Below are 56,592 nucleotides of genomic sequence, written 5' to 3' on the forward strand. Positions count from 1 at the left end.
GCCGGACCAGCAGGGACAAATACCTGACCGTGAGTCTGCGCTGATTTGACCACCCCTTTGTCAAAATCCCACGCCTTACGGAAACTGATACCACAAGCTACAGCAGCATCACGAGTCGACAAGCTCGCTAGTCGCAGACGCAGGAAAATAACACGTTGCTCGGTGGCATTAATCCGCCGTTGCAGCTGACTGACCGGCACGCACAAACCTAGCTTGCACGCCTGGCGGCGCAAAACTGGATCAGAGACACCAACCTGACGCGCCGCGGTATGCACACGCACACCCTTTCTCACCAGTTCGATGCCCGCCGCAAGAGCCTGAGCATCATGACCACGCGGACTATATGGAATCAACTGCTCACAATGGGCAAAGAAATACGCATGCTGATAATTACACCCAACCTCTTGCACCGCTGCGCGCAGACTCAAGCCACCGGCAATTAACCGCCGCAACTGCTCCTTATCCGACTCCGATAACGACACAAAAGTGCCCTGCGGACGCTGTGCCATAACAACACCTCCGTACTAGAAGTGGTGCAACGACGGTCTGAACCCAAGCGAAGCGTTAAAAAGAAATACCTCCGCGTGCGCGGAGAAGAGGGAGGCGGTAGCACTGAGTTAGGTGAGGCTTAGGAAATACCTCCGCGTGCGCGGAGAAGAGAATGACGGCACCTACCGGGACCGAGTATTTCAGGAAATACCTCCGCGTGCGCGGAGAAGAGCAGGGTTTCTGCCAAATCGGCTAGTGGGTCCAGGAAATACCTCCGCGTGCGCGGAGAAGAGTTTGATACGAACGATGTCACTCGTGAGGCGGCGGAAATACCTCCGCGTGCGCGGAGAAGAGTCTGCTGGATATTCAAGCCACGATTGATGACTGGAAATACCTCCGCGTGCGCGGAGAAGAGGGGCCTTGGAAATCACCGGCGGCCTGAACCTTGGAAATACCTCCGCGTGCGCGGAGAAGAGCCGTCCACCTTGGATACGGCGGTGCGTACCGCGGAAATACCTCCGCGTGCGCGGAGAAGAGCTCGGCGGCGTCGCTTGCTGGGCAGTGTCGATGGAAATACCTCCGCGTGCGCGGAGAAGAGCGCCAATCATCCACCGGCCCTTGCATGTACACGGAAATACCTCCGCGTGCGCGGAGAAGAGCACTGTCGCACTCAATGAGCAGGTTAAACCCGTGAAATACCTCCGCGTGCGCGGAGAAGAGATGCGCCTCGCGGCTGCGGACTACAGTGACCTGGAAATACCTCCGCGTGCGCGGAGAAGAGACCTAATCAGCACATAAACCGCGGTGGCTTATGGAAATACCTCCGCGTGCGCGGAGAAGAGTCATCCATCTGGTCAAGGTAGGTGCGGGCGATGGAAATACCTCCGCGTGCGCGGAGAAGAGGAGTGGTCGCGATACAGCTTCACCCGGCCGATGGAAATACCTCCGCGTGCGCGGAGAAGAGCTACAAGGCGACAAAAACTACATCGGCGCCTGGGAAATACCTCCGCGTGCGCGGAGAAGAGTTGGGCGAAATCAATGAGAACCCGCAGTCGATGGAAATACCTCCGCGTGCGCGGAGAAGAGCTGGAACTGGGTCAAAATGGATGGTGAGATTCGGAAATACCTCCGCGTGCGCGGAGAAGAGAACACCGGGGAGCCGACGACGGTAAACTCGACGGAAATACCTCCGCGTGCGCGGAGAAGAGAAGTGACCAAGGGCCACCCATAGCGTCAATAAGGAAATACCTCCGCGTGCGCGGAGAAGAGGCATAGCCAATCTTCTTCCAGTACGAGTACTCGGAAATACCTCCGCGTGCGCGGAGAAGAGCGGGAACCCAGTTTCCTCTGGCGTCATACATCGGAAATACCTCCGCGTGCGCGGAGAAGAGCCTGGGCCGAACATTTCAGCATTATTTAGCCGGGAAATACCTCCGCGTGCGCGGAGAAGAGACCTACTGTTCTATGGGTGGTCGCTATGGGCCGGAAATACCTCCGCGTGCGCGGAGAAGAGTGGATGCGGAGACACTTTTGGTTGAGCTGGGTGGAAATACCTCCGCGTGCGCGGAGAAGAGCTCCCGATTGATGGGAAGGTGTACACCGTGAAGGAAATACCTCCGCGTGCGCGGAGAAGAGGCTTCCTCCTTCTCCGAGACCTTATCGGACTCGGAAATACCTCCGCGTGCGCGGAGAAGAGGCGCTTATCTTCTACCGAAACAAACTACCTAAAGAAATACCTCCGCGTGCGCGGAGAAGAGCGGCACAAATGATTTGGGATACGCAGGTACTCAGAAATACCTCCGCGTGCGCGGAGAAGAGTCGTTGCAGGTGACGTTTTGGGTTTGAAGATAGGAAATACCTCCGCGTGCGCGGAGAAGAGATCACCCTCGGGCATGTATGAACACAATGGCTGGAAATACCTCCGCGTGCGCGGAGAAGAGGGTTTGTGCTGAGGCGGGCGCATTCCATCATTGGAAATACCTCCGCGTGCGCGGAGAAGAGGGCGCCGATTTCCGGCGCAATCCACTCACCTTGGAAATACCTCCGCGTGCGCGGAGAAGAGACGGCTACGGCCATCGGCACGCCGTTAGCAATGGAAATACCTCCGCGTGCGCGGAGAAGAGTAGCTCACCACGGCGCGGCGCCCTGGCGCCCTGGAAATACCTCCGCGTGCGCGGAGAAGAGGCTTCAATCTCCTTCGAGACCGACAACAAAACGGAAATACCTCCGCGTGCGCGGAGAAGAGCTGTACGTCATCCCGGAGTGATACCCATGAGTGGAAATACCTCCGCGTGCGCGGAGAAGAGCCCATGCGTCGTGTAACTCTGCCCGCCAAGCTGGAAATACCTCCGCGTGCGCGGAGAAGAGCTAAGAAATACCAGCAGGAATGGAAAGCCATTGGAAATACCTCCGCGTGCGCGGAGAAGAGGTGGGGTGCTGTGTATCGCGCTGGTTCGCATGGAAATACCTCCGCGTGCGCGGAGAAGAGACTTCCTGAACAGCAACTTTAGTTTGTCTCGGTGCGGTTTTGCGTATGTTCTCGCGAAAACGTGCACGCAAGTAAAAGGCCGTCCATGTCAATGATTGTACGGCGTCGCGGTCCCATAGTGTTGACTGCAAAGCCCTGTTCGCGGGTCCGGTCCTCGTTGATCATGGTTAGGCTGCCGTCGGCGATGGCATTGGAAAGCCGTCGCCACAGGTTATCGCGGACGCGACGGGAAACGTTTCCTACATAAACACCGGTATCTACTTCCGAAAGGAAACGCGAAAGGTAGCCATGCATGTGGTCTGGGAGGCTGGTGGTTGTGATTACAAGAAACATTCAGCGCCGTCCATATTGTGTGTGTCCGGCGACTTCATCGCCGCGCCCAGAGACGAGTCGATCGTCATCACGTGAAGGTAAGTGGGGCGTGAGTACCTCTGTGAGAACTTCCAGCATGTCGACGAGTAAGTTCTTCCGATGGATCTCCCGGCGTAGTTGCTTCCTTAGCGCTGGTAATGGATCTTCCTCATTGGCACAGGCGAAAGCCAGTGGGATTGAGATTGTGGGCTTGTACAGATCAGCCAGATCAAAGAGCAATGAACGAGCATTGCCTCGATGAATGATGCCCAAGGCAGGATTGACACCTATTGCCGCGCACGCAAAAGCGGCGCATCCATAGAGCATGGAGTTCGCTAGGTTGAGTCCCTGATTAACTGGGTCATCGCCAGCAGTATTGCGCCGAAAATTCTTGATTCCGTGTTTCTTCGCCTGGGTTTGATAAGTCTGCTTCATCACGCGGCCTTCAAGCCCGCGCATGATGGAAATGCTCGGGGCATCAGCAATTTCTTCGATGCCTAGTTGCCGCTGGTAGAGCTTGATTGCAGCCTTTCGCTGGTGCGCTTCATTAGAGACGAGAGCTGCCTGAGCAATTGCCCAACGCGCCGAGGAAGTTAGTGGGGTTGCGTGAGTATAAGCCGGCACTCCACCACCACCAGTGAACATGATGGTCGTTCCTGAACGAGTACATGAGGTAGCAGCGGCCGCAGAAATGGAGGTTCCAGGTCCGAGCATAAGAACTGCCAGTCCGCCTACAGGGAGTTGGATGCGTTGCTCTAATTCTGAATTGTCAACAACCGAGTAGGCCACGACACCAGTACGGTCCTGGCGGATAGCTGCACGTTCCACATAAGCAAAGCTGACACGGTCTTCCAAGCGGACTTGGTGGTCTGCTGGAATGGTGGAAAACGTAATAGCGTCTTCGGAGTAAGCCATTAGGAGTTTGCCTTTCCGTAGATCAGTCCAAAGGCTGGATCGTAGTTGTCGGAGAGATCAACGATTCTGAAGTACTGCAGTAGGGAAGTCTCCCATGGGTTCGAGAGAAAACGCGGATCTTCGGGAGGAAAAGAGCCTTGACGTAGGTTGATACTTGAGCGGAGAATACGTTTCAGATCCTCCTGAGTGGGCTTCGTGAGTTCTAGATCGATACTGGTTATGGCACCCGGAATTGTGCCAGTGTCATCGAGAACGAGAGCACGTACAGTTTCGCTTTCTACGTAACGTGTACGAAGATCCTCGAGTGCGGTAGTTCCTTCTGTGAGCTTGGTTAGCTCGCTTAGGCGAACGTTTTCTTTTAGAACGGCTTCCAGGTTGCTTTGAGTATTCGACGCTGCCATGTGCTTCCTGGAATCCTGGGCAAAGGCCTCAATGTCTTGGTCATCGTTGATATTTGTGAGAGTAATTGACGTTGTGTTGACAAAGTCTTGACACTCGACCGGGAATTCAATTCTTCCGTTATGAGAATTCAGCCAGCGTTGCGTGCGGCTAAGTAGAGCCTCCATGTAGGGCAGATTCTCACGGTGCTCGTAATTCTGGTGGGCAACAATATGCAGATGCATGTGGTCACGCCCAGGAAGTCGGTGCTTGCGTTGTGGGTCTCTTCGGCGCCAGACACGACCGGCCCGTTGGATGAGGGAAGCTGACGGGCATAAGTCGGTGCTGAGTAGATCAAGGTCAATATCCAATGATGCTTCAATGGCTTGTGTACCTACAACACATATCCCTTCACCGTTTCCATGTGGACCAATCGTGTGAAGTAGCGTATCGGCAGCAGCTTGGCGATGTCCCGCAGTCATCGCAGCGTGTAGAAGCAGGACGTCTTCGCCTGCCTTATCAAGTCTGCGGGATATCTCTTGTGCCCAGTCAACTCGGTTGCATATGACCCCGATGCGAGCAGTCGGATACTCCGCACGCATGCGTCGAACCCAGTTGATATGTGCGTCTATCTGAGACGGGTTTGCGATGGTGATGTCGTAAGTGAGCGTATATGGCGTTGAATCCAACGGAGTGGCTGTATAGGAACTGGAGCTGTGGCTGAGGATTGAGGGAAAATCAATGTTTGTTTCCAGCGGGTCCCCGGTGTAGGCACATGCGAGTGAATTGCACTGTGCTTGCGACAACGTGGCGCTGAGAAGGGTAACGCGTGCTCGCACGGTACCTAGCCATTGCATCAATGGTTTGAGCAATTGTGCTTGATAAGGATCTAGCGTATGGACCTCATCAATAATTACATGCGCGTTTGCCAGCGCCAACAGAATGACATGGGTCCATTTCATCGGAAGTGCTGCTTTAAGTGCTTGGTCCACGGTGCCTACCGTGATAGAGGCCAGCATGCGTTCCATTCCTGAACGCACGAACTCAGCTGGTACGAGTCCGCCGACGTCTTCCAGTGGATTACTGTCGTGGAAGGTGGTGACGGGGCGGGAGTAGAAATCCTCAATGGTGGCCATTCCGTGTGCGAGCGCCGCAGTGTTTTGAGTCGAACTAAAGATTCTTTGTACACGCTTCATCAATGCATTCGAGGTCGCCATCGTGGGTAGTAGGAACAACATGCGTTCTTTACGTTGCGCATGGCGCAGGATAGCGGCTTCAGTCTTACCGGAACCTGTGGCTGACATGATCGTGAATAGACCATCAGGATCGGACATGGCTTCTCGCTGTGCAGGGCGTGGTTCGTAGCCTTGAAGAATTGCTTCTAGCGCGTCTTCAGCGCTGGGCCAATCGGAATAGATACCAAGTTGTTCTCGAATACGAGCTAGAGCAGGTTCAGCTTGTGCGAGTATCCACTCCTTCGGCTGTGTCAAGTTTAGTTCGGCTGTTTGGCACCGTGCTTGAGACTGTTTGACCCATTCGTGGGCTGATACCAGGCGGTCGGCAACAACAGTTAGTCCGCTGATCAGAATCATGGCCGACGTTGGAACTTCATCGGGGAACACTGTTACTCCGCAGGCTTCGCGAAGCGCGTGGTCTAAAACTTTTTGGGCAGTATTCCATCCATTGCTGGCTAGAGCCGTGTTCCACAGCGCCTCTTTTGTACCTGTGCGATCGCCGCCAAAGTTTGGAGTATCAAACCTTCCATGATGACCCATAGCTGGGATACAGCGCCAGGCTTGAGTTGCTGAAGCATCCACCGTGAGGTTGCCAAGGAGGTAGGAAGCTGAAGCCTGCTCATGGCGTCTAAATGCGGCGACATCGTGAAGTCCTCGCAAAGCACGTGGTGGGAGCTTAAAACCCAACTCTTCGTTTTCCACAATCCGGCTTCTTACAGAAGCCCAGATTTTGCGTTCTTCAGGACGCTGCCTCGCATGAGTAAGTAGTTGGCCTTGAAAGAAGGGGTTCGCTTTGCCGATGTCGTGCGTGCCAACCAGCCACATTACGATCTCACGTGCCTGTGTCCCCAGCTCTTCGCGAAGGTAGCCCTGCAAGCCTGGCCTCAACCAGTGATCGAAGAGCTGTCCTGCCATGGAAGCGGCATCACACATATGGGCGAGCAAAGGGTAGCTTTCTTCGAGGCTATGTTGTTTGGCCCACACGGAAGAAAACGTTGAATGGGTGGCAGGCATGGGGTTCCTAACTTAGAGCGCGGATAGAAAGTAGACCACAGCCGTAAGCCTTTTCTCGGCCGATTCCAGTAGTCAAAATGGATACGAGTGCTGTGGTGTCGTGTACTACGGCGATGCCATCCACAGCATCTATTTGTAGCGTCATACGCCCCTTTTCAGCCTTAGGATCTTTGAGTACAGCGCGCCGGTGGTTGGTAACCTCCACAGCATCTAAGGCGGGAGATAACTTCTGTGCCAGCCAGGGACCAAATGTGGTTCGCTCCGTATCCTCATGATCCAACGGGATGGGCTTAACTTTGTACGAACGCTTACCGGAAGCATTAGTGAATGTCTCACGACGAATAGCGTTGAGACTAATGCGAAAACTCACTGAAGTTCCAGTAGGCGGAGCCTGAAGCTCAACTTGCTTAGTCACAATGTCTGGATAGTTCGAGACAGTGGGCTCTGTAGCAGACTGGATAAGAAAATACGGAGCCTGTCCTGCTGGGGTCTCTAAACGGAAAAGAATTTCTGCAGCGGAACGTGGATTGGCGTCGTCGAATGCAGGAAAAAGACCCATGACCGCGCGATGACGAAATGTTGGGCTATTTAGACTTGCGGGACTCACACGGCGAGCACTTTCCGCAGCCACACTTAAGAGAGTGTGTGCAGGTGCTTTGGTTAGATACCGAGTGGTGATCATATTCTTCATCTTTCGTCGGGAATACGTTAGATTTGTTCAGAGTGGCTCTCCGCTGATGCGGAGGTAGTTCATATTTCATTGAATTGGAACCACCTTCTCCGCGATACGTGGAGGCAAGCGAAGCGGTAGGACAACAAGGCCTTCCGCTTTTGGCTACCGTTGAATGGTGGCGTGGCGGTGCAGGCTGAGTTCTTTGATACCTTTGAGCCAGTCCGTTCGGGTCGCAACAGCGGGAACACTCATGCCCTCTGGGGACACTCCGGAACCGAGCGATGGTTCAAAGATTCGCACAGTCGCTTTACTCGACGCGTTAGGAGCAAGGGCGGGGATAAGCGACAGCATCTCTGCTGGCCCAGTTCCCAGATAGAACGGGAACGTTGCTGGAAAAGCCTTTCGACCTAGATAAACAGAGAAGACAGGGCTGGCAAAAGCCTGATCTATCTCCTCCGTGTGGCCTTCCAGAGTGGCGCGTACAATGAATTCAGATTCGGCTAGGTACGTGCGCCGGCTGATAGAAGTCGCACCCACGGCAGGGGTGAACTTAAGCTGCTTCACAGAGGTAGCCTTCATTTGCTGCATGATCGCAAGGCGCCGTCGGAAAGTAAATTCATCTTCCCTGTCACCGATGGTTTGAAAATCATCAACATATTTTGGAGTCTTATCCTCCCTCAAGGTGAAATGCACGTCATCGATCCACGTTGGCCACTGCCCTCTTTTCGCACCTAGACCCGCAGCCAGTAGCCCACGTAGTGCGCTGAGCGTAGGGCGAGGCTCAGTACGGACAAAGTTCCCCGATACAGCCAGACCCGCCCACGACTGGAGGGGTCCCGCAAGACGGATATAGGTGGAACTAGGCATCGAGAATCCACTCCACAACCTGGGTAATGAAGTCATCGAGGGAGACAGGCGAGAGGTGTCCTAGTTTGCCGTCAAGATCCTTGTGCGTTCCTGACAGTACTTCAACAGGACCAAAGTTGGCAGGGTCAAAGAAACGAGCTTGTTGGTACTGTTCCGCCAAGGCTTCAATTGAAGGAACGAGAAAACCACCATCGCCCTGTGGAGTAACTGGCTGTTCAAAGTCATATGCGACGCGGGAACGCTGTTCTTCCGCGAAGACAACAGCTGGGAGCGTGTAAGGCGCGGTACTGTTCTCTTTACCTCGTGGCTGGCCGTAGACGATAGCACGAAGTAGTTCGCTGAGGTTTTGCGCAGCGTCTTCAGAGTCAAACCCGGTCCAGCTTTCTTTTAGCTGCACTTTGTCAATCGTTACGGTCCGATAGAAGATTCCGCTGGTGTATTGGCTAACGCCTAGGAACGTCGCTCCGGAGTCATTGTTACGCTCACGGATGTCATCGACCGTGGAGAAATAATCAGTGTCGATGGTAGCGGCGTGGGTAGTAATTGCCGGAGAAACACTGATTGCGGCTTCGGTGTTGCTGGTTGGGGCGTTGGCGAACATACGGCCAAATGCGGCGATTGCCAGGGACCCCGTCTTAGTGCCGTTAATGAAGCCTGAGTCCTCAGACTCTTGGTTACCAGCAATCTTTGTTGCTGCTGTGAGGAGTTCCTCACCAGATAACCATGTCGAACGGTCAGATTCGCCCTCAGAAGCCGTTGCTTTGGTCAACGTGCCAATAATTTTCTTGGCTTCCTTTAGCGCAGCTTTCTGATCCAGCTCTGGGTTTAGCTCTACAGCTTTTGTGACAATCTCATCTGCCAACTTGCCAGATCGGATGGAAATGTTGCCGGAAGCATCTTCGTAGCGCAGGCGGACGCCGCGCTTGATGGACTGAGAGGAGTGCAGGGCACGGAGGACTCCACCATGCATCGTGCGCTTTGGAACGCCGGTGTCATCGCGGTTGAGGTTGGAGAATGGAATGCTGGACAGGATATTGATAGTGAGGTGACGCGACATGAGAAAAATCCTTTCGAAGGTTGTGGTTTAGGAAGAAGCGGAGGTGGAAAAACCGGAGTAGTAGTTCTGGAGCACGCTGCGGCGAACGCGTTGTGAGCTTTCTGTGAAGCCATTGCCCCATCGGAAGAAAATCCGGAAGAGGTCATACACAGGTAGCGGAGGTGTGTCCTTCGTGTTCCCTGCTAGTGCGGCGATACGACGAATAGTGGTGATAGCTTCATCCACGTTTTGCGTATGTAATGAGACGAGCCTGCTGGCTACAGCATCCGGATGGCGAGGATCTAGCGTTTCTTGTCCTGGAGCCAATTTGCGAGAGATGAGGTTGCACCACTGTCCGAGTGATCGGAAACCCGTTTCTTGGGAATCAATGTGCGGTACCGCATCGAATTCCGCAACCAGAGCTGCCAGGCGAAGCGCTACTGTGCGGGTGGTGGGGCTGGCATCGGCAGGCAAAAGAGGAAGAATGAATGGATAGGCGTAGTGCTCCGTGGACTGCGAATTGCCGCGGCGAAGGAAAGCACGGGTGCGACGCCATTCACTGCCGGAATGGGAAGTGGGTTTGTCGTGGTAATTACGCACAGATTGAGTCAGCCAGGTTACAAGTGGCTGCCATTCTGGCGTAGATTGTGTGTGATTCATCCTTTTCCTTAGAAATTAGGTGGTGGGGCTGTCGGGGTCTTCGACAACAAAATCCTTGATGTGCCGTCTCACCCAGTACTCGACCCCGGCTCGAACGTGGGCAATCCGTGCGGGCTCTTGACCAAAATATGGTTGTGTGACTGAATCAAAAGCGGCCATGGAAGCGGTGTGTAGCCCGGTACGCAGCTCCGGGGAAGCGATGAACTCGCTCTTGGCTGAACGGCACTCTTTGAGCAACAAAGAGAAATTGTGGGACATATTGCGCCAAAAGGCTTCGCTCACATCTCCGCGGCTGGACTCCAAAAAATCCAAAACTAGCGGTACTTTGCCGCCTGCACGCTCGTTAGCGTTTTCTCGGCGGAATGGGCGGATTACGGTGCTATGAAGCTTGTCGATGCAGTTTGCACCAAGCCTGATATCAGCTTGCACACCAGGATTGGTGTCGTGGGCCCACTCCTCATCACGAGGGAAGAATACTTCGGAAGCTCGAATATTGGGGCTAGAAGCGGTGCCCTCCATGCGGTGCCGGATGAACACTAGGCGTGCTTCAGCTGTTGGAGGCAGTACGTGGGATGAGCTGGCCTTTTCAAACTCCGCGGTTTTATTTTGTGCAGCCCAGTTGATGGCCAAAGCAGTAGCATCTTTACCCAGATCTAGACGCTGAAGTTTTAGCTCTTTGCCATTATTGATGTACAGGTAGAACGGGTCTTTTTGATTGCGCAGCGTCCACCAATCTTTTTGCTGATCTTTGCTGCCCATCTCGGTAAGGAACCATTCAGGCGGTACACCGCCGGTGCGGACACCAACAAGCTCTGATGCTTCCCAGGCGGTAGCAGGGGAATTAGAAGTCCACGTGGCCGACCATAGCGGGTGAACTATCCCGTCGTGGCGCGAGTACGCGCAGGTGCGGTCAGCCCATGCGGGAAGGCCTGTGCCCTTGACCCATGATTGTGGAATTGCCATGAGCAAGGTTTCTAGTAATGATTGCCCATGCCACAGCACTTCTGTTGCCGAATTCTCAGTACCAACAAAACGCATCGCTGGCGAACCAGAAACGCATTTGTCACCGCAGTACGCATTGTTGCCTGCTACGGATAGGTGATGATAAGTCACGAGCCACATCACTGCATCTTCTAGCGATAACCGTTCCTGGCTAGCGGTGAGAAGGTTGGCAAAGTCTTCAGACTCATTGGGTGGCATAGCCGGTGACAGCTTCTTGACTGGATGAGTCCCGGGGCCAACATAAGTTGCTTTGTCCTTGGGGTTGGACGTGTTAACTGCCGGTCGTTGCATGAATGGGAATTGCGAGTCGTGCAAGTAAGCACCAGCGCTGAGCTCTTCGAGAGCCTTATCAACGGCCGCTTCAGATAGGCCGAGATTGAGTAATTCGGCAGGGGTTTTGACTTCATGCCGTAGTACTACTGCAGCAATGCCTGCCAAAAGTCGAACCTGAGAGCTGAAATGAAAACCGGGTTGCGAAGAAGTTATATCGAAGTCGTGTTTGTGGGCCCTAAGGAGTGCATCACGTACGTTTAGCCGGCCATGTGATGTCGGTAGAAATTCGACATCTGTCAGGCAATTGATGTTTGGACTCTCTGATGTCATCGAGACCTTCTTTCTTCAGTGCGAGCCTAAAATTCACTTTAGTGCGCAGATCATTTGGGTATAGGAAAATTTCACAAAATTTTTTCCAATTCAATTAAATAGTTAACGTTTCTATCGAATTGGTGGAAGCGTCTAGCGCGGTGCGCTAGGCGGAGTGCCTTTAGTGAATGTGCTGGAATAGGATCCATACTGGTGACGATAGTCTTTGGCCTGGACACGCCTAGTTGATATTCGGAAGATTGTTCAAACGTTGAGGTGAGTGCCGACACTAGAATTGGCTGTCCGTCCTGTCTTCTGACTGCGTCCTTTCAGCGGTGAAAACGGCGAAAGCCCTCGTCATCCCCTAGAAAGTGACGGTGTTTCCGTCTGTGGGGAGACGAGGGCTGGTGCTTGCCCGCGGCCGAGTGGCGGGGTGTCGGCTAGCACATTAGGCGAACTGTTTGATGAGGTCTTGCAGAGCCTTGAAGTCGAACTTGACCAGACCGAGGGCCTGAGCCGCAGCGGTGATGATGCCGAAGATGAGGGCCATCACGCCGGCGCCAGCCAGACCGGCGCCTGCAGAAGAGGAGCCGTTGGAGGAACCATCGTTAGATGGCTTGTTGTCGGTGTCGTCTTCAGCGGTGTTGAACCACCACTCGTCCAGGGCCAGCTTGGCCACGGTGGTGTTGTCGATGTACTCGCCGCGGACTGGGTCGGTGCCAGAAACCTTAGCCTGGATATCTTCGGAGCCAGCGCCCTTGAAGAAGAACGGTACTACCTGGTTGGTGTGGTTGGTGGAGTACCACTCGTGGGTCGGAGCGGTGCCCTTGGTGCCGGTCTGTGGCTTCCAAGCGTCAGTCTCATCCGCGCCGGAGAGGTAGCCGGTCTCGTGGTCAGCGGTCACGATGAGCAGGGTTTCCTCCCAGGAGGAGTTTTGGTCAACCCAGGCGATGGCGGCGTCGACAGCCGCGTTGAAGTCCTCGAATGCCTGGACAGACTCGCCCTCGAGCTCCTTGGCGGTGTCGGCACCGAACGCGCCTTCAACTAGGTACTTGGACTGGCCGGTCTCGTAGAGACTGTTGGAGGCGATGTGGCCGTAGCTCATGCCGTCACCGATCATGTAGATGATGTTCTTCGGGCCAGAAGTAGCAGCGTGTGTCGGGACGACAAGGTCGGTGGTCAGGGCGGTAGTGGCTACTGCGGCCACGCTAACGCGCAGAGCGCGAGCACAGATTAGAATCCCTCTCATGACTGAAAATGCAGCTGCCACGTTGCCGCCATGCCCTGAATGTTCCTCCGAATACACCTACGAGATGCCGCCGCTCATCGTCTGCCCGGAGTGCGCGCACGAGTTCGAAGCCACCGCCGCTGGTGCGGACACCGACTCCGCTGAGCCCCAGGTAATCGTTGATTCTGTGGGCAACACGCTTGCCGACGGCGACACAGTCACCGTCACCAAGACCCTCAAGGTCAAGAGCGCGCAGCAGCCGCTGAAGTCCGGCACTAAGGTCCGCGGCATCCGTCTGAACTTTGATGCTGGAACGGGTCAGGAAGACCACAACATCGACTGCAGGATTGATGGCTTCGGTGCCATGACGTTGAAGCCGGCGGTGGTCAAGAAGGTCTAGAGGGGTTTGCCCGAAAGTGATATCGTTACTGATATCAACGGGAAGGTGGGCAGTGCGATGGCCTCATTGGTAGTAAGAAACCTTGACGACGCGATAAAAGAAGCGCTCGTGGCTCGTGCGCAGGAGAATGGCCGCTCAATGGAAGCGGAGGTGCGCGCAATTCTTATTGACGTTGTGCAACCGAAGAACATTGGGATTGCTCTTTATGAAGCAAGCAGAGATGCCGCGGTTGAATTGGAAACTCCACCACGTGATGACGAAGCGCGGGCGGTGCTTTTTAAATGATCGTACTGGACACAAATGTCGTATCCGAGGTGCTTAAACCGCGTCCGGATGACAAAGTGTTGAGTTGGATGAAAAGCATCGAGGTCCGCACATCTGTCACTGCCATGACTGTTTCGGAGCTTTATGCTGGCGTGGCTATCTTGCCAGAGGGAAAGAAGAAGGCCACGTTGCGCAAGGTCTTAGATCGCGTCCTGAGTATGTACCCAATTCTTTCCTTTGATTTTCTGGCTGCGCAGGAATACGCCGAAGTCGTTTCTAGGCGGAGACAGTCCGGGCAGCCAATTTCTACTGTTGATGCGCAGATAGCAGCGGTATGCCGAGCCAATAATGCTGTATGCGCCACCCGTAATGTCAAGGATTTTGAGAATACTGGAGTTCGACTCATTAACCCATGGGATTAGTCAAGGTGGCGCAGGCGATGTCAAAGCCAGATGATGAGGAAGCCCGCACCGCTATGTATTTCGCCCGCACCGCGGAGCGGCCGAATAAATTGAAGTTTTATCCGCCCTGACGTGCTCCGGAGCTTGTTAGAGCGCTAGACTGTGGAGCCATGACTAACCCGAGCGATAACACCACCCACCGCTACACGCCGGAGCTCGCGGCCCAGATCGAGTCGACCTGGCAGCAGTACTGGAAAGACAATGGCACGTTTAACGCGCCGAACCCCGTCGGCGACCTAGCCACGGAGGGCGAGGGCGCCCTTCCGAAGGAAAAGCTCAACATCCAGGACATGTTCCCGTACCCATCTGGTGCGGGCCTGCACGTGGGCCACCCGCTGGGCTATATTGCTACCGATACCTATGCCCGCTACAACCGCATGCTGGGCAAGAACGTCCTGCACACCCTGGGTTATGACGCCTTTGGCTTGCCGGCCGAGCAGTACGCCATCCAGACCGGAACCCACCCGCGCACCACCACGATGGCCAACATCGAGAACATGCGCCGCCAGCTGGGCCTGCTGGGCTTGGGTCACGATCCGCGCCGCTCCGTGGCGTCGACGGACCCAGAGTTTTATAAGTGGACTCAGTGGATCTTCCTGCAGATTTACAACTCCTGGTTCGACGAGGAGCAGCAGAAGGCGCGCCCAATCGCTGAGCTGGTAAAGGAGCTCGAGGTAGGAAAGCGCAAGACCAAGGATGGCCGTTACTACTCCGATCTGACTGCAGCCGAACAGGCCGCAGCCCTGGACGAGTTCCGTTTGGTTTACCTGTCTAACTCCACCGTCAACTGGTGCCCTGGCCTGGGTACCGTGCTGGCAAACGAGGAGGTCACGGCAGAGGGTAAGTCCGAACGCGGCAACTTCCCGGTCTTCCGCAAGAACCTGTCCCAGTGGATGATGCGCATTACCGCTTACTCTGATCGCCTGCTGGACGATCTGGAGCTTCTGGATTGGCCGGAGAAGGTCAAGTCCATGCAGCGCAATTGGATTGGTCGCTCCCGCGGCGCCGAGGTGGACTTCACCGCTGAGGGCCACAAGATCACCGTCTTCACCACTCGCCCTGACACCCTGTTCGGCGCTGAGTACGTGGTGCTGGCTCCAGAGCACGAGCTTGTCGACGCTCTGCTCTCCCCCGTCCCGTATGACGACGACGTCGACAGCCGCTGGACCTTTGGTCACGATGATCCGAAGGAGGCCGTGGAGGCCTACCGTGAGTCCATCGCCGCAAAGTCTGACCTGGAGCGCCAGGAGAACAAGGAAAAGACCGGCGTCTTCTTGGGCACCTATGCGGTTAACCCGGTCAACGGCAAGCAGGTTCCGATCTTTATTGCTGACTATGTTCTGACCGGCTACGGCACCGGCGCCATCATGGCGGTTCCGGCGCACGATACGCGTGACTACGAGTTCGCCACCGAATTTGGCCTGCCAATTACGGAGGTTGTCTCTGGTGGTGACATCAGCAAGGAAGCGTTTACTGAGTCCGGCAAGGCCGTTAACTCCGCTAACGAATCCATTGACCTGAACGGCAAGTCCAAGGAAGACGCAATCGCGGCCATCATCCCGTGGCTGGAGGAGCAGGGCATCGGCCGCGAAAAGATCCAGTACAAGCTACGCGACTGGCTGTTTGCACGCCAGCGTTACTGGGGCGAGCCCTTCCCCATCGTCTATGACGCTGAAGGCCAGGCTCACCCGCTGCCAGAGTCCATGTTGCCGGTCGAGCTGCCGGAGGTAGAAGACTACAAGCCGGTCTCCTTCGACCCAGACGATTCCGATTCCTCCCCGCAGCCGCCGCTGGCCAAGGCCCGCGAATGGGTGGAGGTGGAACTCGACCTCGGCCAGGGCACCCAGACGTATTATCGTGACACCAACGTCATGCCGCAGTGGGCAGGTTCTTCCTGGTACCAGCTGCGCTACATCGATCCGCAGAATTCGGAAGAATTCTGCAGCTTGGAGAACGAGCGTTACTGGACCGGCCCTCGTCCTGAGGAGCACGGCGCTAACGATCCGGGCGGCGTGGACCTCTACGTCGGCGGCGTCGAGCACGCGGTGTTGCACCTGCTCTACGCCCGTTTCTGGCACAAGGTCCTCTTCGACCTCGGTCACGTTTCCTCCAAGGAGCCGTACCGCCGCCTGTTCAACCAGGGCTACATCCAGGCTTATGCCTACACCGATTCCCGTGGCGTTTACGTCCCGGCTGCCGAGGTGGAGGAAAAGGACGGCAAGTTCTACTACAACGGTGAAGAGGTTAACCAGGAGTACGGCAAGATGGGCAAGTCCCTGAAGAATGCCGTGGCTCCGGATGACATCTGCCGCGACTACGGTGCCGATACCCTGCGCGTTTATGAGATGTCCATGGGTCCGCTGGATACCTCCCGTCCGTGGGCAACCAAGGACGTCGTCGGTTCCCAGCGCTTCCTGCAGCGTCTGTGGCGCCTGGCCGTCGACGAGCAGACCGGCGAGCTTGCTACTAGCGATGCCGAGCTCACCGAGGATGATCTCAAGGCCCTGCACCGCGCCATCGCCGGTGTGCGTGATGATTACGAGAACCTGCGTCTGAACACCGTGGTGGCTAAGCTCATCGAGTACGTCAACTACCTGACGCGCACCTACGGCAACTCCGCCGAAGGCGCTCCGCGTGCTGCGGTCGAGCCGATTGCGCAGTTGGTCTCCCCGATTGCTCCGCACATCGCGGAGGAGCTGTGGAAGCGCTTCGGCCACACCGAGACCATCACCTACTCCTCCTTCCCCACCTTCGAGGAGAGGTACCTGGTAGATGACGAGATTGAGATTCCAGTCCAGGTCAATGGCAAGGTCAAGGCGCGCGTCAACGTGCCTGCCGACGCCGACGAAGAGGCCGTGGTTTCCGCCGCACTTGCCGACGCCCGCATCGTCGAGCTGACCGAGGGCAAGAACGTAGTCAAGAAGATCTACGTCCCTGGCCGCATGGTCAACCTGGTGGTTAAGTAAGCGCTAAATCATCACAAACCGAGGGCCTGCGCCACGTCTAGGAGCAGGCCCTCTCCCCTATCTGTGCTGCTTGCCGAGGCCACGAGCTGCACGCTCGCGCCATTGGCTGATGGTCCACTGCTGTGCAGCAAGCGCTGGTGGGTCCTGCGGAGTAGATGGTTTCGAAGCCATAACGAAATACTACGTGCGGTGGTGGACACGTGCGTTTCACGGTAAGCCTAATACATGAATGAAAATAGGGAGCTTTTCCTCGACGCAATGCGTCGGCTTGAGATTGCAGAGCGCGCGCTTGGCGATGCCCGCGCCCGCCTCCTCGAATATGGTCGGCAAATGGAAGGGGCTGCGCAGCCGAGCCAGCCTCCGGCCCCTGAGTTAGCGCCGCAGCACGAAGCGCCTGCACCGCAGGCTCAGCCTGGCGCTCCGGCTTATCCGCACCCAGCGCCGCAGGACCCAGCGTCGCAGTCCCCGGCGTCGCAGCACCCGGCTCAGCCGCAGCACCCAGCTCAGCCGCCGAAGCCGCGCGACCGCGAGAAGACGCTCATTGGTGCGGTGGCCGTGGGTGGCGCGCTTATCACGCTGGCGGGCGTGGCCTTCCTTGTGGGACTTGCCATTCAGGCGGGCCTCCTGGGGCCGGTGGGCCGCGTCGTTCTGGCTTACATCGTGGCGGGTGCGCTGCTCGGGGCCGGATGGTGGTTCCGTGACAAGGCGGCACCGGCCGGTGTGACCGCCTTGGTGGCCACTTCCCTATTTGCGGCGCTGGCCACGACGTTCCTGGTGGTCACGTGGCTGGGCTGGTGGCCGGCATGGCTGGGAGCGGTGCTCATGGCGCTCATCTATGGCGGATTCGTGGGTTACGCCCACCGTTTCCGTCAGGGCTCATTCACGCAAGAGTGGATGGCCACAGGCGCAGGCATCGCCGCACTCTCCTACCCCAGCGTAGTGGCACCCGCCCACGTCGGCGGTGCCATGCTCGTTGTCGTGCTCCCTTTGGTTACCGCCACCTACAGCGTCTTGTGCCGCAGTGAGCGCATGGCCGAGGTGCTGCGCGCTATCGCCGGCATCGGGCTTGCCGTGGTCATGGTGGAAGTCGCCGCCCGCAGCACCCCTTTCAGTCTGCCCTCGTTGTGGATTGCCATCGCGTGCAGCTTGCTCGCCATCGCGGCTGTAGCCATAGTGGTCTACTTCCCCACCGTCAAGGCGGAATTTGGCTTTGCGTTCTTGGGGCTGCTCGCCCCGGGCTTCCTGCTGGTCACTGCCCTCCTTCGCGCGGACACCATCCTCGCAGAGTGGATGGCCGTTGCTGCCTTGGCTGTCATCGTGGGGATTGCCTGGCTTGGCAACTCCGTCATTAGGGATTGCGCACTTGGTGCTACCCCCGTGGTCTTTGCCCTGGTCATGCTGGACACCATGGCGGGCTGGACCGGCACAGCCCCCACAGGGACCATGGCTGTAGTCCTGACGTTTGTCCTAAGCGGGCTCTTCTTCGCAGCATTCGTGTTGCTCTTCCAAGCGATGCGCAATGCTTTCGTCCTGGCCGCCTGGTTCCTGGGTTCGCTCATAGTGCTCTCCCCGCTTCTCGGCGGTGTGCTCTTTGATCCGCCTGCCCTCGCTGGCATGGAGCCACTTGCCGAGGGCATCGTCCTCACCGTGGCCCTCCTCGCGGGCTACCTGTTGCGCCAGCGTATCCCCCACTACGAGCGCCGCGGAGTCGCAGCCGCACTGCTGCTCTTTGTACTCCTGCTCAGTCTTCTTGCCACGGTAGGCACAATCGCCTCGGCAGCCGCCATCGTGGCGGGAGACGCGGGCCTCAAGACTGCCTACCTGGCTTCGCACGCCCTGGTTTCAGTGGCGTGGATGGTCCTTGCTGCCCGCCTGCTTCTTGCCGCGGAGCAGCGCTTTACCGCCGTCGGCGTGCTGCTTGCCATTGTGGCGGTGGCCAAGCTGACCTTCTTCGATCTCGCGGCCACAAGCGGAATCTTCCGCGCGCTCGCCTTCCTGCTCAGCGGCATTATCTTGCTGACCATCGCGGTGCGTCGCCGCGGCGTCGACAAGCCGCGCCGCGAACAGGTCTAGGCCTCGTCCCAGAAAGGAGTAGCGCAGACGGCCACGGCGTCGATTGCCGCGTGCGCGGGCGGATTCTCCTCGAAGACCACCGCAAACCCGGCCACGTGGCCCACCCAGAATTCATTTTCGGTGAGCTCATGCACGTGCTTCGCGACGTCCTTTACCTCACCCGTCACCCGCACCCGCGGCGTGAGCATGCTGGGCTTGTAATTGCTGTAGAAGCGTTCCGTGTCGGGGGCCTCGAAGTCCGCGGTAACGTGGTGACCTGCGGATTCAACGTGCGTGGCCAGGAGCGCGGGGTACAGCGTGCCCTGCAAAGCCTCGCCACCGGCAGGGTTGCCGGCAGGGAGGGAAAAGGGGGCGTCGACAAGCGCGGCGAAGCGCTTACCTGCAGTTTCTACCACCCCGATGAAAGGCGTGGCCCTGTAGATGGTGCCCTGCTGGGCCGAGCCGCGGAAGGTGACCACGTAGGTCTGCTCATCCTCGTAAGCCATGCCCGTGATGCAGATGCCTGAAGGATCGCGGTGATAGAGGACCTCGTCAAACGCGGGGTCCTCATGGGAGCGCGCGACCTCGTGGAGCTCGTCGACGGTTTCCAAAAAGATGTCCATGATGGGCCATCTTAGCTGCGCGCGAGAGCCTCGCCTACGCGCTTGCCAGAATGGATGCAGCCGCCCAGGAACGTGCCCTCGAGCGCGTTCTTGCCATGCATGCCACCGCCGCCGAAGCCGGACGCCTCGCCGCAGGCATACAGGCCGGTCAGGACGGATCCGTCGGGATTGAGGCAGGCGCCGTCGAGGTTGGTTTCGATGCCGCCCAGCGTCTTGCGGGTGAGCACCTTGAGGCGCACCGCGATGAGTGGGCCCTTGTCGAGCAAGCGATGCGGGGCCGCGCAGCGAATCAACTTGTCGCCCAAGAAACCGCGAGCGATGCGGATGTAGTTGACCTGAGCGTCCTTGGAGAACGGGTTGTCGAGCTGCGCGTCGCGATCCTCAATGATCTTGCGTAGTTGGTCCACATAAATCTTGGGTGAACCCTCTGGACTGATGGAATTCATGCCTTTGACCAGGTCTTCTAGGTTATCTTCAACAACCCAGTCGATGCCGTTGTCCATGAAAGCTTTGACGGCCACATGGGTGCCTGAGCCGAGCTTGCCGGCCAGCTTCTTGAACTCCTTGTCTGTGAGATCGGGGTTCTGCTCGGAGCCGGAGAAGATGAACTCTTTGTCCACGATTTCCTGGTTGAGCACGAACCAGGAGTAGCCATGCCCGGTGTTGGTGATGTGCGACAGTGCGGCGAGGTTATCCGAACCTGGGAAGAGGTTGGTGGGCAGGCGATTGCCTTCCGCGTCGAGCCACAGGCTGGATGGGCCTGGGATGATGCGGATGCCGTGCTCTGGCCAGATGGAATCCCAGTTGCTCATGCCCTCGGGGTAGGCCCACATGCGGTCCTGGTTGACGAGGTTGGCGCCGGCCTTGCTGGCGATGTCGATTCCGCGGCCGTCGACATGCGCGGGAACGCCCCTGACCAGCTCCTCTGGGCATTTACCCCAGCGCTCAGTGGGCCACATGGTGCGCACTTTCTCAAGGTTTCCGCCGATGCCGCCGGTGGCAATCACCACGGCCTGGCCACGGAGCTCAAATTGCTTGACGACTTCCCTTCCGCTCGCCTCACCACGCACCTGGTCGGTGGGCGCCAGGACCGAACCCTTCACGCCGACGACGCGCCGTGCGCTCCCGTGCCCCTCGGTGATGAGCTCGTCGACGCGGTGGCGGAAGTGGAATTCCACTTTGCCTTCCTTCTCGGCCTTCTCAAGAGGTTCGCGGAAGACACGGACTACCTCAGGGCCGGTGCCCCAGGTGAGATGGAAGCGGGGGACTGAATTGCCGTGCCCGGAGGCGTCGCCCGAACCGCGTTCTGCCCAGCCAATGGTGGGCAGCACGTTAAGTCCCAGTTTCTTGAGGTAAGAGCGCTTTTCATTTGCGGCGAAGCGAACGTACTCACGGCCCCACTTACGCGGCCAGTAGTCGTGTGAGTCTTCGGTGGTGACTTCGTCGTAGTCGGCGGAGTTGGCCCAGTCGCGCCAGGCCAGCTCCTCGGAGTCTTTCACGCGCATGAGCTTTTGCTCAGGGGAGCCGACGTAAAACAGGCCGCCAAGTGACCAAAAGGCTTGTCCGCCCAGGTTATTGCGGTTTTCCTGCTCGAGGAAGATGACGTGCTTGCCGCCTTTGAAGGCCTCGTAACCTGCGACCATTCCTGCCAGCCCAGTGCCGACGATAATGACTGAGTTCTCTTTCATGCACAAAAGCATACGGCAGAAATGTGACCTGTGACGCAGTTTCCTTAATCGCGGCGGCAATAACGCCTATTCGTATTACTGCTGCGCGTAGATGGTGTCGACCTTCTCCACCAGGGTCAGGACGTCGTAGGACGCAACCAGCTCGTCGTGCTGGTTGTAGAGGGCGGCATCCCAGCAGACCTCGCCATAATCGTCGGTCACGCGCGGGGTGATGCGCTTGGCGGTGAGCTCGATGCGGATGGAATCGTCGTAGGTAACCGGGGTGATAAAGCGCAGGTTCTCCAAGCCGTAGTTCGCCAGAACGGGACCTGGCGCCGGCTCTACGAAGAGGCCTGCGGCCCAGGAGACCAGGAGGTAACCGTGTGCGACGCGGCGTGGGAAGAAGGGGTTCGCGGTGGCGGCCTCTTCGTCGGTGTGGGCGTAGAAGGTATCACCGGTTGACTGTGCAAACGCGGTGATGTCCTCGAGGGAGACCTTGCGCAGGTCCGACGCGAATTGGTCGCCGATCTTGAGGGTGGCTAGGTCCTTGCGGAACGGGTGGACACCCGCGCTGGAGACGACGTCGGCGCGGGTCACGCGCTGCACGCGCGCACCGCGGTGCCACTGGCCGGTGATGGCGGTGAGGTGATCAGGCGTGCCCTGGATGGCGGTGCGCTGCATGTAGTGCAGGATGCCGCGCACACCACCCAGTTCTTCGCCGCCGCCGGCGCGGCCCGGGCCACCGTGGACGAGGTGCGGGAGGGGAGAGCCGTGGCCGGTAGACGTCTTCGCATCATCGCGGTCGAGGAAGTGCAGGCGGCCGTGGTGGGCAGCAATGCCGAGTGCGTACTCGCGTGCCAGCTGCGGGTCATGCGTAATAACGGAGGCAACCAGCGAACCAGAGCCCAGGGCGGCGAGCTCAACGGCCTCGGCGGGGGAGTCGTAGCCCAGGAAGGAGACGACGGGGCCGAAGGCTTCGGTGTCGTGGACCGCTGGGGTGCGGTTATTGGCAAAGCGCAGGATAGTGGGGTTGAAGAACGCGCCCTCGGCCTCCTCGCCGCCGTAGACTACCTCGCCGCCGCCGGCCTTGAGCTTCTCGACGGCCTTCGCGACGTCCTGCTTCTGATCTGCGGAGACCAGCGGGCCCATGGTGGCGGAGGCGTCGCGCGGATCGCCCACGACGACCTTGTCGCGCAGGCGTGCGCTGAGGGCTTCAATGGTGGCGTCGACAAGCGCATGCGGGACGATGGCGCGGCGGATGGCAGTACACTTCTGACCCGCCTTCGAGGTCATCTCGCCGAAGACTGCCTTGACGAAGGCCTCGAACTCCGGGGAGTCCGCGGTGACATCGGTACCCAGAATGGCAGCGTTGAGGGAGTCAGCCTCCGCGCTGAACTGGATACCGCCCTCGATGACGTTGCGGTGTGCGCGCAGAGTATTCGCAGTATCGGCAGAGCCAGTAAAGGCCACGTGGTCGCGGTAGTCCAGGTGATCCAACAGGTCACGGGCGGAGCCGGAGATGAGCTGCAGGCTGCCTTCCGGCAGGATCCCGGAATCAATCATGAGGCGCACGCAGGCTGCGGAGATGTAGCCGGTCGGCGTGGCGGGCTTAACAATCGAGGGCACGCCCGCGATGAAGGCTGGGGCGAACTTCTCCAGCATGCCCCAGACGGGGAAGTTGAAGGCGTTGATCTGCACCGCAACGCCAGGGATGGAGGTGTAGATGTGGCGGCCAATGAAGGAGCCGTCCTTGGAGAAGACCTCTGCCTCGCCGTCCGGCATGACGGTGGAGTTAGGCATCTCGCGGCGGCCCTTCGAGGAGAAGGTGAACATGGTGGAAATACCGCCGTCGATATCGACGAAATTATCGCGCTTGTTGGCGCCGGCCTGGTTGGCCAGTTCGTAGAGTTCCTCGCGGTGATCTTGGAGGTAGATCGCGAGTTCTTTGAGCTTGAGGGCGCGCTCGTGGAAGGTGAGCTTTTGTAGTCCCTCGCGCCCGATGCTACGGGCGTAGTCGATGGCGCCGGCGATGTCGAGGCCTTCGGCGCTTACTAGGGCGACAACGTCCCCAGTTGAGGCATCGTGCACGTCAGCAACGCGCGAGGGATTGTCCGGGGTGAGCCACTGGCCGGAGAGGTAGCTGGGGACGAGGGCTTCAGTCATAGCGAAAAGATTGGCCTTTCCATTAGTTTCCGAACGGTTGGTCAGTAAATACAGGCTAGTATAGTCTGCGTCACATTTCTAGGGTTAAGTAAGGAGTGCAGCATGGCCGCAGAGGTTTGGAAGATTCAGTTGGGTGAGCTGGACAAGAAGATGGGTGTCGAAATCCTGGAAGAGTCGGCTAAACGGGTGGTAGCAACCATGCCGGTGGAGGGCAATACCCAATCCTTCGGGCTGCTCCACGGCGGTGCCATGGCCTGCATCGCCGAGGCCGTCGGCAGCTGGGCGGCGGTGATTCATGCTTCGACGCTGGGCAAGGTCGCCGTGGGCGTGGACATCAATGCGACACACCACGCTTCCGGGCGCTCGGGTCTGGTTACGGCGACGGCCACCGCCATCAAACTGGGCAAGACGCTGTGCTCCCACGAGATCGTCATTACAGATGAGGAGGGGAGGAGGCTGTGCACGGCACGCATCACGAACGCGCTCGTTGACCCTAAGTAGGCGGGGGTAAAGGCGGGTGTAAATAAAGCGTAAAAATCGGGGTAGAGAGGCGTAAAGAAGCCGCAAATAACCGGTAGGTCCCAGGGGGAACGGGCCTAACGTCAGTGCTCGGCAGGTGCACTATGCACCGGCGCTTGGTGCTTTGGGGCACCGGGCACACCTAGTATCGCTTTCACCCAAGGGGGTCTCTCCCACATGTTGGACATTCTGGTCATTGTGATCGTGGTCCTTGCGTTCAGCGGTCCTTCCTCCATCAACGAGTTTATGGACGGAGACGCGTAGAACATGAACACCATCACAGCAGTCATCGGGCTCATCATTGTTGTCGCGCTCGTGGCTTATCTCATCATTTCCCTTATTGACCCGGAGCGTTTCGCATGATCGCTAGCATTGCGGCGGTGGCGCCGCAGTATCTTGCCCTCCTTGCACTTCTAGCGGCGGCCTACGTGCCGCTGGGCAATTGGATGGCCCGCACATATACCTCTGAAAAAGACTGGGCTGTCGAGCGCCTTGTGTACAGAATTTTGCGTATTGACCCTAACCGGGGCCATAACGCCAAGAACTACACTCGTGCGCTGCTGGGCTTCAGCTTGGCCTCCGTCCTCGTCCTTTACGCAGTGCAGCGGCTCCAAGCAGTGTTGCCAAGCTTTGGCAACGCCCGCGAAGACGCAGTGGAGCCGTGGATGGCCTTCAACACCGCGGCTTCTTTCACCTCCAACACCAACTGGCAGTCCTACTCGGGTGAAGATACCCTGACCAACGCCTCCCAGATGTTGGGCCTGACCGTGCAAAACTTCGCCTCAGCCGCAGTGGGCATGTGTGTTGCTGTTGCCTTGATCCGCGGCATCGGCCACTTGGGTTATGACCGCGATACGTTGGCAACCGAGAATGGTCAGCACCTCATCGGCAACTTCTGGGTGGACCTCACCCGCGGCCTCGTCCGCATCCTGCTTCCCCTGTCGCTATTCATCTCCACCGTGCTCGTCCTCGGCGGAACCATGCAAACCTTTGGCTCGAACCTGGTTACGGAGTCCGGTGTAGATATTTCCCGTGCTCCCGTGGCCAGCCAGGAAGCCATTAAGCTCCTGGGTACCAACGGCGGTGGCATCTTCGGTGCCAACTCTGCGCACCCGTTTGAGAACCCGACCGGCTTTACCAACCTGGTGGAGATCTTCTCTCTGCTTGTCATCTCTTTCTGTATGATTCGCACGTATGGTGTGATGCTCAAGTCGCAGAAGCACGCGTGGACGCTGCTCAGCGTGGCTGGTGGTTTGTGGACCGTCATGGTTGTTCTGGTGACTTGGGCACAGCACACCCTTGTCGGCGGTGCGTCTCAGTTGGCAGGCGCCAACATGGAAGGTATCGAACAGCGACTAGGCATTGATGCCTCAGCACTGTTCGCCGTGTCTACCACGGGTACCTCGACTGGTGCGGTGGATTCTATGCACGATAGCTATTCCCCACTGGGCGGTGGTCTGCTCATCCTCAACATGCTGCTGGGTGAAATCGCGCCGGGCGGCGTGGGTACTGGCCTCTATGGCTTGTTGGTTGTGGCTATCCTCGCTGTGTTCATCGGTGGCCTCCTAGTGGGCCGCACACCGGAGTTTATGGGCAACAAGATTGGCCGCAAGGAAATTTCAGCGGTCAGCCTGTACATCCTCACCATGCCGGTTCTGGTTCTTGTGGGTGTCGGCGCTTCCGTGGCGCAGCGCAAGCTCGTGGAAGCTTCAGCGACCAACTTCGGTGCGCCGGGAACGGCTGATAATGCCCACAGCCTGTCGGAAGTTCTTTACGCCTTTACCTCGGCGGCGAATAACAACGGTTCTGCCTTTGCTGGACTGACGGTGACTGAGCCCTGGTGGCAGATCACGTTGGGCTTGGCCATGCTGTTGGGTCGCTTCCTGCCGATCGTCTTCGCCCTATACCTGGCCGGAAGCCTGGCAGGGCAGAAGCGCCAGGCCACCACCGCAGGCAGCTTGCCCACGTCCGGCGTCACCTTCTCCCTGTTGACCATCGGCGTCATCCTGCTGGTCGCAGCACTCACCTTCTTCCCCGTCCTCACCCTGGGTCCCATTTCGGAGGCACTATCATGACAACCCACACCATCACCGCTGAGCCGGATAAGACTCCTCATAGCAACGCACCGGAGAAGAACAGCGGCCTCGCGGCTGCGGCGCTGAAAACGCTGCCGAGCAAAATGTCCCCGCTCGCCCAAGCACGCAACCCCGTGATGTTCGTCGTGTGGGTCGGCGCCGCACTGACCACTGTGTGGTCCATCCTCAACCCCAGCTTTTACGGATGGGTTGTGACGGTATGGCTGTGGTTCACCATTGCCTTTGCCGCCTTCGCCGAGGCTTATGCTGAAGGCCGTGGCAAGGCCCAGGCAGACAGTCTGCGCTCTGTGCGCGATGATGCCACCGCCAATCTCATTACTGACTCTGGCATTGAAGTGGTCCCCGCGTCCGGGCTGACCAAGGGTGCCATCGTGCGTGTGGAAGCAGGGGAGACCATCCCGGGTGACGGTGACGTCATCGAAGGTGCTGCCACCGTAGATGAATCGGCTATTACTGGTGAGTCGGCCCCTGTGGTCCGCGAGGCCGGCGGTGACCGCTGTGCCGTGACCGGCGGCACCGTGGTGCTCTCTGATTCCATCAAGGTCAAAATCACATCCGAACCGGGCTCCACCTTCGTTGACACCATGATCGCCTTGGTGGAGGGCGCGGAACGCCGCAAGACTCCGAACGAGATTGCGCTGAGCATCCTGCTCTCCACGCTGACCATCCTCTTCCTCGTCGCCGTCGCTGCGCTTGCCCCGATGGGTCTATTCACCGGCGCGGAGCTTTCGCCACTATCCCTTATCGCTCTGTTGGTCTGCCTAATCCCTACCACCATTGCCGCCCTACTTTCGGCAGTCGGTATCGCCGGAATGAACCGCCTCGTTCGCCACAACGTTCTGGCCACCTCCGGCCGTGCGGTGGAGGCAGCTGGTGACGTCGCCACGCTCCTCATGGACAAGACAGGCACCATCACTTACGGAAACCGCCAGGCCACCGGCCTGATTGTGGCTTCGGGCGTTGACGAGCGCGAGGCTGCAGCGATTGCTCGCATTTCCTCCCTAGCGGATGAAACCCCAGAAGGTCGCTCCATCGTGGCCTGGCTGACTGAAAACTACTCCCTGTCCAGCGAAGGAGATACAGAAGCGCGGAGTGCGGAGGTCGTTCCATTCAGCGCGTCGACGAGGATGTCCGGTCTCGACCTGGCTCACCGCAAGCTGCGCAAAGGCGCTGGCGATGCCGTACGCAAGTGGGTGACTGAAGCAGGTGGCACCTGGCCGCAAGAGATCGAGGATTCCGTAACCCAGATTGCACAAGACGGTGGCACCCCGCTGCCTGTCGCTGTGGAAGAATCCGATGGCAGCCGCACGGTTATTGCGGTGGTGCAACTGAGTGACGTCGTCAAGCCCGGCATGGCCGAGCGCTTCGCTGAACTGCGTCAGATGGGTATCAAGACCATCATGGTGACCGGTGACAACCCGCTGACCGCAGCAGCCATTGCCAAGGAAGCCGGCGTCGATGATTACATCGCCGAAGCTACTCCAGAGGACAAGCTCGCCCGCATCCGTGAGGAGCAAGCACAAGGCCGAATGGTGGCCATGACGGGTGACGGTACGAACGACGCCCCGGCGCTGGCCCAGGCGGACGTGGGCGTGGCCATGAACACTGGTACCTCCGCGGCGAAGGAAGCTGCCAACATGGTGGACTTGGATTCTGACCCGACAAAGCTCATCGATGTCGTCCGAATTGGCAAGCAGCTGCTTATCACCCGCGGCGCGTTGACTACCTTCTCCTTGGCCAATGACCTGGCGAAGTACTTTGCCATCCTGCCGGCGCTTTTCTCTACGCAGTTGCCGCACTTGGAGCGCCTCAACGTTATGCACCTACATTCCCCTGAGTCCGCCATTGTGTCCGCAGTTGTCTTCAACGCGCTCATCATCGTCGCGCTCATCCCATTGGCGCTCAAGGGTGTGTCCTACAAGCCGGCCTCCGCGTCCTCACTGTTGCGTCGAAACCTCGGCATCTGGGGTCTCGGCGGTGTTATTACCCCCTTCATCGGCATCTGGGTTATCGACCATGTCGTCTCCCTCCTTCCAGGCCTATAAAGAAAACCTGCAAAGAAAAAGGAAGCAATAATGCGTGTTTATCTGCGTAATCTCATCGCCGGATTCGTCGCCGTGTTCTTATGCGTCGTCGCGCTGGGCATGATCTATCCGGCCGCGGTGTGGGGAATATCTCGCATCACCCCGAAATCTGCCGAGGGAAACCTTATCTACCAGGGTGAATGCCTGGTCGGTTCCACTCAGATTCAGGATGGCTTGGAAAATGGCCCCTACTTCTTCGCCCGCGCGGAAGGTATGAGTAACTACGGCACATCAAGCACGGAGCTAGAGAAGGCCATCCGGGAACGCCGAGAGGAGATTGCTCAGCGCGAAGGCGTATCAGTGGAGCACGTGCCTGCCGATGCCGTTACCGGCTCCGGTTCCGGCGTGGATTCCGGCATCAGCCCTGAGTACGCGGAGCTGCAGGCTCCGCGTGTGGCCCGGGAACAGAGTATGCGTATCGAAGACGTGAAGAAGCTGATTGCAGACAATACTGAGCATGCCAGCCTGGGTTTCTTGGGTGAGGACACGGTGAATGTGACCACACTCAATATTGCATTGCCCACGCCTACCCCCTGCTCATAAAGATCAGCTCATAAGATGAAGCAATGTTGACCGAACCGACGACACCCCCGACGCGGGTCAAACGCGGCACCCTGAAGATTCTGTTGGGCGCCGCTCCCGGCGCGGGCAAAACCTGCGCCATGCTCAGCGAAGCGCACACGCTGGTCGACCAAGGCCGCGACGTTGTCGTTGGGGTCGTGGAAGACCACGGGCGCGCGTACACCAAGGCCCTGTGCGAGGGGCTGGAGATTGTACCGAGGCGCGCTGTCGAGGGCATTTCCGCGGGTGAAATGGACACCACGGCGGTTATCCAGCGGCACCCGGAGATCGTTCTCGTCGATGAGTTTGCTCACTCTAACCCGCGCGGCGAGGTTCACGAGAAGCGGTGGGAAGACATTGAGCAGATTCTGGACGCCGGAATTGACGTCATGTCGACTCTCAATATCCAGCATCTGGAGAGCCTCAACGACGTTATCAAGCAGATCACGGGTATCGCGCCGCAGGAAACAGTGCCGGACGAGGTAGTACGTGCTGCCGATGAGATCGAGCTTGTTGACGTTTCCCCTCAGCTGTTGCGCACCCGTCTGAGCGACGGCCACGTGTACCGTGAGGCACGCATTGAGCCTGCACTCAACAACTACTTCCGCGTGGGAAATCTCACCGCGCTGCGCGAGTTGGCACTGCTGTGGCTAGCGGATCAGGTTGATGAGGCACTCATCACTTATCGCTCGGATCAGAAAATCACCGAAACGTGGGAAGCGCGTGAGCGGGTGGTTGTGGCCATCCAAAACGTTGCCCATGCTGAGACTCTTATCCGCCGCGGGCGGCGCATTGCGACAAAATCCTCGGCGGAATTGCACGTGGTCCACGTTGTTTTCGGTGATTCCTTCACCTCTCGTTCCTCCTCGGTGGGGGGATCAGCGCAACAGCTCGCCCGGCTGCAGTCCTTAGCCCAGGATGTGGGCGCACGACTGCACCAGGTTACCGGGGACAGCGTCCCAGAAGCCCTGCTTAATTTTGCCCGGAGTGTCAACGCCACCCAGCTCGTAGTGGGGGTCTCGCCGCGGCGTCGTTTCGGCGTGCACTGGCACGGTACGGTAGCGGAAACGGTGCTGCGTGAATCCGGCTCGATTGACTGCCACATAGTCAACCTTCCCCCGGAAAAACCACTTCCGCTCACACGGATGCTGCATCCTTTCCGCCCCTTCCCGCAGCGTGCCATCGCGTGGCTTAGCTCAGCGTTAGCTTTCGTGGGGCTCACTGCGCTGTTGGTGCAGGCGGACGGTCAGGATTTGGGAACAGGTACTTGTTCCGCGTTCTACTTTGCGCTCATCCTGCTTGTCAGTTTGCTGGGAGGCCTGTGGCCGGCCGTAGTGGTGGCGGTGGCTTCCGGCCTAGCGGTCAACTGGTTCTTCACCGTGCCGATCCATACCTTCGATATTGCTGATCCCGCTAACGCCGTGATCGCCGTAGTCATGGTGGCTATTGCGCTGGCCGTCGGCATGCTCGTGCGCCGCGCCAAGATTGAGCGTGCGAACGCGGCTATTGCTGCGCGCGATGCCGAGCTACTCACGGTGTTTTCCCGCGCCGCCTTGAATCGCCGCGCGGATTCTTCCCCGAAAGATGCCGTGATGCGCAAGGTGGGGGAGGCTTTTAATTGTCGTAGAGCAGAGCTGCTGGATGAAAACGGTGACGTTCTTGCCACCTGGCGCGCAGCTACCCCCGAACGCACCTCGAAACACCTTCATATTCCCGAAAAAATTCGCCATGAACAGGAAGTGGACACCGTTGTTGCGAGCGCAGATGGCACGGTTCAGCTGCGTCTCGAGGGCCCGGCATTGTCTGCTCGTGACCGAGGTCTGGTCACCGTGGTAGCGGGCTATCTCGCAGGCATTGTTCGCCGCGAAAAGCTCTCTGCTGAGGCCGCGCGCGCAGATGCGATAGCCGCTGCTGACGAGTTGCGCCGAGCGCTGCTGTCTAGTGTGAGCCACGACCTGCGTACCCCGCTGGCGACGGCCAAGTTGGCGGTGTCCTCGTTGCGCAACGCTGACATTGAATTCACTCCCGAAGACCAGGACATGCTTTTGGCAGAAACTGCGGCGAGCATCGAGGAACTTACCGGATTGGTAACCAACCTGCTGGATTACTCCCGGCTCACAGCTGGCGCCATAACCGCCCGCCGAGACATCGTCGAGGTGGCCGAAGTGGCTAATCGCGCCATCGCTTCCTGTGCCTTTGGGCATTCCCGAGAGCAAATTGGGCGCATTCACCTTGACCCTAGCGTGCGTGGAGTTACGTGCTGCGCGGATACGGCGCTCATGGAGCGCGTCTTGGCCAATCTCTTCGATAACTCCTTGCGCTATGCGCCAACCGGCGACGTTACTTTGAGTGCCCAGACCACCACCGAACAGGTAGAACTGATGGTCGTCGATGAAGGCCCGGGCATCCCACCGGAGAAGCAGAAGGAACTGTTCCAAGCGTTTCAGCGTTTGGGTGATACCAGCAACGACAACGGAGTAGGCCTTGGTCTTTCTGTTGTCCAAGGCTTTGTAGAGGCCATGGGCGGTAGCATCGAGGTGGCTGCCACCCCGGGCGCAACCTTTATATTGCGGTTTCCCGTCGCGGGAGGAGAACAAAAATGACGACGAAGAAAACCAGCATCGCCATTGTGGACGATGACCCCCGCCTACTTAATACGTTGAGTATTAACTTCAAGGCTCGTGGCTACGAGGTTCACCAGGCGCGTACAGGCGCAGAGGGACTACAGGTGGTGTCGCAGCAGCAGCCAGACGTTGTGATTTTGGACATGGGGCTGCCGGATATGGATGGCACCGTCGTGTTGGAAGGAATCCGCGGGTGGTCTGCGGTACCGGTCATCATCCTGACGGCGCGCTCCGATCCGCTGTTTAGCGCCGCAGCTCTCGACCGCGGCGCGGACGACTACGTGACCAAGCCCTTCTCTATGGAGGAGCTTCTAGCCCGCGTGAGAGTGGCGTTGCGGCATGGTAGCCCACAGAGTCCGGTGAGGCGCACTGAGATCGCTGTGGTTCGCGCCGGGGATATCGTGATTGATGTTCCGCACCATTCCATCACCAAAGGTGGCGAGCCGCTGCATCTGACACCCACTGAGTGGGGCGTGCTCACTACGCTACTTCGCGCCCACGGTGGCTTGGTGCGCAAGGAGGACCTGCTCTCTGAGATCTGGGGTCCCGGCTTTGAGGGGCAGGGGCACTACCTTCGCATTTACACCTCCCAGTTGAGGCGCAAGATGGAGGATGACCCCGCCCACCCACGTTTTCTACTCACAGAGCCCGGCTTGGGTTATCGCTTTGTGGTGCCAGAGCCAGGCAGAGAAGAGTACGGTTACTCGGAATAGTCGTAGAAGCCTTTGCCGGACTTGCGGCCCAGCTCCCCGCGGGCGACCATGTCGCGCATGAGCTGCGGCGGGCTAAAGCGCTCACCCAGCTGGGATTCGAGGTATTCGGCGATGCCTAGGCGTACGTCCAGCCCGACGATATCGGTCAGCTCCAGCGGGCCGATGGGGAATTTGTAGCCCAGCACCATGGCATTGTCGATATCGCGCGGTGAGGCTACGCCTTCCTCCACCATGCGGATGGCCTCCAGCGCAATGGCCACGCCGAGGCGGGAGGAGGCGAAGCCGGGGGCGTCCTTGACCACCACTGCGGTCTTGCCCAGGCCCTCGACCCAGCCCTTGGCGGCGTCCACGAGCGTGTCCGGGGTGGACTCGGCAACAACCACTTCCACCAGCTTGGAGGCCGGAACCGGGTTGAAGAAGTGTAGGCCGATGACATCGTTGGGGATGCTTTCCGCCAGCTGCGATACCGACAGCGAGGAGGTATTGGTGGCGACGACGGCTTGCGGGGCTGCTTCGGCGATATCCCGGAAGGCGGCTACCTTGAGATCCATCGATTCTGGAACTGCCTCAACCACGAGGTCGAAACCAGCAAAGGCGGAGGCGGCGGTGGAAAAGCTGAGACGCTCATCCCAGGATTCGAAGGTGCCCTCCGCCCCGCGGTCGAGGGAGCCGCGGATGGCCTTGTGCACGCGCTCGCGGGCGGCCGCCACGGCATCCTCGTTGATATCCACCACGGTCACGGACGCGCCGGAGGCCAGGAAGGCGTGAGCAATGCCGGCGCCCATTCGGCCGCCGCCGAGCACACCAACCTTGGCAGGAACCTGCAGTACTGGGGACATGATTTAACTCTCCTTGTGAGTGGAAGGTTTATTTCTTGCGGTCCAGGAAGGCCTGCATCCGCTCAAACTTGGCGGGGGACTCAAAGAGCACGGCCTGGGCGATGTTGTCCACCGCCGGGTGCGCCGCATCAGGCATGGAAATGAGCTGCTTGGTCAAGCGCACGGCCAACGGGTCTTGCTGGGCGATGCGCCCGGCTAGGTCTAGGGCGCCGTCGACAAGCGCATCCGGCTCGTGCAGTTCGCTGACCAGGTGGCTGGCTAGGGCTTCTTCGCCGTTGAGGATGCGCCCGGCCAGCAGGATCTCCTTCGCCAGCGGGGTGCCCACGCACTCCTTGAGGCGCCACGTGGCACCCGCGGCGGCAGCGATACCCAGGCCGGCTTCGGGCTGGCCAAACTTGGCAAAAGGAGTGGCAACCCGGAAGTCGGCGGCCAGCGCCAGCTCCAATCCGCCGCCGAGAGCGTAGCCATCCACCGCCGCGATGACGGGGGCGGGAAGGGAAGCGATGCGGTGGAAGATGCCGGAGTTGATGCCACGGAGGGCATCCTCGCGGCGGCGCTCACGAAGCTGCGCGATGTCCGCCCCGGAGGCGAAGATCCCGCGGGGGCCCTTCGGGGTATCCACCGTGCAGCCGGTGATGATGAGGATGCGGGGATCGGACTCGAGCTGCGCGCAGAGTTCGTGGAACTCCGCCACCATCTGCTCATCGATGGCGTTGCGCACCTCGGGGCGGTTGAGCTTGGCGACGACGATGTCGTCCCTCTCACCGCGCGTTGAAATCTCAATGGCAGTCGTCATTTACACCCTCTCAATCGCAATCGCGGTACCCTGGCCCACGCCCACGCACATGGTGGCGATGCCGCGGCTCAGCCCGTCCGTTTCTAAGCGGTTGAGCAGGGTCAAGGTGATGCGGGAACCGGAGGAACCCAGCGGGTGGCCCAGCGCGATGGCGCCGCCCCAGGCGTTGACCTTGTCCTCATCCAAGCCCAGCTCGCGGATGCAGGCGATGGACTGTGAGGCAAAAGCTTCGTTGAGCTCGATGGCATCCACGCTGTCCAGCTCCCAGCCGGCGCGCTCGAGCACGTCGCGGGTCGCCGGGATGGGACCGGTGCCCATGATCTCCGGGCGCACACCGCGCGCGGAGTTGGCGACAACGCGGGCACGTGCGGTCAGGTTGTGCTTCTTGAGGGCCTCGTCGGAGGCGACAATGACGCAGGAGGCGCCGTCGTTCAGCGAGGAGGCGTTACCCGCTGTGGTGACGTCACCCAGGGAGGTCACCGGGCGCAGCTTGGCTAGGACCTCCATCGTGGTGCCGGGGCGGGGTCCCTCATCGGTGTCAACTACCGTCACGTTGCCCTTGCGGTCGGTGACCTCCACCGGCACGATTTCCCGGGCGAACTTGCCGGCCTCGATAGCGGCGAGTGCGCGTTCTTGGGAACGCACCGCAAAGGCATCGGCGTCCTCACGGCTAATGCCAAAGACGTTGGCTACTTCCTCGGCGGTTTCCGGCATGGAGTAGGTCATCTTCTCCTGCTCCGCGAACTTCGGGTTGGCAAAGCGCCAACCAATGGAGGTATCAAAGACCTGTCCTGGCTTGGCAAAAGGCTTGTTTGGCTTTTCCATGACCCAGGGGGCGCGGGACATGGATTCGACGCCGCCCGCCACGACGATATCTGCCTGGCCGGACTCCACGAGGGCGGTGGCCAAGGCAATCGAGGACATGCCCGAAGCACACAGGCGGTTGACCGTAATGCCCGGTACGGTGTCCGGGAACCCGGCGAGCAACCAGGACATGCGGGCAACGTTGCGGTTTTCCTCGCCGGCGCCGTTAGCGTTACCGATGATGACTTCATCCACCGCGGAAGGGTCGAGTCCGGCCTCCTCCACCGTCTTCTTGATAGCGGTGGCCATGAGGTCATCGGGGCGAACCGAGGACAGTGCGCCGCCGTAGCGGCCCACGGGGGTGCGGAAGCCGGATACCAGGTATGCAGTCATGTGATTCCTTAGCTGTTGTGTGTTCTAGGAGGTCTGGAGGTTTTAGCGGCCGTGGAAGACCGGCGGACGCTTCTCATTGAAAGCTGCAAAGCCCTCGTAATAATCCTCGGTATCGCAGAGTTTGCCTTGGGCAATGTTCTCAGCATCGACGCTGGCCCACAGCCCGGTGCCGTTATCGCGGATGTCCTGGACCAGGGTGCGGCTGGTGAGGAAAGCTTGGGTGGCGCCGTGGGCTGCGCGCTGGGCGATGCCCCGGGTGAACTCCAGCAGTTCCTCTGCCGGTACTGCGCGGGAGAAGAGCCCCGCGCGCACTGCCTCCGCGCCGGAGATGAGCTCGCCGGTAATGATGAGGTCCATCGCGCGGTGTGTGCCGAGGCGTTCGACGAAGAGGGAGTGCCCTCCCGAATCGAGAGTGGCGCCCAGGTTGGCAAACGGGGAGCCGAACTTGGCGTCTTCGGCGACGTAGACGACGTCACAGGCCAAGGCGAGGCCAAGACCCACGCCGAGGCAGGGACCGTGCACGGCGGCGAAGGTGGGGGCAGGAAAGTTGTCGATCTTCTTGAGCACGGGAGTGACAACGTCCGCGAGGTAGGCGGTGGCGTCGTCTTCGCGCGGATTGAGCCCCTTGATGTTGCGGCCGGCGCAGAAACCCTTGCCCTCACCGCGCAGGATGAGCGCGCGGGGCTTAAGCTGCGCGGCCTCATCGAGGGAGCGGGAGAGCTCGGCGAGGTCTTCCTCCGCGAGAGAATTGATGGCCTTGGGGTTGTTGAGTACGAGCTCAACGATTCCGGCTTCGGCGTCGTGGTGTAAATCGATCATGGGTGTTTCTCCTAGGCGTCAAAGTCGAGGACGATGTTCGGCGTGGTGGGGCGCGACTGGCAGGTCAGGATGTAGCCGGCCTTGACCTCATCGGCCTCCAGCGCGTAGTTCTCCGCCATGTCGACGTCGCCCTCGACCAGCTTGGCGCGGCAGGTGCCGCACACGCCGCCGGCGCAGGCGAAGGGGACGTCGGAACGCACGCGCAGGGCCGCGTTGAGCAGGGATTCATTGGCAGAAACCGGAGACTCAACCGAGCCGGAAAGGCCATCGAGCTGGAAGTTGATGGTGGCGTTATCGCCTTCCGGATCGACCTCGACGTGGCGGCCAGCCTGGTTCTGATCCCCAGAAGGTTTGCCGGTGGTGAACAGCTCGTAGCGCACATCCTTTTCGCCCACGTTGCGGCTGGCCAGCTCATCACGAACCAGCTGCACCAGCTCGAAGGGGCCGCAGAGGAACCATTCGTCGACGTTGTCCGTGCGCACGACGTTATCCAGCAGGGTCTGGAGTTTTTCAGCGTCGATGCGCCCAGAGAACAGCGGATTGACGCGCTGCTCGCGAGAGAGGACATGGTGCACGGCAAAGCGCGTGGGGAACTTGTCCTTGAGGTCACCAATCTCCTCGGCGAACATGACGTCACCGCCGCCTTTGTTGGCGAAGATGAGCTCGAATGTGGTGTCGGGGGAGCTGTGGAGAACGGTCTGGGCGATAGCCATGATCGGCGTGATGCCGGATCCCGCGGCGATGGCCACGAGGTGCGGATTCTCTAACTTCTCCAGCTCCTCGCGGACAGCCTCAGGATTGTTCAGACCGGTCAGGTGGGTCTTCGAGGTGAATGCGCCCTGCGGGTTCATCACGTCCATGGTGTCGCCGGGCTGCAGCGTGTCGTTGGCCCACGTGGAGAACACACCACCGCGGTCGCGCTTGATGGCGACGCGCAGCACGCCATCGCGAGGCACGTCGCAGATGGAATAGGAGCGGCGGACTTCTTGGCCGTCGATAGTTGCCCGCAGCGCAACGTACTGGCCGGGGATGTAGTCATAGTCGTCCTGGAGCTCCGGAGGAATGGCGAAGGAAACCTCCACGGAGTCCTCGGTCAGGGCGCGCACCTCGGACACGGTCAGGGTGTTGAACGTGGCCTTCTTCTTTGCGGGGGCAGACGGGGTCGTGGTCATTAGTGCACCTTGAAGTAGTCGAAGGGCTCCAAACAGTCCTGGCAGTTATAGAGAGCCTTGCAGGACGTGGAACCGAATTGGGCAAGCTTACGTGTGCGGCGGGAGCCACAGTGGGGGCATTCGATGGCCGGTGGCGGTTCGAGTGTGAGCGGGATAGGACCTTCCGGCGTGGCGCGGGTTGTACCGCTGGGAGGCGCAATGCCGTAATCCTTGAGGTTTTGCCGGCCGGTCTCCGTCATCCAGTCGGTGGTCCACGCCGGGTGGAGCACGAGGTCGACACGCACCTTGGCAAAGCCGGCGTCGGTCAGCGCTGTGGTGATGTCCGTCGTGATGTGCTCCATGGCGGGGCAGCCGGAATAGGTTGGGGTAATCGTGACCACCGCGGTATCGTCTTCCAGGCGAGCGTCCCGGAGGATCCCAAGGTCAGCGATGGAAATGACGGGGATTTCCGGATCGGGTACCTCGGCAGCGACGTCCCACACGTGGGCGTCGTCAGGCTGCGTGGGGCGCAGCGGGTGGGACTTATCTGTGATGGACACGCTGAAACCTTGGTCCTTTCCTTGTCTTTACCAGGTCGCGCCGGGGTGTTGGCGCGCCAAGGACTGCATCTCCGCGAGGATGAAACCGCGGTGCTCGGAAAAGCGCCCGGTGCGCTGCCCGGAGCGAGCCTGCTTGACGTCCGGGATGGCCAGACCTGCCTTGTCGAGGACATAGGCGATGCGCTCATCGAACTGCGCGCGCAGGCTCGAAGGCAGAACAGCGATGCCTTCTGCTGCCAGCTTCTCGTGCAGCGGGAGATCCTCGAAGAGCTCGTCAAGGTAGGGCCACATGTACATCAAGCCCTCCGTGATACGGCGGTGGGATTCCTCGGTACCGAGGCCCAGGCGCAGAATCCACTGGTTGGCGTGGTCGACGTGGTACTCAACCTCCTTGATGGCCTTGGCCGCGATAGCTGCCAGGGTTTCATCCGTGGACTCCAACAGGGCGGTGTAGAGCCCGTGCTGGTAATAGGAAAAGAGCAGCTGGCGGGCGATGGTGTAGCCGAAGTCGCCGTTTTCCTGCTCGACCAGGCGGGCGGAGCGGAACTCCTCCTCATTGCGGAAGTAAGCCAAGTCATCCTCGGTCTTGCCCCAGGCGGTACCGGCATAGGTCAGCAGGAAGCGGGCATGCCCAATGAGATCGAGGGCGATGTTGCCCAGGGCAATGTCCTCCTCCATCTCTGGTGCGCGCGAAATCCACCAGCCCAGGCGCTGGGCCAAGATGAGGGCGTCATCGCCCAACATGAGGGCATAGCGTGCGGTGTCCTCGGGGGCGACTGCGCCGGAGGCGGCGATATCTTCTGCGGTGATGCCGTTGCCCTGCGATTGCTTGGTCGCAGAATCGGCGGCTGCAAATCCAGTCACAGGTGCGGCACTCCTTCTGACTTGTCGTAGTAGGTGGCGTGGCGGTAGCTCTTGCCCTGCGGGGATTCGAAGAATCCGCCCTTGGAGTCAGGGTCGGAGGAGGCAATAGCCTCGCTGGGCACAACCCAGACGGAGGTGCCTTCGTTGCGGCGGGTGTAGAGGTCACGAGCATTGCGCAGGGCCATTGTGGCATCCGGTGCGTGGAGCGAGCCGGCATGGACGTGAGAGAGGCCGCGGGAGGAACGTACAAAGACCTCCCACATGGGCCAGTTAGAGCTGGACATGGAACCTTCCTTATGGTCTCGAAGCAGGTTGGGCAGTGTGCTTAGGCGTTAAGCGATGAGCGAGGTATCAGCCGAGTGGTGCTTCTCGGCGTAGGCTGCGGCAGCCTCACGGACCCAGGCGCCGTCGGCATGCGCTTGGCGACGTCGCTGCATCCTCTGCACGTTGCAGGGACCCTCGCCCTTGATGACGGCCTTGAATTCGGACCAGTCGAGCTCGCCGAAGTCATAGTGGCCGCGCTCCTCGTTCCACTTCAGGTCCGGGTCCTCGAAGTGCAGGCCTAGGGCCTCGGCCTGCGGGACGATCATGTCCACGAAGCGCTGGCGCAGCTCGTCGTTGGAGAAGCGCTTGATATTCCATGCCATGGACTGCTTGGAGTTGGGGGAGTCATCATCCGGCGGGCCGAACATCTGTAGTGCCGGGCCGTAGAAACGGTTGATGGCCTCCTGGGCCATCTGCTTCTGCTCGGGGGTTCCGTGGGACAGCTCGTAGAGGATCTCCCAGCCTTGGCGCTGGTGGAAGGACTCTTCCTTACAGATGCGCACCATGGCTCGGCCGTACGGAGCGTAGGAGGCGCGGCAGAGCGGAACCTGGTTGCAGATGGCAGCGCCGTCGACCAGCCAGCCGATTGCTCCGATGTCAGCCCAGGTGCGCGCCGGGTAGTTGAAGATGGAGGAGTACTTGGCGGTGCCGTCGAGCAACTGCTGGACGAGCTCGTCACGCGGGGTGCCCAGAGTCTCGGCGGCGGAGTAGAGGTACAGGCCGTGGCCTGCCTCGTCCTGCACCTTGGCCATGAGGATGGCCTTGCGCTTGAGCGAAGGCGCCCGGGTGATCCAGTTGGCTTCTGGCTGCATGCCGATGATCTCGGAGTGCGCGTGCTGGGATACCTGACGGGTGAGCGTCTTGCGGTAGGCAGCCGGCATCCAGTCGGTGGGCTCGATGCGGGAGTCTTCCGCGATGAGAGCGTTGAAACGTGCCTCTTCCTCGGCTGTTGAGGCAGTGGGGACTGCGCTCAACGAGGCGTCGGATAAGGATCCAGATGTGGAATCAGTAGTCGTCATGGGGGCAAACCCTTCTATCCAAGGTGGGAATCAGGTGGTTACTTACTGAATGGTTGGTCAGTATATGGGAGATCTGTGACTTACGTCAACATTTCTTGTGATGTGGGTCTACTTTTTGGCGGGAATGACGCGGAAGGTGCCACGGAACTCGGCGATGGGTTTGCCTTCTACGCTGAGCTCGACGTCGACGATTCCGTTGCGGCCCCAGGACTGCCGGGTGATTGCGACGCCCTTGACGACGTCGCCTTTAAAAGCGGGCGCGATGTAGTGAATGGAGTTGTGTGCGGCGACCGCTACTTCGCCGGGGGAGTTACATGCGCCGGCGAAAAGCGAGTCGGCAAAGGTGTAGAGAAACCCGCCCTGGGCGGTGCCGTGGCCGTTGCACATTTCCGGACGTACGATGAACTGGCCTTCGCAATGGCCTAGTTCTAACTTGGTGATCTCCGCCCCGATGTGGGCGGTGGCGTTGTCTCCTTCAAACATGGCGCGGACGTGGGAAAACTCTGGCGATTCCGCCACTCCTGGGCGCAAGATTTGGTGCATTGTCGCTCCTCCTGGTCGAGTGAGGAGCAGTGATATCTAAAGCAATGGGGTGTGGTGATTGCAGAGTCTAACCATTTTTTCCGGCTTCTGCTTGAATGGTTTGCGTGACTGATGTGAATGCTGGCGCCCAGCGTGGACGCCCGGGGTATTCCCGTGATGATGTGATTAACGCGGCGGTGCGCGCGTTTAACTCGCGCGGTTATGACGCGACATCAATGGGGCACGTGGCCAAAGAGCTGGGGATTACGAAGTCGGCGCTCTACCATCACATTTCTTCGAAGGAAGAGATTCTCGAGCTGACTGTCGCGCATGCGCTCAGCAACCTGGAAGCTGTGGTGGCGGAGGTTGCTGAGTCCGACCTGGGGCCGGGGGAGCGGGTGTGGAGCCTGATTCGCGGTTCGATTGAGGTGTTGTGCACCGACCCTAAGTCGGTTGCCTTGTTGCTGCGACTGCGTGGCAATTCGGATGTGGAGGAACGTGCACTGGAGCGGCGTCGTAAGCTCACTCGCTCCGTGGTGCCGCTGGTGCGGGATGCACAGGAAGCAGGGGAAATACGCGCGGATCTCGACGCCGCGGTGCTCACGCGCATGGTCTTCGGCATGGTTAACTCGGTGGCCGAGTGGTACGACCCAAAGGGTAAACTCGGCGCGGAGGAAGTCGCGAATTCGGTGGCAGAGCTGCTGTTTGGTGGCTTGCGGGCCAAGTGATTGCCAGCGGCGTTGTTGAGGTGCATGGGGGTAACTTCCGCGTGGGAGCTTTTGCTGTCAAAAATTAAGTGATTGAGCTGGGGGTTTGTCCCCTAACTGTGGGCTAGATCAAAAAACTTTCACAATTGTGTTGTGGCTCACGTGATTGCCTTGTATTGTACGTCACATGATTTACCTGACCGATCGGTAAGTCAATATCCGCCGGTTACCACCGGCTCACGTAATCCAGGCTAAAAATCCCGAGCAGTGCTTTCGAGGGAATGCGGGTGTGGACCTTAATTCTCCCGAGTCGAAAGGCAACAACGTGACCGCAACGTTTGACATCTTTTCTGATCACCACGGCCCGCAGATGGGCATCGAGTATGCTTCCCGCGACGAAATCATCGCCTTGCAAACCCAGCGAGCCAAGAATGAGTTGCGCCATGCGTACTACAACGTGCCTCATTACCGCCGTGCGTTTGATGAAATGGGCGTCCACCCAGATGATTTCAAGGAGCTGGCAGACTTTGCCAAGTTCCCATTCACGGACAAGGAAACGCTGCGCTCCGAGTACCCGTTCGGAATGTTTGCCGTAAACCAGAGCCAAATCTCCCGCATCCACGCGTCATCCGGCACCACCGGCCGACCGACCGTGGTGGGCTATACCCAAAACGATGTGAAGATTTGGGCTGAGCTTGTGGCTCGTTCCCTGCGTGCCGGTGGCATCCGCCCTAGCGACAAGGTGCAGATCACCTTCGGCTACGGCCTATTCACCGGCGGACTTGGTGCCCACTACGGCGTCGAGCAGCTGGGCGCAACCGCAATCCCGACCTCTGGCGGTCAAACCGAGCGTCAGATTCAGATCATGCAGGACTTCGAGCCAGACGCGATTCTGGGTACTCCGTCCTACGTGCTCAACCTGCTGGACCGCATGCGTAAAGAAGGCATCGACCCGCGCGAAACCTCTCTCCGAGCTGGCGTCTTCGGCGCCGAGCCCTGGACTGAGGGCATGCGTCGCGAGCTCGAGGAAGGCTTCGGCATCACGGCCACCGATATTTATGGCCTCTCTGAGGTCATGGGTCCTGGTGTTGCGCAAGAATGCGTGGAGACCAAGGACGGTCTGACCGTCTGGGAGGATCACTTCTACCCAGAGATCATCGACCCAGAAACCCTGCAGCCGGTGCCTGATGGAGAATACGGCGAGCTCGTGATTTCTTCCTTGACCAAGGAGGCATTCCCGATCATCCGTTACCGTACACATGACATCACTCGCCTCCTGCCAGGTACGGCTCGCTCCATGCGCCGTATCGACCGCATCTCGGCTCGTAACGACGACATGATCATTCTGCGTGGCGTGAACTGCTTCCCATCCCAGTTCGAGGAAATCATTACTGAGGATAAGAACCTGCGTCCGCGCTACCAGTGCGTCCTGTCCAAGAAGGGCCGCATGGACCACCTCATGCTCCTTGTCGAGCACGCTCCCGACCTCTCGAAGTCCGATATCGAGGCATCCGGTGATTGGCTGAAGAAGCAAATCAAGAACCGCATCGGTATCACTGTCGGCGTTGACGTTGTAGACCACGTTGACTGTGGCGAAGGCAAGGCCAAGCGCATTATCGACCATCGCGATATGTAAATCCCCCCGTCCAACTGCTTCTGCACCCATAGAGAGAAGAAACCCTATGTCTGCACCTGTTATTGACCGTAACCAACCGGAAACTGGAATCACCTCCGAGCACAAGCGCGTGCTCGCGGGCTCCATGGTCGGAACCACCATCGAGTGGTTTGACTTCTTTATTTATGCCCAAGCTGCGGGCCTCATCTTCGCCACGCAGTACTTTGACCCAGTTTCCAATGAGAATGCGTCACTAGCGCAGATCATCTCCTGGGCTTCCTTGGGTATTTCGTTCCTGTTCCGCCCGCTGGGTGCGATCATTGCAGGTCACTTGGGTGACCGCTTGGGCCGCAAGCCAGTCCTCGTCGTCACCCTGGTGGGCATGGGCTTGGCCACGATGCTCATGGGTCTCCTGCCGAACTACTCGGCGATTGGCATCGCGGCACCGATTCTGTTGGTCGTGCTCCGCATCCTGCAGGGACTGTCCGCCGGTGGTGAGTGGGGCGGCGCGGCAATGCTCGCCGTGGAGCATGCTCCGCGTGGCCGTCGTGGCCTCTTCGGCGCCTTCCCGCAGGTGGGCGTTCCGCTCGGCATGTTCCTGGCCACCATCTTCATGCTGGTTCTCTCCGCAGGCCTGTCGCAGGAGCAGTTCCTCGCATGGGGCTGGCGTATCCCCTTCCTGTCCTCCGTTGTCCTGATTCTTCTGGGCTACTTCATCCGCCGCGCGGTGGAAGAGTCTCCAGCATTCGCTGAGCTGCAGGATCTTCAGAAGAAGGAATCTGCCCCCTTGGCGGTCCTGTTCAAGAGCCATACTGGCACCGTCATTAAGTGCGCGCTCATCTTCGCCGCTAACAACGCTGTGGGCTACTTTGTCATCGCCTACTTCACCTCTTATGGCACCAAGGTAGTGGGTTACGAGCGCACCGACGCCCTGTTAGTCGCGCTCGTTGCATCCATCGGCTGGTTCGCTGGCACCCTCTACTTCGGCCACCTGTCGGACAAGGTGGGCCGCAAGCGCACCTTCATCGTGGGCTACATTGCGTTGGCTGCGTGGTCCATTCCGTCCTGGATGGCTGTTGACTCCGGCAATCTTGCCTTCTTCGGTGGTGCGGTTCTCATCCTGGCGACCATGCTGGGTGCCACCTATGGTCCCCAGTCCGCGCTCTACGCGGAGATGTTCCCAGTGAAGGTACGCCTCTCGGGTGTTTCAATCGGCTACGCGTTTGGCTCCATCATCGGTGGTGCTTTCGCCCCGATGATCGCGGAGATGCTCTTCACTGAGTTCAAGACCTCCATGGCTATCGCTACCTATGCGATTGTCATCTCCGCCATCTCTCTCATCGGCGTTCTCATGGTGCCAAAGTCTTGCTTATAGCCGTCAGCGGCAACGGGGGAAGCGGTGCGCATACCATTGATAATTGGCGTGGCTAGTGGGTCGCCCACAATCGCGGAGGTAAAGCGCGCAAGGTCCTCAGTAGAGGTAGTGGTGTTGCCCCAGAATCCTGGGTAGTGGGTCTCATGCAGGCCAAACTGGCCGATGACCTCAGGGATTGCCTGCGGGTAGCGGCGGTCCAAGTCTGTGGCCGTGCCGTCCTCGCTGAAACGAATCATGTTCTCCACGCGGGCTTTATCCGCCGGAGCGCCGTGCTGCAGCACCCAATAGCCCAAGTAGAGCTTGACCAAGGAAAGCGCCGGGCGAGATTCGTGGGAATTAGCAGTAGAGACCACTGTGCCATTGCTGTAGCGCAGCGTGACCTGAGTACGCCCGGGCACAGCGTTAGGGTCGATGGTGATGCCAGCCTGGGCAACGGGCGTGACGAGGCCGGCGGCGAGGGTGCCAACCAGCGCGGCAGCAGAGATAGAGAGACGGGAACGCATAGGAAAATAGTAACAGCGCTGGGAAAATTAATTGTTCCCAGCGCTGCTAAATAGTTTGTCTAGATTTCTACGATCGTGCGGCCATGGTGGGTGCCGGCGAGCAGCTCCTTGGCGGCGTCTGCGATATCGTCGAGCGCGATGGTGTTGGAAATAGAATGCAGCATCTCAAGATCAAGGTGTTCGTCCAGCAGCTTCCAGGCGTCCTCGCGGACCTTGAGCGGTGCGTCGACGGAGTTGCCGCCTGCCAGGACGATGCCGCGCAGGATGAATGGCAGTACCGAAGCCGGGAGGTCAGGACCAGCGGCCATGCCGGTTGCTGCCACGACGCCGCCCCACTTGACCTGCGCCAAGACGTTGGCCAAGACGGTGGAGCCAGCGGTGTCTACCGCGCCGTCGTAAAGCGCCTTCTGCAGCGGACGGCCGGTCTCCGAGAGCTCGGAGCGATCAATGATGTGGTCTGCGCCCAGGGCCTGCAAGTACTCGCTTTCGCTATCAACGCGGCCGGTAACGGCGGTGACCTCGAAGCCCAGGGACTTGAGCAATTGGACGGCGATGGAACCCACGCCGCCCGTGGCGCCGGTGACCAGCACGTGGCCCTCGCGCGTGCCGTGGGTGAGCAGCTGGTTGACGCAGATGGCGGCGGTGTAGCCGGCGGTGCCGATGGCAGCGGCGTCGGCAGCAGTGAAGCGCTCCGGAACTGGCAGCGTGGCCTGGGCGTTGACACGCTGCTGCGTGGTGTAGCCGCCGTGGCGGAACTCGCCGAGTCCGTCGCCGAATGCGGCCACCAGCGCGCCCACCGGTAGTCGCGGATCGGAGGACTCAGCCACGGTGCCCACGACGTCGATGCCTGGGACCAATGGGTTGATGCGCATGACGCCCTTGTTGCCGTCCAGGGCCATGGCGTCCTTGTAGTTCAACGAAGAATGGGAAACGTTAACCAGTACGTCGCCCTCGGCGAGGAGGGGCTCTTCCTGAAAGGTGTGGGAGATGCTGTTGTCTTCGGAACGTGTAACTACGAGTGTGGTCATGCCCACGATGGTACGCGCTCTGTGAGTTGTGTAGAACCAGAACTTTGCCAGTAAACCAGCCGGGGAATCCACAGATTGCGTTGTTAGGTTTGCTCCCATGTCAGTAACCCAGCAGTCCACCCAGCAGACCGCGCATCCTCGCCACCGCATTCAAGCAGTGCCGCCGCGCCACGCGACGCTGCGGCGCGATTCTGTCGTGGTTACGTTCCTGGTGCTCGCTGTCATTGCTGTGATTACCCTCGGCAAGTCTTTTATTGAGATTCCCGGCGTAATTGACGCCTCGGCGCACGCGGTCCGCAGTCTGGACCTGCAGATGTTTAATGGCTTTGATAATCCCACCATCTGGTACGGGCCGTGGACCAATACGATTGGTAACTTCCTGCTGTTCATGCCTTTGGGTGCCAGCCTTGTTGCGCTGGGGCAGAACCTGCCGCGGGTGCGCTTCGGTCTGGGCGGCACGATCTTGGCGGGCATAGCATTGAGCCTGGGTATTGAGGTGATGCAGTACGTATTCGCGCTGGGCTTCAGTGACGTCGATGATCTTGTATTCAATACTCTTGGCACCGCGGTGGGCGCATTCTTTTTTGCCCGGATAAGCAAAGAGGCGCAGTCCAAAGTCCTGCACCGCATCGGGTTTGTGGCTGCGGCAGCCCTGACGATTCTGGGCTGCGCGCTAGTCACGGGGTCTGTTGCTTAGTCAAGCATCATGAAGACCCTGCTCGAAACAGAGTTCGTGCAGAGCAGGGTTGATGACGGAGAAAAGCATCGACGAGATCGTCGATGACATCTGTCCCGCTGTCGAGACTCTGCTGGGGTCAGGTGGCTAAGCCCGGCGCTCCACGCGGTGACCGTTGTCGAACATCCCGGGGAAGGCGGCGCTGTCAAGCGCCTCAAACATGCCCATCGGGCGCTCAGAAACCATGCCCGTGACCATGGAAACGCCGTAGTCCTCTAGCAGCAGCGGCGCGAGGGGAGTGGAGGGGCCCACCAGCACATTGAAGGAATCGCGGGAAAGCTCCAACAGGCGCGGGGCGGTCTTGTTTACAAATGCCGAACCAGAGATGAAGACATAGTCGCACTCCGGCAAAATGTATTCGGCCGCGGAATCGGGGAAGTCACCCTCGTTAAGGTGGCGCTCGAGCATGTAGAACTCGCCTGCGTTGTGCAGGGCCTTCGGCGCGAAAGGAAAGTGGCCGATGACCGCGACCTTTTTGCCCAAGACAGCCTCGCTGAAGGGGTCAAAGACCTCGCCCCACGTGACTTTCTCGCCTGGGGTGGGAACGAAGTTGTTGTCGTATGCCACGCCTTGGGTGGAGTAAAAGGCGTTGAGCGCCGCCATGCCAAACGACGCCTCGGCAAAGTTCCAGCTCTTCGACAGCTGCGCGATGGCACGCAGCGGGATACCCGCGTAGTCGTGATTCATCTGGGCGGGCCGCGAGCTGGCGCTCATCGTCAGGGCGATGCCGCAGCTGGGGTTGTTGGTATAGATGCGAGTCCATTGCGGGCCCTGTGCGGCCTTTACCACCTGGATATCCAGGGGAATTGCGTCAATGAGCTCGTCGTAGAGATCCCAAGCGGACAAGTAAAGCCTCCAACCCTAAAAAGAACGACGCCCAGTCTAGACCTACTTAGGTAAACCTAAAACCTTGGCTACCTCAAAAGCGCTGCAACGTCAGCAGCAGCCTGCTTGGCAAAGGGGGACACACCCGTGATGGTGGCTGAGCCCGGGCCGGTCCAGGTGCCGAATCCCACGAGGAAGAGCCCAGGGACGGTGGGCTGGCGGTCTACCAGTAGGCGGGAGATGGGGCGAAGTGCGGGCCGGAAGCCGGTGGCCCAAATCAGGTGATCCGCGTTGATGTCGTCGAGGGAATTCGGCATCGGGGTGGCGCGCAGGAGCCCTTCATCACGCGCCTTGAGCACCGGCGGGACCATGACGATATCGCCCAGGTTCGTATCCGCGCCGGGGTCAGGCTCGCCACGATTGATGGCGTTGAGGCGCTCGCGGTTGCGCCGGAAGAGCACGCGTCCGTCGACGTCGTCAGGCATCCAGCGCGGCTCGCCCCTTGTTAGCCAGGTGGTGGTAATACCTTCAAGCAGCAGATCCGCCGCGATCTGTGCGCCGGAATTGGCCGCGCCCACCACTGCCACGCGGGAGCCGCTGAACTCCGCGACGCCGGGATAAAAGGCCGAATGCCATTGTGTCCCCGCAAACTTACCGGGGTAGTACGGGATGAAGGGCGCACGCCAGGTACCCGTGGCCGCCACCACGGTGCGGGCCATCAAGCGTTCCGTGCTCGAGTAGACGTGGAAGAACTCCCCATCGTGCTCCACGGACTCAACCATGAAGGGACGTCGCACCGGCAGCTCATAGCGCTCTTCGTAACGAGTTAGATAATCCACCACGTGGCTCGCCGGCGGGAAACCTTCATAAAAAGGCATGGGCCAGCCCGGTAGGTTGGAGGCGCTCGTGGTGCTAAATAAAGTCAGCGAGGGCCAGGTGTGCAGCCACGCACCACCGGGGCGCGATTCCGCATCCAAAATGGCGAAGTTAAGGCCCTTTCTGCGCAGGTAATAGCCCGTGGCCAGCCCTGCTTGGCCACCGCCTAAAACGAGGCAATCATAAACCTGCGCGGACACTTAAATGAGCTTCCTTTCCCGGGCCACGGTGACAGCAGCTGTGCGGGTATCCACGCCCAGCTTCTGATAGATGTGAATCAAGTGAGTCTTCACTGTAGCTTCCGAGATGAACAGGCGCTGGGCAAGCTCCTTATTCGATTTGCCCGTGGCCAGGGCTTCTAGGATCTCCAGCTCGCGGCCGGAAAGTGCCACCTCGGGGCAGGTGATGCGCTCGGCCAAAAGTGCTGCCACCTCGGGGGCCAGGGTGCGTTTGCCGGCGGCCGTGGCCAGGACGGCGTCGTGAAGCGCCTGCTCCGGCGCATCCTTTAGGAGATAGCCCAGGGCGCCCGCCTCCACGGCGGAAACGATGTCGGATTGGGTGTCATAGGTGGTGAGGATGAGCACCGGCGGGCCGCCAGCTTGGGCGAGCTGAGAAGTGGCCGCAATGCCATCGGTGCCGGGCATCTGGATATCGCAAATGACCACGTCAACATGTGGAGCATCGGGAGCTGCAAGCTTGGCGACGTCCGCCCCATCCGCGCCTTCTAGCACCACATCGATGTCGGGGAAAGCGTTCAAAATGGCCCGCAGGCCGGCGCGCACCACGGGATGATCATCGATGAGCATGACGTTAAGCATCCTGGTCCTCTACTTTTTGCGGCATACGGATAGCAAGGGCGGTTCCCTCGCCCGGGGAAGATTCCACCGTGAGCGTACCGCCGTGGCTTTCCACGCGCTGGCGCAGGCCCCGCAGCCCGAAGCCACCCTGCGAAGGTGAAGCAGGGTCCATGCCTTCTCCGTCGTCGACAATGTCGAGCGTGGTCTCGCCTTCAAAACAGCCTAAAGTGACCACCGCGCGCCGGGCGCCAGAATGCTTGAGCATGTTGTTGAGCCCCTCTTGCGCCGCACGCAACAGGTCCTGGCGGTGCGCTTCGGTCACCGTTCTTTCTCCCGAAACAACCAGGTCGATGACGGTATTTTTACCCAGCGCAGCGGCCTGGGCGGCAGCTGAATCCACCACTTGCTGGAGGGCCTCCTCCAGCGATGGGGCAGGGGCGGCTAGCTCGCTGACGAAGCGGCGGGCCTCGCTTAAGTTCTCGCTGGCCACCTTTTCAATCAGCGCCAGTGTCTCTGGGGAAGGATCTTTTTGAGCCGCGCGCGAGAGCAGAACGATGGAGGAAAGGCCCTGGGCCACGGTGTCGTGGATCTCCCGGGAGAGCCGTTCGCGCTCTTCCAGGCGGCCTGCTTGGTGCTCGCTCGCGGCAAGTTCGGCCTGGGTGGCGCGCAGCTGCCGGGCAACCTCTGCATGGTGCGCCGCCTCAGCCTGCACCATGCGCCCGGCATGGAAGGCGCCGATGGCAAAGGCCGTGCCGATGAAGGGGCCGATGGCCGCCGCGATGGTCCATTCCGCCGGATGCTGCCAGGCGGGAAGGAAGGCCGCCAGTGCCCACAGCAGCGCGCTGCAGGCGATGCCCGGCCAGCGGGGAAGCGAGCTTAGAAAAGCAAAGACCAGCGGGAATTCCAGCCACATGAAGTCCTGGGCATGCACCATGAGCCCGCACCACAGCACGCACAGGCCCACCAGCCACAGGGCGCGGGGGAGTACGCGCCGCAGTGCGTAGACCACGGCCAATCCGACTGCCAGACCAAGGGCGCGGGCATCGAGGCGCCCGTCGAGCCCGGCGCGCAGCAGGCCGAATAGCAACAAAAACGCGAACATCACGTGCAGCCCGGCGCGCCAGGGGCTAAGGCGCTTATGGAAGGTCTGCGGGGAGCGCTGTTTCACGTCATTCACAGCCATTTACCCTAATCCTCAGGCCGGACACGGGGAATCAACCAGTTGGTTGACTCGAAGTTCAACTAGCGGCCCGATTACTAATCCGCGCGCCGTAGCGATGCTTGAAGCTATGTTTCTTGCACTTAGAGAATTGCGCGCAGCCCGCGGGCGCTTTGCGTTGATTGGGGCGGTGGTCGCGCTCATTACCTTGCTTTTGGTCATGCTCTCTGGGCTCACGGAGGGCCTTGGCAAACAAAACACTTCGGCTTTGGAGGCCTTGGGGCATGAGTATGAGCAGGCGAGCTTTAGCACGCAGAAGCCAACTTTTACGGAGTCGGAGATTTACGCGGACGACGTGGTGCCTGGCAGCGCGCCTTTGGGTACCGCGCAGACCAAGGTGGAGGGCTTCGGCGGCGTGGCCGTGCTGGGCCTGCCGGCGGGCGAGCCTATTCCGGGTACCAAGCAGCAGGTGCCGGCCACGGGAGTGGTGGCCTCGCAAGCGATTACGCAGGGAAATTCCGTGGCGATTGGGGATGAGGCCTATGCCGTCCGCGGCACCGTGCCGGATCTGTACTATTCCCACTCGCCGGTGCTGTGGGTTTCCACGCAGACCTGGGCGCAGTTGAGCCACGCGCCTTCCGACGTCGTGGGTACCGCCCTGCTGCACGCGAACAGCGTTGCCACCGGGCTTCCCACGTCCGTCAGCATGCGCGAGGCCTTAAGCGGCCTGCCCGCCTACAACTCGGAGCGCGGCTCACTTTTGACCATGCAGGGCTTCCTGTATGCAATTTCGGCGCTCGTGATGGTGGCTTTCTTGAGCATCTGGACCATGCAGCGCACCCGCGATCTTTCGATTCTGCGTGCGCTGGGGGCGCGGACGCGCTACCTGCTTGGCGACGCCCTGGCACAATCCGCACTCATCCTCGCCCTCGGAGTTGGTGTGGGTGCCGCAGTGGGCTGGGGCCTGGGCGCGCTCGCGCAATCGACGGTGCCTTTTGTGCTCTCGGCGCGCACGATTGCTGCCCCGGCCGCTGGCATGTGGGTACTCGGCATGCTGGGCGCGGTCCTGGCCACTCGCCGAATCAGCAAAATCAACCCTTTGGATGCGTTGGGAGGACAAGGCTAATGCTAGAAATTGAAAACGTGACGGTCACCTTTCCCGATGGCCGCGATCGCGTGGTGGCGTTGGACGATGTCAGCCTGGAAATCAAGCCGGGCCAGCTCATGGCCGTCGTCGGCGAATCCGGCTCCGGTAAATCCACCTTGCTCTCCGTGGCCGCGGGGCTAATCGAGCCCGATAGTGGTGGCGTGCGGGTAAGCGGTGAGCGCGGCATCATTTTCCAACAATCCAACTTGGTCAGCTCGCTCAATGCCCTGGATCAGCTGCTCATTGTGGACCATATGGCAGGCCGAAAACCTCGCCGTGAAAAGGCGCGGGAGCTGCTTGAGTATGTAGGCCTGCCTGGGATGGAGGCTCGCCGCATCACTCAGCTTTCTGGCGGTCAGCGCCAGCGCATCAATATCGCGCGCGCCTTGATGGCTGACCCCGAGGTGCTGCTTGCGGATGAGCCGACAGCGGCGCTGGATTCTTCGCTCTCGCGCGACGTCGCCAAGCTGCTGCGTGACATCACTGATGAACAACAGACCGCAACGATGTTTGTGACCCATGACCGCAGCCTGCTGGAGTTTGCGGACAGTGTGGTGACCGTCAAGGACGGAAAGTTGGCGGCCGGTACCTAAAGCCCTGCAAGCGGGTGCAAACGGGGTACTACCAAGGAGATCTTCTATCGGCAGATGACTGGCTGGGTGATGCTGGTGCTCGGTGCGGCATGGACCATCATCAACCTGCTGGGGCCGTGGTACATCCTCGCCGAGATCGGCGCCGTGGCAGGTGCCTGGGCTGCGATGACGTGGCCATGGGAGACCCATAGGCTGCGCCGCTCCGTGCGCGCCGTAGCAAATAGGCTTTAGCGAGCCGCACGCAAAAGCTTGGCGACGGCCCGCGGGATCGCCGCGGCAATCTGCGAAGCCGAGCAGATGGCGTAGCCCTCCGGCGTTTTCGCCGCGATGGCTGCCGCATGGGCCTGAATGGCGCCGGCGTGGAGGACTTCTGTGATGATCTCGGTGAGCGTCGTGCGGCCTACCTGTGCTCTGTCCTCAAGATGTATCTGTGCGAGGACTGCGCCGAGGATGCCGGCCAGTACGTCTCCGGAACCAGGCGTTGCGGAATAAGAGTGACCGGCGTTGAAGGCATAGATGGGCTGGCCGGGTGCAGTAACCAGGGTATTTCTTCCCTTGAGCAGCACGATGCAGCCCAGCGCTGTGGCGAGCTCCTGCAGTGGCGCTGCTTTGCCTGATGACAGGTCGAGGTCCTTGTTGAAGGTCGCCTCGTAAAGCTCGGTGAACTCGCCCAGGTGAGGAGTGAGAACCGTGACGGGCAGGCTTCCCAGGCGGGCGCGCAACTCGGGGTGACGGGCAAGGAGTCGCAGCGCATCGGCATCGATGACGGCCGAGATGAACCCATCGAGTACCTCCGCGAGCTCCGCTTGGGCCGCAGCGTCAGTGCCGCGTCCTGGGCCCACGACGATGGCCTGGGCGTGACCCGCTGAGTCAAGATCTGGGTGAACCACGAGTTCCGGCAGGAGCGAGGTGATGGAGCGGTCTCCGATAAAGCGCACCATGGCCGGGCTGGTGCGCACTGCCGCGGTGGCTGCCAAGATGCCAGCGCCGGGATAGGTGTCGCTGCCTGCGGCAATAGTGACCACGCCGCCGGAATATTTATCGGAGGAAATCCCTGGGGTGGGGTCAACGATTGGTCCGGTACAGTCAACCGGGCGCGGGTGCGTTGCGATGCCATGGGCGGTCTCGATGTTGCCGGGGCGCCACGCATATGCGGATTCCAGGGTGGGCTCGTTGGCGATGTGTCCGGCCGGTTGCGCGAGCGATTCGAGCATCGCGCTAAACGATGTCGCGCCGGGCAGTGTTAAATCCGCCAGCACCACCTGGCCGCACTCCGCGGCGAGTACGTGGCCCATGCGCGCCCAACCGAAAGTTATGGTGACGTCAGCATGCACTGCGCCTTTGCAGGCGGCGATGCCAGTCTCTGCGTTGATGCCAGTGGGCATGTCGACCGCGAGCACCGGAATGCCTGTTGCCTGCTCGTAGACCTCTAGCGCTTGGCCGCTGAGCCCGCGCCCGGAACCGAGGCCGGCCACGGCGTCGATAAGCAAGCTCGTGTCAGCTGGCAGGGAAGTGGTGGGATTAGGAGTGGACCCACTTTTTAGAACTTCGCCGCCGGCTTTCTCGAACGCAGCACGAGCGGCAGCGTGACAGGTCTCGGGTACGAGTGCTGTGACGGCGTGCCCCTGTTGGGCGAGAAGAGCGCCGGCGAAAAGGCCGTCGCCGCCGTTGCCACCGCTGCCTGCCAGAATCATCACGTGGCCGGGGTGGGCGGCGAGCATTACCGCGGCGGCATCGGCCACCGCGTGGGCGGCCAATTGCATGAGCTGGTCTGGAGAGCTCTGCTGGGCAAGCAGGCGCTCCTCGGCAGCGCGGACGGCGTCGACGTGAAAGGCATATCGCATGCCGCCCAAAATACCCCCTTGCTTAGGCTGGAGCGTTCTGGCAGGTAGGGCACCAGAACAGGTTCCTGCCTTCGAGCTTCTTTTCTGCGATGGGCTCGCCGCAGATATAGCAAGGCATGCCGGCGCGGCGGTAGACATAAACCTCGCCGCCATGGTCATCCTTGCGTGGCGCGCGGCCCATGGCCTCTGGCGTGTGCTCCGGGCGGACCGTGTCGATGCGGGCGGTGGGCACGCCGGCGCGCATGAGTTCTACCAGGTCCTCCCAGATGACATCGAATTCGTGGCGGTCTAATTCATTGCCGGCAATAAAAGGCGAGATGTTCTGGCGGAATAAAACCTCGGCGCGGTAGATGTTGCCGACTCCGGCAAAGAGATGCTGATCCATCAGCAAGGAGCCGATGCTGCGGCTCGACCTGTGCACTCGCGGCCAAAGGTTAGCCGGTGATGCGTCCTCGCGGATGGGGTCGTGGCCAATCTTGGCGAGCGCGACGTCATACTCGGCATCCGTGATGAGCCGGCACCACTGTGGCCCGCGGAGGTTGGCAGCTAGGTCATCGCTTTCGATGCGCAGGCGAATCTGGCCCCAGACATCATCCAAAGGCTCAAAGCGCAAGCTGCCGATCAGCCCGAGGTGGATATAGATGATGTGCTCTGGCGCATCGGCGGAAAAGTGCAAAAAGAGATGTTTGCCGCGCGCTTCGGCGAAATCGAGCTGCGTCCCATCGAGCACGGCTGCTTCCGCCGCAAAGCGGCCCTGCGGACTCGTGACGCGCAGCGGCCCACCCCGGAATTCACGGTCGAGGCGCTGTGCAAGGTGATGAATGATGTGGCCTTCGGGCATGGGGATAAGTCTATTGCATGTGCTGCGAAGAAAGCTCAAGGATAAAACGGACATTTTTCCGTTTGGAGTGTGGGATTGAAGTGCGAAGACGAGGCTTAAGCGTTCATTTCCTGTTTTAAAGGTCTAGGTTAAATAGGTGAAAGTCAACATAATAAACATTTATCTATTTTGTTGTTTAGTCTATAGCGCGACCATATCTGATAAAGATCGGCCCAAATATATAGTGGTCCGTTTCACATTTATTTTTCTTCCGGATTAATTGGACTAGAAAGTACCAGCGCATGGCGCTAAATTTTTATAAAGCTAGAATCGGTTAGTGAAATTCTTTATCGGATTTTTGTCCGATTGGCTTTGCAAACGTTGATTTTGAAACCGCCGTTGATATGCTTCCCATGGATGTATCTACTGGTGAGTGATAGATCCAACCGCTGCGCATGTAGGGGTGCGTGGCGGCTATTGCCAGGTGGGTGGGACTGCCTGGTTGTAGAGGGTGAGGGCTTGTTCCGCATCCTTAGAGAGACAGGTAACGCCTGGGCCCGTCCTTTCCGGGGCCCAGGCGTTACTCGTATGTTTTAGGCGGCGTCGTCAGTGCGGTTTCTGGCGGTGTGGCGCCGTGGCAGGGCGTATGAGTAAACCCAGTTCTTTCGAGTAAAATCCAATCCAAAAGATCCAGCCCGGTTGCGGGGATTGTCTATGGCGGAAGGCCTTTAAATGACGCGTTTGCTTGGTTTTGACCGTGAGAAGTACATCGAGATGCAGTCGGAGCACATCCATGAACGGCGCCAAGCTATCGGCGGCAAGCTGTATCTGGAGATGGGCGGCAAGCTTTTCGACGATATGCACGCCTCCCGCGTGCTGCCCGGGTTCACTCCAGACAACAAGATCGCCATGCTGGAGCGCATCAAAGACGATGTCGAGATCCTCATCTGCATCAACGCTAAGGACATCGAGCGTCAAAAGATGCGCGCTGACCTCGGAATCCTCTACGAAGATGACGTTTTGCGCTTGGTCGACGTCTTCCGTGGCCGTGGCTTCCTAGTAAACAACATCGTCATGACCCAGCTGGAGGATGGCAACAGCCAAGCTGAGGCCTTCATTGACCGCCTGGAGCGCCTTGGCCTGAGCGTTGCGCGCCACCGCGTTATCCCGGGTTATCCTTCCAACACAGACCTCATTGTTTCTGAGGAAGGCCTTGGCCGGAACGAGTACGCGGAAACCACGCGTGACCTGGTTGTCGTCACTGCGCCGGGGCCAGGCTCCGGCAAGCTGGCGACCGCCCTATCGCAGGTCTACCACGAGCACCAGCGCGGTGTGCAGGCTGGATACGCCAAGTTTGAGACCTTCCCGATCTGGAACCTGCCGCTCGATCACCCAGTGAACCTGGCTTACGAGGCTGCAACCGTTGACCTCAACGACGCAAACGTCATCGATCACTTCCACTTGAGCGCATACGGCGAATCCACGGTGAACTACAACCGCGATGTTGAGGCTTTCCCGCTGCTTAAGACCCTCCTGGAGAAGCTGACCGGCAACACCCCGTACCAGTCCCCGACGGACATGGGCGTCAACATGGCCGGCTTCTGCATCACCGATGACGAAGTCTGCCGTGAGGCCTCCAAGCAGGAGATTATTCGTCGCTACTTCAAGGCTTTGGTGGAAGAGGCGCGCCTCGGCCTAGATTCCACGCAGTCCGAGCGCGCGGCCGTCGTCATGGCGAAGGCCGGCATCAAGTCTGATGACCGCCCAGTAGTAGCGCCGGCGCGCAAGCGTGCCGCCGAAACTGACGAGCCCGCCTCTGCGTTGCAGCTTGCCGACGGCACCATCATCACCGGCCGCACTTCTGCGCTTCTGGGCTGCTCCGCTGCGATGCTTCTCAATGCGCTTAAGCATCTCGCCGGCATTGACGATGAGATCCACCTGCTGAGTCCAGAGGCCATCGAACCGATCCAGAAGCTCAAGACCGAGTATCTGGGTTCGCGTAACCCGCGGTTGCATACGGACGAGGTTCTCATCGCGTTGTCTGCATCGGCGGCCAAGGATGAAAACGCCCGTAAGGCCATGGCTCAGCTGAAGAAGCTAGCTGGTTGCGATGTTCACACCACCACGATTTTGGGCTCGGTGGATGAGGGAATCTTCCGCAATCTTGGGGTGCTCGTCACATCCGATCCAGTGTTCGCCCGCAAGCAGGCGCTTTACCAAAAGCGCTAAGTACGGAGTTTTCGGAAGAATTTAGGAAAAGAAACAGCTCAAGCATAGAATTAGTGGCGTGAGCCTTAGCAAAATTCTTCTGTACTACTGCTTTACCCCAATTTCTGATCCCACGGCCGTCATGTTGTGGCAGCGC

Annotated in this window: 51 protein-coding genes, 1 pseudogene and 1 CRISPR repeat array (1 of these 53 only partly in view); of the genes and pseudogenes, 21 read left to right on the forward strand and 31 right to left on the reverse strand. The window is 59.7% G+C overall.

Annotation, left to right across the window (positions count from 1 at the left end):
- The 10 genes and pseudogenes from CHU71_RS01030 to CHU71_RS12730 form a co-directional block, all read right to left on the reverse strand.
- Window positions 1-509: pseudogene (locus CHU71_RS01030) on the reverse strand (IS30 family transposase); the annotation flags it as partial.
- Between the two features lie 61 nt (window positions 510-570).
- Window positions 571-2,977: a CRISPR direct-repeat array (repeat unit 29 nt; unit sequence GGAAATACCTCCGCGTGCGCGGAGAAGAG).
- An 18-nt stretch (window positions 2,978-2,995) separates the two neighbouring features.
- The gene (cas2e, locus tag CHU71_RS01035; RefSeq protein WP_049147286.1) at window positions 2,996-3,310 is read right to left on the reverse strand and encodes a type I-E CRISPR-associated endoribonuclease Cas2e; all 315 of its coding nucleotides are present in this window, start codon (window positions 3,308-3,310) and stop codon (window positions 2,996-2,998) included.
- Window positions 3,311-4,243 (reverse strand): type I-E CRISPR-associated endonuclease Cas1e, encoded by a 933-nt coding sequence (gene cas1e, locus CHU71_RS01040; protein WP_049147287.1) that lies wholly within the window; start codon window positions 4,241-4,243, stop codon window positions 3,311-3,313. It abuts the gene before it with no gap.
- A complete protein-coding gene (cas3, locus tag CHU71_RS01045; RefSeq protein WP_147759917.1) occupies window positions 4,243-6,870 on the reverse strand; it encodes a CRISPR-associated helicase Cas3' in 2,628 nt (875 codons plus the stop codon). Before cas3 ends, cas1e begins: the two co-directional genes overlap by 1 nt.
- 7 nt (window positions 6,871-6,877) lie before the next feature.
- On the reverse strand, window positions 6,878-7,561 hold the full coding sequence (gene cas6e / locus CHU71_RS01050) for a type I-E CRISPR-associated protein Cas6/Cse3/CasE (RefSeq protein WP_080972398.1): 684 nt from the start codon (window positions 7,559-7,561) through the stop codon (window positions 6,878-6,880).
- Window positions 7,562-7,705: 144 nt separating this feature from the next.
- Entirely contained in the window at window positions 7,706-8,446 is a 741-nt protein-coding gene (gene cas5e, locus CHU71_RS01055) for a type I-E CRISPR-associated protein Cas5/CasD (protein WP_322090686.1), read from the reverse strand.
- Window positions 8,403-9,467 (reverse strand): type I-E CRISPR-associated protein Cas7/Cse4/CasC, encoded by a 1,065-nt coding sequence (cas7e, locus tag CHU71_RS01060; protein WP_049147292.1) that lies wholly within the window; start codon window positions 9,465-9,467, stop codon window positions 8,403-8,405. Before cas7e ends, cas5e begins: the two co-directional genes overlap by 44 nt.
- A gap of 27 nt (window positions 9,468-9,494) precedes the next feature.
- Complete coding sequence (locus CHU71_RS01065; RefSeq protein WP_049147294.1) at window positions 9,495-10,106, reverse strand: type I-E CRISPR-associated protein Cse2/CasB; 612 nt, start codon at window positions 10,104-10,106, stop codon at window positions 9,495-9,497.
- 15 nt (window positions 10,107-10,121) lie between these two features.
- Window positions 10,122-11,711 carry a type I-E CRISPR-associated protein Cse1/CasA gene (locus CHU71_RS01070; RefSeq protein ID WP_101504942.1) on the reverse strand — a complete coding sequence of 530 codons (1,590 nt, stop codon included), beginning with the start codon at window positions 11,709-11,711 and terminating at the stop codon, window positions 10,122-10,124.
- Window positions 11,712-12,138: 427 nt separating this feature from the next.
- Window positions 12,139-12,939 (reverse strand): hypothetical protein, encoded by an 801-nt coding sequence (locus tag CHU71_RS12730; protein WP_174775850.1) that lies wholly within the window; start codon window positions 12,937-12,939, stop codon window positions 12,139-12,141.
- Here CHU71_RS12730 and CHU71_RS01080 point away from each other — a divergent pair.
- The 5 genes from CHU71_RS01080 to CHU71_RS01100 all read left to right on the forward strand — a co-directional run bounded on the left by CHU71_RS01080 (window position 12,938) and on the right by CHU71_RS01100 (window position 19,082).
- Window positions 12,938-13,318, forward strand: a complete 381-nt coding sequence (locus CHU71_RS01080) for a zinc ribbon domain-containing protein YjdM (protein WP_147759918.1) — start codon at window positions 12,938-12,940, stop codon at window positions 13,316-13,318. The genes CHU71_RS12730 and CHU71_RS01080 overlap by 2 nt on opposite strands.
- A gap of 57 nt (window positions 13,319-13,375) precedes the next feature.
- Window positions 13,376-13,603 carry a TraY domain-containing protein gene (locus CHU71_RS01085; RefSeq protein ID WP_034657307.1) on the forward strand — a complete coding sequence of 76 codons (228 nt, stop codon included), beginning with the start codon at window positions 13,376-13,378 and terminating at the stop codon, window positions 13,601-13,603.
- A complete protein-coding gene (locus CHU71_RS01090; protein WP_005530848.1) occupies window positions 13,600-14,004 on the forward strand; it encodes a type II toxin-antitoxin system VapC family toxin in 405 nt (134 codons plus the stop codon). Before CHU71_RS01085 ends, CHU71_RS01090 begins: the two co-directional genes overlap by 4 nt.
- 149 nt (window positions 14,005-14,153) lie before the next feature.
- The gene (gene leuS, locus CHU71_RS01095; RefSeq protein WP_147759919.1) at window positions 14,154-17,009 is read left to right on the forward strand and encodes a leucine--tRNA ligase; all 2,856 of its coding nucleotides are present in this window, start codon (window positions 14,154-14,156) and stop codon (window positions 17,007-17,009) included.
- Window positions 17,010-17,234: 225 nt separating this feature from the next.
- A complete protein-coding gene (locus CHU71_RS01100; protein WP_147759920.1) occupies window positions 17,235-19,082 on the forward strand; it encodes a DUF2339 domain-containing protein in 1,848 nt (615 codons plus the stop codon).
- On the opposite strand, the gene CHU71_RS01105 is transcribed toward CHU71_RS01100, so the two are convergent.
- From CHU71_RS01105 to paaZ, 3 genes are all read right to left on the reverse strand, one after another.
- Window positions 19,079-19,684 carry a hypothetical protein gene (locus tag CHU71_RS01105; protein WP_049146683.1) on the reverse strand — a complete coding sequence of 202 codons (606 nt, stop codon included), beginning with the start codon at window positions 19,682-19,684 and terminating at the stop codon, window positions 19,079-19,081. The two genes, CHU71_RS01100 and CHU71_RS01105, sit on opposite strands and share 4 nt — an antisense overlap.
- A gap of 11 nt (window positions 19,685-19,695) precedes the next feature.
- Entirely contained in the window at window positions 19,696-21,372 is a 1,677-nt protein-coding gene (locus CHU71_RS01110) for an FAD-binding dehydrogenase (RefSeq protein WP_049146744.1), read from the reverse strand.
- A gap of 75 nt (window positions 21,373-21,447) precedes the next feature.
- Window positions 21,448-23,514: a phenylacetic acid degradation bifunctional protein PaaZ gene (gene paaZ, locus CHU71_RS01115; RefSeq protein WP_086890530.1), complete on the reverse strand. Its 2,067-nt coding sequence runs from the start codon at window positions 23,512-23,514 to the stop codon at window positions 21,448-21,450.
- A gap of 102 nt (window positions 23,515-23,616) precedes the next feature.
- On the opposite strand from paaZ, the gene CHU71_RS01120 reads away from it, so the two are divergent.
- The 7 genes from CHU71_RS01120 (at window position 23,617) to CHU71_RS01150 (ending at window position 32,111) form a co-directional block, all read left to right on the forward strand.
- Window positions 23,617-24,015, forward strand: coding sequence for a PaaI family thioesterase (locus tag CHU71_RS01120; RefSeq protein WP_049146687.1), 399 nt, complete (start codon window positions 23,617-23,619; stop codon window positions 24,013-24,015).
- 285 nt (window positions 24,016-24,300) lie between these two features.
- Window positions 24,301-24,396 (forward strand): K(+)-transporting ATPase subunit F, encoded by a 96-nt coding sequence (gene kdpF / locus CHU71_RS01125; protein WP_039672809.1) that lies wholly within the window; start codon window positions 24,301-24,303, stop codon window positions 24,394-24,396.
- A complete protein-coding gene (gene kdpA / locus CHU71_RS01130; protein ID WP_370450468.1) occupies window positions 24,396-26,108 on the forward strand; it encodes a potassium-transporting ATPase subunit KdpA in 1,713 nt (570 codons plus the stop codon). Before kdpF ends, kdpA begins: the two co-directional genes overlap by 1 nt.
- Complete coding sequence (kdpB, locus tag CHU71_RS01135; protein ID WP_053085010.1) at window positions 26,105-28,174, forward strand: potassium-transporting ATPase subunit KdpB; 2,070 nt, start codon at window positions 26,105-26,107, stop codon at window positions 28,172-28,174. The genes kdpA and kdpB overlap by 4 nt, the downstream gene beginning before the upstream one ends.
- A 30-nt stretch (window positions 28,175-28,204) precedes the next feature.
- On the forward strand, window positions 28,205-28,756 hold the full coding sequence (locus tag CHU71_RS01140) for a potassium-transporting ATPase subunit C (protein WP_049146693.1): 552 nt from the start codon (window positions 28,205-28,207) through the stop codon (window positions 28,754-28,756).
- Between the two features lie 23 nt (window positions 28,757-28,779).
- Window positions 28,780-31,377 (forward strand): ATP-binding protein, encoded by a 2,598-nt coding sequence (locus CHU71_RS01145; RefSeq protein ID WP_086890532.1) that lies wholly within the window; start codon window positions 28,780-28,782, stop codon window positions 31,375-31,377.
- Complete coding sequence (locus tag CHU71_RS01150) at window positions 31,374-32,111, forward strand: response regulator (RefSeq protein ID WP_049146696.1); 738 nt, start codon at window positions 31,374-31,376, stop codon at window positions 32,109-32,111. The genes CHU71_RS01145 and CHU71_RS01150 overlap by 4 nt, the downstream gene beginning before the upstream one ends.
- Here the strand turns inward: CHU71_RS01150 and CHU71_RS01155 are convergent.
- The 10 genes from CHU71_RS01155 to paaI form a co-directional block, all read right to left on the reverse strand.
- On the reverse strand, window positions 32,099-32,950 hold the full coding sequence (locus tag CHU71_RS01155) for a 3-hydroxyacyl-CoA dehydrogenase family protein (RefSeq protein ID WP_049146698.1): 852 nt from the start codon (window positions 32,948-32,950) through the stop codon (window positions 32,099-32,101). The two genes, CHU71_RS01150 and CHU71_RS01155, sit on opposite strands and share 13 nt — an antisense overlap.
- A 28-nt stretch (window positions 32,951-32,978) precedes the next feature.
- Window positions 32,979-33,746, reverse strand: coding sequence for an enoyl-CoA hydratase/isomerase family protein (locus CHU71_RS01160; protein ID WP_049146700.1), 768 nt, complete (start codon window positions 33,744-33,746; stop codon window positions 32,979-32,981).
- Entirely contained in the window at window positions 33,747-34,943 is a 1,197-nt protein-coding gene (locus CHU71_RS01165; RefSeq protein WP_049146703.1) for an acetyl-CoA C-acyltransferase, read from the reverse strand.
- 42 nt (window positions 34,944-34,985) lie between these two features.
- Window positions 34,986-35,762 carry an enoyl-CoA hydratase/isomerase family protein gene (locus tag CHU71_RS01170; protein ID WP_049146705.1) on the reverse strand — a complete coding sequence of 259 codons (777 nt, stop codon included), beginning with the start codon at window positions 35,760-35,762 and terminating at the stop codon, window positions 34,986-34,988.
- An 11-nt stretch (window positions 35,763-35,773) separates the two neighbouring features.
- A complete protein-coding gene (gene paaE / locus CHU71_RS01175; protein ID WP_147759921.1) occupies window positions 35,774-36,934 on the reverse strand; it encodes a 1,2-phenylacetyl-CoA epoxidase subunit PaaE in 1,161 nt (386 codons plus the stop codon).
- On the reverse strand, window positions 36,934-37,473 hold the full coding sequence (gene paaD / locus CHU71_RS01180) for a 1,2-phenylacetyl-CoA epoxidase subunit PaaD (RefSeq protein ID WP_049146708.1): 540 nt from the start codon (window positions 37,471-37,473) through the stop codon (window positions 36,934-36,936). The genes paaE and paaD overlap by 1 nt, the downstream gene beginning before the upstream one ends.
- 27 nt (window positions 37,474-37,500) lie before the next feature.
- A complete protein-coding gene (gene paaC / locus CHU71_RS01185) occupies window positions 37,501-38,337 on the reverse strand; it encodes a 1,2-phenylacetyl-CoA epoxidase subunit PaaC (RefSeq protein WP_049152073.1) in 837 nt (278 codons plus the stop codon).
- The gene (gene paaB, locus CHU71_RS01190) at window positions 38,334-38,621 is read right to left on the reverse strand and encodes a 1,2-phenylacetyl-CoA epoxidase subunit PaaB (RefSeq protein ID WP_039672784.1); all 288 of its coding nucleotides are present in this window, start codon (window positions 38,619-38,621) and stop codon (window positions 38,334-38,336) included. The genes paaC and paaB overlap by 4 nt, the downstream gene beginning before the upstream one ends.
- Before the next feature lie 48 nt (window positions 38,622-38,669).
- Window positions 38,670-39,680: a 1,2-phenylacetyl-CoA epoxidase subunit PaaA gene (gene paaA, locus CHU71_RS01195; RefSeq protein WP_049146713.1), complete on the reverse strand. Its 1,011-nt coding sequence runs from the start codon at window positions 39,678-39,680 to the stop codon at window positions 38,670-38,672.
- Between the two features lie 108 nt (window positions 39,681-39,788).
- Window positions 39,789-40,223, reverse strand: a complete 435-nt coding sequence (gene paaI / locus CHU71_RS01200) for a hydroxyphenylacetyl-CoA thioesterase PaaI (RefSeq protein ID WP_046646705.1) — start codon at window positions 40,221-40,223, stop codon at window positions 39,789-39,791.
- Window positions 40,224-40,318: 95 nt separating this feature from the next.
- Here paaI and CHU71_RS01205 point away from each other — a divergent pair, with 95 nt between their 5' ends.
- The 3 genes from CHU71_RS01205 to CHU71_RS01215 all read left to right on the forward strand — a co-directional run bounded on the left by CHU71_RS01205 (window position 40,319) and on the right by CHU71_RS01215 (window position 43,899).
- Window positions 40,319-40,930, forward strand: coding sequence for a TetR/AcrR family transcriptional regulator (locus CHU71_RS01205; protein ID WP_046646707.1), 612 nt, complete (start codon window positions 40,319-40,321; stop codon window positions 40,928-40,930).
- Window positions 40,931-41,279: 349 nt separating this feature from the next.
- Window positions 41,280-42,545, forward strand: coding sequence for an AMP-binding protein (locus CHU71_RS01210; RefSeq protein WP_168926509.1), 1,266 nt, complete (start codon window positions 41,280-41,282; stop codon window positions 42,543-42,545).
- A gap of 46 nt (window positions 42,546-42,591) precedes the next feature.
- The gene (locus tag CHU71_RS01215; RefSeq protein ID WP_147759923.1) at window positions 42,592-43,899 is read left to right on the forward strand and encodes an MFS transporter; all 1,308 of its coding nucleotides are present in this window, start codon (window positions 42,592-42,594) and stop codon (window positions 43,897-43,899) included.
- Here CHU71_RS01215 and CHU71_RS01220 read toward each other — a convergent pair.
- A complete protein-coding gene (locus CHU71_RS01220) occupies window positions 43,833-44,402 on the reverse strand; it encodes a hypothetical protein (protein WP_147759924.1) in 570 nt (189 codons plus the stop codon). The two genes, CHU71_RS01215 and CHU71_RS01220, sit on opposite strands and share 67 nt — an antisense overlap.
- Window positions 44,403-44,461: 59 nt before the next feature.
- Window positions 44,462-45,430: an acryloyl-CoA reductase gene (locus CHU71_RS01225; protein ID WP_147759925.1), complete on the reverse strand. Its 969-nt coding sequence runs from the start codon at window positions 45,428-45,430 to the stop codon at window positions 44,462-44,464.
- Window positions 45,431-45,527: 97 nt separating this feature from the next.
- Between CHU71_RS01225 and CHU71_RS01230 the strand changes: the two genes are divergently transcribed.
- The gene (locus CHU71_RS01230; RefSeq protein WP_110332916.1) at window positions 45,528-46,127 is read left to right on the forward strand and encodes a VanZ family protein; all 600 of its coding nucleotides are present in this window, start codon (window positions 45,528-45,530) and stop codon (window positions 46,125-46,127) included.
- 126 nt (window positions 46,128-46,253) lie between these two features.
- Here CHU71_RS01230 and CHU71_RS01235 read toward each other — a convergent pair whose 3' ends face one another.
- The 4 genes from CHU71_RS01235 to CHU71_RS01250 all read right to left on the reverse strand — a co-directional run bounded on the left by CHU71_RS01235 (window position 46,254) and on the right by CHU71_RS01250 (window position 49,847).
- Entirely contained in the window at window positions 46,254-47,012 is a 759-nt protein-coding gene (locus CHU71_RS01235; RefSeq protein ID WP_110332917.1) for a DUF364 domain-containing protein, read from the reverse strand.
- A 68-nt stretch (window positions 47,013-47,080) separates the two neighbouring features.
- A complete protein-coding gene (locus tag CHU71_RS01240; RefSeq protein ID WP_147759926.1) occupies window positions 47,081-48,067 on the reverse strand; it encodes an NAD(P)-binding domain-containing protein in 987 nt (328 codons plus the stop codon).
- A complete protein-coding gene (locus CHU71_RS01245; RefSeq protein ID WP_147759927.1) occupies window positions 48,068-48,685 on the reverse strand; it encodes a response regulator transcription factor in 618 nt (205 codons plus the stop codon).
- A complete protein-coding gene (locus CHU71_RS01250; RefSeq protein WP_370450467.1) occupies window positions 48,678-49,847 on the reverse strand; it encodes a sensor histidine kinase in 1,170 nt (389 codons plus the stop codon). The genes CHU71_RS01245 and CHU71_RS01250 overlap by 8 nt, the downstream gene beginning before the upstream one ends.
- A gap of 106 nt (window positions 49,848-49,953) precedes the next feature.
- Here CHU71_RS01250 and CHU71_RS01255 point away from each other — a divergent pair, with 106 nt between their 5' ends.
- Genes CHU71_RS01255 through CHU71_RS01265 form a run of 3 tightly spaced genes read left to right on the forward strand, consistent with a single transcriptional unit; the run spans window position 49,954 to window position 51,794 of the window.
- The gene (locus CHU71_RS01255) at window positions 49,954-50,949 is read left to right on the forward strand and encodes an ABC transporter permease (RefSeq protein WP_049146725.1); all 996 of its coding nucleotides are present in this window, start codon (window positions 49,954-49,956) and stop codon (window positions 50,947-50,949) included.
- The gene (locus CHU71_RS01260) at window positions 50,949-51,563 is read left to right on the forward strand and encodes an ABC transporter ATP-binding protein (protein ID WP_049152079.1); all 615 of its coding nucleotides are present in this window, start codon (window positions 50,949-50,951) and stop codon (window positions 51,561-51,563) included. The genes CHU71_RS01255 and CHU71_RS01260 overlap by 1 nt, the downstream gene beginning before the upstream one ends.
- A gap of 54 nt (window positions 51,564-51,617) precedes the next feature.
- Window positions 51,618-51,794, forward strand: a complete 177-nt coding sequence (locus CHU71_RS01265; protein ID WP_236081528.1) for a hypothetical protein — start codon at window positions 51,618-51,620, stop codon at window positions 51,792-51,794.
- Here the strand turns inward: CHU71_RS01265 and CHU71_RS01270 are convergent.
- Window positions 51,791-53,407, reverse strand: coding sequence for a bifunctional ADP-dependent NAD(P)H-hydrate dehydratase/NAD(P)H-hydrate epimerase (locus CHU71_RS01270; protein ID WP_049152088.1), 1,617 nt, complete (start codon window positions 53,405-53,407; stop codon window positions 51,791-51,793). The two genes, CHU71_RS01265 and CHU71_RS01270, sit on opposite strands and share 4 nt — an antisense overlap.
- A 22-nt stretch (window positions 53,408-53,429) precedes the next feature.
- Complete coding sequence (locus CHU71_RS01275) at window positions 53,430-54,248, reverse strand: Fpg/Nei family DNA glycosylase (protein WP_046646722.1); 819 nt, start codon at window positions 54,246-54,248, stop codon at window positions 53,430-53,432.
- A gap of 711 nt (window positions 54,249-54,959) precedes the next feature.
- On the opposite strand from CHU71_RS01275, the gene CHU71_RS01280 reads away from it, so the two are divergent.
- Window positions 54,960-56,456 (forward strand): DUF1846 domain-containing protein, encoded by a 1,497-nt coding sequence (locus CHU71_RS01280; protein ID WP_005530912.1) that lies wholly within the window; start codon window positions 54,960-54,962, stop codon window positions 56,454-56,456.
- A gap of 58 nt (window positions 56,457-56,514) precedes the next feature.
- Window positions 56,515-56,592, forward strand: partial view of a rhodanese-related sulfurtransferase gene (locus CHU71_RS01285; RefSeq protein WP_049146732.1) — the 5' end (the start) only. 858 nt of this gene lie beyond the right edge of the window; the window shows 78 of its 936 coding nt (coding positions 1-78); it begins with the start codon at window positions 56,515-56,517; its stop codon lies off the right edge, out of view.

This window comes from Corynebacterium sp. LK14 (assembly GCF_008042215.1).
Classification (GTDB): domain Bacteria; phylum Actinomycetota; class Actinomycetes; order Mycobacteriales; family Mycobacteriaceae; genus Corynebacterium; species Corynebacterium striatum.

What these genes read in the sequence shown, in the direction of transcription:
- cas2e (WP_049147286.1), bottom strand. Translation starts at nt 3,310, where the DNA reads ATGTTTCTTGTAATCACAACCACCAGCCTCCCAGACCACATGCATGGC.
- cas1e (WP_049147287.1), bottom strand. Translation starts at nt 4,243, where the DNA reads ATGGCTTACTCCGAAGACGCTATTACGTTTTCCACCATTCCAGCAGAC.
- cas3 (WP_147759917.1), bottom strand. Translation starts at nt 6,870, where the DNA reads ATGCCTGCCACCCATTCAACGTTTTCTTCCGTGTGGGCCAAACAACAT.
- cas6e (WP_080972398.1), bottom strand. Translation starts at nt 7,561, where the DNA reads ATGAAGAATATGATCACCACTCGGTATCTAACCAAAGCACCTGCACAC.
- cas5e (WP_322090686.1), bottom strand. Translation starts at nt 8,446, where the DNA reads ATGACTTCATTACCCAGGTTGTGGAGTGGATTCTCGATGCCTAGTTCC.
- cas7e (WP_049147292.1), bottom strand. Translation starts at nt 9,467, where the DNA reads ATGTCGCGTCACCTCACTATCAATATCCTGTCCAGCATTCCATTCTCC.
- CHU71_RS01065 (WP_049147294.1), bottom strand. Translation starts at nt 10,106, where the DNA reads ATGAATCACACACAATCTACGCCAGAATGGCAGCCACTTGTAACCTGG.
- CHU71_RS01070 (WP_101504942.1), bottom strand. Translation starts at nt 11,711, where the DNA reads ATGACATCAGAGAGTCCAAACATCAATTGCCTGACAGATGTCGAATTT.
- CHU71_RS01080 (WP_147759918.1), top strand. Translation starts at nt 12,938, where the DNA reads ATGACTGAAAATGCAGCTGCCACGTTGCCGCCATGCCCTGAATGTTCC.
- CHU71_RS12730 (WP_174775850.1), bottom strand. Translation starts at nt 12,939, where the DNA reads ATGAGAGGGATTCTAATCTGTGCTCGCGCTCTGCGCGTTAGCGTGGCC.
- CHU71_RS01085 (WP_034657307.1), top strand. Translation starts at nt 13,376, where the DNA reads ATGGCCTCATTGGTAGTAAGAAACCTTGACGACGCGATAAAAGAAGCG.
- CHU71_RS01090 (WP_005530848.1), top strand. Translation starts at nt 13,600, where the DNA reads ATGATCGTACTGGACACAAATGTCGTATCCGAGGTGCTTAAACCGCGT.
- leuS (WP_147759919.1), top strand. Translation starts at nt 14,154, where the DNA reads ATGACTAACCCGAGCGATAACACCACCCACCGCTACACGCCGGAGCTC.
- CHU71_RS01100 (WP_147759920.1), top strand. Translation starts at nt 17,235, where the DNA reads ATGAATGAAAATAGGGAGCTTTTCCTCGACGCAATGCGTCGGCTTGAG.
- CHU71_RS01105 (WP_049146683.1), bottom strand. Translation starts at nt 19,684, where the DNA reads ATGGACATCTTTTTGGAAACCGTCGACGAGCTCCACGAGGTCGCGCGC.
- CHU71_RS01110 (WP_049146744.1), bottom strand. Translation starts at nt 21,372, where the DNA reads ATGAAAGAGAACTCAGTCATTATCGTCGGCACTGGGCTGGCAGGAATG.
- paaZ (WP_086890530.1), bottom strand. Translation starts at nt 23,514, where the DNA reads ATGACTGAAGCCCTCGTCCCCAGCTACCTCTCCGGCCAGTGGCTCACC.
- CHU71_RS01120 (WP_049146687.1), top strand. Translation starts at nt 23,617, where the DNA reads ATGGCCGCAGAGGTTTGGAAGATTCAGTTGGGTGAGCTGGACAAGAAG.
- kdpF (WP_039672809.1), top strand. Translation starts at nt 24,301, where the DNA reads ATGAACACCATCACAGCAGTCATCGGGCTCATCATTGTTGTCGCGCTC.
- kdpB (WP_053085010.1), top strand. Translation starts at nt 26,105, where the DNA reads ATGACAACCCACACCATCACCGCTGAGCCGGATAAGACTCCTCATAGC.
- CHU71_RS01140 (WP_049146693.1), top strand. Translation starts at nt 28,205, where the DNA reads ATGCGTGTTTATCTGCGTAATCTCATCGCCGGATTCGTCGCCGTGTTC.
- CHU71_RS01145 (WP_086890532.1), top strand. Translation starts at nt 28,780, where the DNA reads ATGTTGACCGAACCGACGACACCCCCGACGCGGGTCAAACGCGGCACC.
- CHU71_RS01150 (WP_049146696.1), top strand. Translation starts at nt 31,374, where the DNA reads ATGACGACGAAGAAAACCAGCATCGCCATTGTGGACGATGACCCCCGC.
- CHU71_RS01155 (WP_049146698.1), bottom strand. Translation starts at nt 32,950, where the DNA reads ATGTCCCCAGTACTGCAGGTTCCTGCCAAGGTTGGTGTGCTCGGCGGC.
- CHU71_RS01160 (WP_049146700.1), bottom strand. Translation starts at nt 33,746, where the DNA reads ATGACGACTGCCATTGAGATTTCAACGCGCGGTGAGAGGGACGACATC.
- CHU71_RS01165 (WP_049146703.1), bottom strand. Translation starts at nt 34,943, where the DNA reads ATGACTGCATACCTGGTATCCGGCTTCCGCACCCCCGTGGGCCGCTAC.
- CHU71_RS01170 (WP_049146705.1), bottom strand. Translation starts at nt 35,762, where the DNA reads ATGATCGATTTACACCACGACGCCGAAGCCGGAATCGTTGAGCTCGTA.
- paaE (WP_147759921.1), bottom strand. Translation starts at nt 36,934, where the DNA reads ATGACCACGACCCCGTCTGCCCCCGCAAAGAAGAAGGCCACGTTCAAC.
- paaB (WP_039672784.1), bottom strand. Translation starts at nt 38,621, where the DNA reads ATGTCCAGCTCTAACTGGCCCATGTGGGAGGTCTTTGTACGTTCCTCC.
- paaA (WP_049146713.1), bottom strand. Translation starts at nt 39,680, where the DNA reads ATGACGACTACTGATTCCACATCTGGATCCTTATCCGACGCCTCGTTG.
- paaI (WP_046646705.1), bottom strand. Translation starts at nt 40,223, where the DNA reads ATGCACCAAATCTTGCGCCCAGGAGTGGCGGAATCGCCAGAGTTTTCC.
- CHU71_RS01205 (WP_046646707.1), top strand. Translation starts at nt 40,319, where the DNA reads ATGGTTTGCGTGACTGATGTGAATGCTGGCGCCCAGCGTGGACGCCCG.
- CHU71_RS01210 (WP_168926509.1), top strand. Translation starts at nt 41,280, where the DNA reads ATGGGCATCGAGTATGCTTCCCGCGACGAAATCATCGCCTTGCAAACC.
- CHU71_RS01215 (WP_147759923.1), top strand. Translation starts at nt 42,592, where the DNA reads ATGTCTGCACCTGTTATTGACCGTAACCAACCGGAAACTGGAATCACC.
- CHU71_RS01220 (WP_147759924.1), bottom strand. Translation starts at nt 44,402, where the DNA reads ATGCGTTCCCGTCTCTCTATCTCTGCTGCCGCGCTGGTTGGCACCCTC.
- CHU71_RS01225 (WP_147759925.1), bottom strand. Translation starts at nt 45,430, where the DNA reads ATGACCACACTCGTAGTTACACGTTCCGAAGACAACAGCATCTCCCAC.
- CHU71_RS01230 (WP_110332916.1), top strand. Translation starts at nt 45,528, where the DNA reads ATGTCAGTAACCCAGCAGTCCACCCAGCAGACCGCGCATCCTCGCCAC.
- CHU71_RS01245 (WP_147759927.1), bottom strand. Translation starts at nt 48,685, where the DNA reads ATGCTTAACGTCATGCTCATCGATGATCATCCCGTGGTGCGCGCCGGC.
- CHU71_RS01250 (WP_370450467.1), bottom strand. Translation starts at nt 49,847, where the DNA reads ATGGCTGTGAATGACGTGAAACAGCGCTCCCCGCAGACCTTCCATAAG.
- CHU71_RS01255 (WP_049146725.1), top strand. Translation starts at nt 49,954, where the DNA reads ATGTTTCTTGCACTTAGAGAATTGCGCGCAGCCCGCGGGCGCTTTGCG.
- CHU71_RS01260 (WP_049152079.1), top strand. Translation starts at nt 50,949, where the DNA reads ATGCTAGAAATTGAAAACGTGACGGTCACCTTTCCCGATGGCCGCGAT.
- CHU71_RS01265 (WP_236081528.1), top strand. Translation starts at nt 51,618, where the DNA reads ATGACTGGCTGGGTGATGCTGGTGCTCGGTGCGGCATGGACCATCATC.
- CHU71_RS01270 (WP_049152088.1), bottom strand. Translation starts at nt 53,407, where the DNA reads ATGCGATATGCCTTTCACGTCGACGCCGTCCGCGCTGCCGAGGAGCGC.
- CHU71_RS01275 (WP_046646722.1), bottom strand. Translation starts at nt 54,248, where the DNA reads ATGCCCGAAGGCCACATCATTCATCACCTTGCACAGCGCCTCGACCGT.
- CHU71_RS01280 (WP_005530912.1), top strand. Translation starts at nt 54,960, where the DNA reads ATGACGCGTTTGCTTGGTTTTGACCGTGAGAAGTACATCGAGATGCAG.